Origin of the sequence: Ferruginibacter sp. (assembly GCF_028288465.1) — a bacterium.
Classification (GTDB): domain Bacteria; phylum Bacteroidota; class Bacteroidia; order Chitinophagales; family Chitinophagaceae; genus Ferruginibacter.
In genome coordinates, this window is sequence record NZ_JAQBNR010000056.1 from 115,343 (window position 1) to 169,492 (window position 54,150).

42 protein-coding genes are annotated in these 54,150 nt (G+C 42.3%); 12 read left to right on the forward strand and 30 right to left on the reverse strand.

All coding sequences use genetic code 11. From position 1 onward, the window contains the following. Positions 1–64 precede the first annotated feature (64 nt). The 10 genes from JWR61_RS21950 to JWR61_RS21995 form a co-directional block, all read right to left on the reverse strand. A complete protein-coding gene (locus JWR61_RS21950) occupies positions 65–1,237 on the reverse strand; it encodes a family 43 glycosylhydrolase (protein ID WP_301929846.1) in 1,173 nt (390 codons plus the stop codon). Positions 1,238–1,289: 52 nt separating this feature from the next. After that, positions 1,290–1,598, reverse strand: coding sequence for a Dabb family protein (locus JWR61_RS21955; protein ID WP_301929847.1), 309 nt, complete (start codon positions 1,596–1,598; stop codon positions 1,290–1,292). 145 nt (positions 1,599–1,743) lie between these two features. After that, positions 1,744–3,252 (reverse strand): DUF1593 domain-containing protein, encoded by a 1,509-nt coding sequence (locus JWR61_RS21960; protein WP_301929848.1) that lies wholly within the window; start codon positions 3,250–3,252, stop codon positions 1,744–1,746. A 45-nt stretch (positions 3,253–3,297) separates the two neighbouring features. Beyond that, positions 3,298–5,709 carry an alpha-L-rhamnosidase C-terminal domain-containing protein gene (locus tag JWR61_RS21965; protein WP_301929849.1) on the reverse strand — a complete coding sequence of 804 codons (2,412 nt, stop codon included), beginning with the start codon at positions 5,707–5,709 and terminating at the stop codon, positions 3,298–3,300. 61 nt (positions 5,710–5,770) lie between these two features. Further along, complete coding sequence (locus tag JWR61_RS21970) at positions 5,771–7,540, reverse strand: DUF1593 domain-containing protein (protein WP_301929850.1); 1,770 nt, start codon at positions 7,538–7,540, stop codon at positions 5,771–5,773. 117 nt (positions 7,541–7,657) lie between these two features. Then, positions 7,658–9,850 carry a hypothetical protein gene (locus tag JWR61_RS21975; RefSeq protein WP_301929851.1) on the reverse strand — a complete coding sequence of 731 codons (2,193 nt, stop codon included), beginning with the start codon at positions 9,848–9,850 and terminating at the stop codon, positions 7,658–7,660. Positions 9,851–9,975: 125 nt separating this feature from the next. Then, positions 9,976–11,337, reverse strand: a complete 1,362-nt coding sequence (locus JWR61_RS21980; protein ID WP_301929852.1) for an NAD(P)-binding domain-containing protein — start codon at positions 11,335–11,337, stop codon at positions 9,976–9,978. After that, positions 11,337–13,664, reverse strand: coding sequence for a glycoside hydrolase family 3 C-terminal domain-containing protein (locus JWR61_RS21985; protein WP_301929853.1), 2,328 nt, complete (start codon positions 13,662–13,664; stop codon positions 11,337–11,339). Before JWR61_RS21985 ends, JWR61_RS21980 begins: the two co-directional genes overlap by 1 nt. A 46-nt stretch (positions 13,665–13,710) precedes the next feature. After that, positions 13,711–15,894, reverse strand: coding sequence for a hypothetical protein (locus JWR61_RS21990; protein ID WP_301929854.1), 2,184 nt, complete (start codon positions 15,892–15,894; stop codon positions 13,711–13,713). Between the two features lie 104 nt (positions 15,895–15,998). Further along, positions 15,999–16,382, reverse strand: coding sequence for a hypothetical protein (locus tag JWR61_RS21995; RefSeq protein ID WP_301929855.1), 384 nt, complete (start codon positions 16,380–16,382; stop codon positions 15,999–16,001). A 469-nt stretch (positions 16,383–16,851) separates the two neighbouring features. Here JWR61_RS21995 and JWR61_RS22000 point away from each other — a divergent pair, with 469 nt between their 5' ends. From JWR61_RS22000 to JWR61_RS22010, 3 genes are all read left to right on the forward strand, one after another. Further along, a complete protein-coding gene (locus JWR61_RS22000; RefSeq protein ID WP_301929856.1) occupies positions 16,852–17,046 on the forward strand; it encodes a hypothetical protein in 195 nt (64 codons plus the stop codon). A 228-nt stretch (positions 17,047–17,274) separates the two neighbouring features. Further along, positions 17,275–17,631 carry a response regulator transcription factor gene (locus tag JWR61_RS22005; RefSeq protein ID WP_301929857.1) on the forward strand — a complete coding sequence of 119 codons (357 nt, stop codon included), beginning with the start codon at positions 17,275–17,277 and terminating at the stop codon, positions 17,629–17,631. Positions 17,632–18,249: 618 nt separating this feature from the next. Beyond that, on the forward strand, positions 18,250–19,059 hold the full coding sequence (locus JWR61_RS22010) for a hypothetical protein (protein WP_301929858.1): 810 nt from the start codon (positions 18,250–18,252) through the stop codon (positions 19,057–19,059). A 273-nt stretch (positions 19,060–19,332) separates the two neighbouring features. Here the strand turns inward: JWR61_RS22010 and JWR61_RS22015 are convergent, their stop codons facing one another. The 5 genes from JWR61_RS22015 to JWR61_RS22035 form a co-directional block, all read right to left on the reverse strand. Then, positions 19,333–19,878 carry a hypothetical protein gene (locus JWR61_RS22015; protein WP_301929859.1) on the reverse strand — a complete coding sequence of 182 codons (546 nt, stop codon included), beginning with the start codon at positions 19,876–19,878 and terminating at the stop codon, positions 19,333–19,335. Between the two features lie 35 nt (positions 19,879–19,913). Next, positions 19,914–21,770, reverse strand: a complete 1,857-nt coding sequence (locus JWR61_RS22020) for a DUF5597 domain-containing protein (RefSeq protein ID WP_301929860.1) — start codon at positions 21,768–21,770, stop codon at positions 19,914–19,916. Next, a complete protein-coding gene (locus JWR61_RS22025) occupies positions 21,698–22,720 on the reverse strand; it encodes a family 43 glycosylhydrolase (RefSeq protein ID WP_301929861.1) in 1,023 nt (340 codons plus the stop codon). Before JWR61_RS22025 ends, JWR61_RS22020 begins: the two co-directional genes overlap by 73 nt. 36 nt (positions 22,721–22,756) lie before the next feature. Then, the gene (locus tag JWR61_RS22030; protein WP_301929862.1) at positions 22,757–25,267 is read right to left on the reverse strand and encodes a glycoside hydrolase family 2 TIM barrel-domain containing protein; all 2,511 of its coding nucleotides are present in this window, start codon (positions 25,265–25,267) and stop codon (positions 22,757–22,759) included. Between the two features lie 123 nt (positions 25,268–25,390). Next, positions 25,391–25,723, reverse strand: a complete 333-nt coding sequence (locus JWR61_RS22035) for a hypothetical protein (protein WP_301929863.1) — start codon at positions 25,721–25,723, stop codon at positions 25,391–25,393. Positions 25,724–25,966: 243 nt separating this feature from the next. On the opposite strand from JWR61_RS22035, the gene JWR61_RS22040 reads away from it, so the two are divergent. Continuing rightward, the gene (locus JWR61_RS22040; protein ID WP_301929864.1) at positions 25,967–26,740 is read left to right on the forward strand and encodes an NUDIX domain-containing protein; all 774 of its coding nucleotides are present in this window, start codon (positions 25,967–25,969) and stop codon (positions 26,738–26,740) included. Positions 26,741–27,437: 697 nt separating this feature from the next. Here the strand turns inward: JWR61_RS22040 and JWR61_RS22045 are convergent. Then, positions 27,438–29,414 carry a glycoside hydrolase family 97 protein gene (locus tag JWR61_RS22045; RefSeq protein WP_301929865.1) on the reverse strand — a complete coding sequence of 659 codons (1,977 nt, stop codon included), beginning with the start codon at positions 29,412–29,414 and terminating at the stop codon, positions 27,438–27,440. A 1,207-nt stretch (positions 29,415–30,621) separates the two neighbouring features. Here JWR61_RS22045 and JWR61_RS22050 point away from each other — a divergent pair. Then, a complete protein-coding gene (locus tag JWR61_RS22050) occupies positions 30,622–33,783 on the forward strand; it encodes a TonB-dependent receptor (protein WP_301929866.1) in 3,162 nt (1,053 codons plus the stop codon). A 13-nt stretch (positions 33,784–33,796) separates the two neighbouring features. Then, a complete protein-coding gene (locus tag JWR61_RS22055; protein WP_301929867.1) occupies positions 33,797–35,089 on the forward strand; it encodes a hypothetical protein in 1,293 nt (430 codons plus the stop codon). Positions 35,090–35,303: 214 nt separating this feature from the next. On the opposite strand, the gene JWR61_RS22060 is transcribed toward JWR61_RS22055, so the two are convergent. From JWR61_RS22060 to JWR61_RS22075, 4 genes are all read right to left on the reverse strand, one after another. Then, positions 35,304–35,534: a hypothetical protein gene (locus tag JWR61_RS22060; protein WP_301929868.1), complete on the reverse strand. Its 231-nt coding sequence runs from the start codon at positions 35,532–35,534 to the stop codon at positions 35,304–35,306. A gap of 10 nt (positions 35,535–35,544) precedes the next feature. Continuing rightward, the gene (locus JWR61_RS22065) at positions 35,545–35,871 is read right to left on the reverse strand and encodes a hypothetical protein (protein ID WP_301929869.1); all 327 of its coding nucleotides are present in this window, start codon (positions 35,869–35,871) and stop codon (positions 35,545–35,547) included. A gap of 955 nt (positions 35,872–36,826) precedes the next feature. Beyond that, positions 36,827–37,594, reverse strand: a complete 768-nt coding sequence (locus JWR61_RS22070) for a hypothetical protein (RefSeq protein ID WP_301929870.1) — start codon at positions 37,592–37,594, stop codon at positions 36,827–36,829. A 520-nt stretch (positions 37,595–38,114) separates the two neighbouring features. After that, positions 38,115–38,780, reverse strand: coding sequence for an FAD-binding oxidoreductase (locus JWR61_RS22075; RefSeq protein WP_301929871.1), 666 nt, complete (start codon positions 38,778–38,780; stop codon positions 38,115–38,117). A gap of 234 nt (positions 38,781–39,014) precedes the next feature. Here JWR61_RS22075 and JWR61_RS22080 point away from each other — a divergent pair, with 234 nt between their 5' ends. From JWR61_RS22080 to JWR61_RS22090, 3 genes are all read left to right on the forward strand, one after another. Next, positions 39,015–39,410: a PAS domain-containing protein gene (locus JWR61_RS22080; RefSeq protein ID WP_301929872.1), complete on the forward strand. Its 396-nt coding sequence runs from the start codon at positions 39,015–39,017 to the stop codon at positions 39,408–39,410. Next, complete coding sequence (locus tag JWR61_RS22085) at positions 39,407–40,243, forward strand: MBL fold metallo-hydrolase (RefSeq protein WP_301929873.1); 837 nt, start codon at positions 39,407–39,409, stop codon at positions 40,241–40,243. The genes JWR61_RS22080 and JWR61_RS22085 overlap by 4 nt, the downstream gene beginning before the upstream one ends. A 173-nt stretch (positions 40,244–40,416) precedes the next feature. Further along, entirely contained in the window at positions 40,417–42,309 is a 1,893-nt protein-coding gene (locus JWR61_RS22090) for a CocE/NonD family hydrolase (protein ID WP_301929874.1), read from the forward strand. 659 nt (positions 42,310–42,968) lie between these two features. On the opposite strand, the gene JWR61_RS22095 is transcribed toward JWR61_RS22090, so the two are convergent. From JWR61_RS22095 to JWR61_RS22115, 5 genes are all read right to left on the reverse strand, one after another. Further along, positions 42,969–43,664, reverse strand: a complete 696-nt coding sequence (locus tag JWR61_RS22095; protein ID WP_301929875.1) for a sulfite oxidase-like oxidoreductase — start codon at positions 43,662–43,664, stop codon at positions 42,969–42,971. Between the two features lie 487 nt (positions 43,665–44,151). After that, positions 44,152–44,547: a VOC family protein gene (locus tag JWR61_RS22100; protein ID WP_301929876.1), complete on the reverse strand. Its 396-nt coding sequence runs from the start codon at positions 44,545–44,547 to the stop codon at positions 44,152–44,154. A gap of 4 nt (positions 44,548–44,551) precedes the next feature. Beyond that, complete coding sequence (locus JWR61_RS22105) at positions 44,552–44,983, reverse strand: AraC family transcriptional regulator (RefSeq protein WP_301929877.1); 432 nt, start codon at positions 44,981–44,983, stop codon at positions 44,552–44,554. 94 nt (positions 44,984–45,077) lie between these two features. Further along, on the reverse strand, positions 45,078–45,221 hold the full coding sequence (locus tag JWR61_RS22110; RefSeq protein WP_301929878.1) for a hypothetical protein: 144 nt from the start codon (positions 45,219–45,221) through the stop codon (positions 45,078–45,080). Between the two features lie 13 nt (positions 45,222–45,234). Beyond that, positions 45,235–46,074 (reverse strand): alpha/beta fold hydrolase, encoded by an 840-nt coding sequence (locus JWR61_RS22115; protein WP_301929879.1) that lies wholly within the window; start codon positions 46,072–46,074, stop codon positions 45,235–45,237. A gap of 503 nt (positions 46,075–46,577) precedes the next feature. Between JWR61_RS22115 and JWR61_RS22120 the strand changes: the two genes are divergently transcribed. Then, a complete protein-coding gene (locus JWR61_RS22120) occupies positions 46,578–46,949 on the forward strand; it encodes a hypothetical protein (protein ID WP_301929880.1) in 372 nt (123 codons plus the stop codon). Between the two features lie 8 nt (positions 46,950–46,957). On the opposite strand, the gene JWR61_RS22125 is transcribed toward JWR61_RS22120, so the two are convergent. Beyond that, the gene (locus JWR61_RS22125) at positions 46,958–47,476 is read right to left on the reverse strand and encodes a hypothetical protein (protein WP_301929881.1); all 519 of its coding nucleotides are present in this window, start codon (positions 47,474–47,476) and stop codon (positions 46,958–46,960) included. A 227-nt stretch (positions 47,477–47,703) separates the two neighbouring features. Continuing rightward, positions 47,704–48,672 carry a hypothetical protein gene (locus JWR61_RS22130; RefSeq protein ID WP_301929882.1) on the reverse strand — a complete coding sequence of 323 codons (969 nt, stop codon included), beginning with the start codon at positions 48,670–48,672 and terminating at the stop codon, positions 47,704–47,706. 379 nt (positions 48,673–49,051) lie between these two features. Here JWR61_RS22130 and JWR61_RS22135 point away from each other — a divergent pair, with 379 nt between their 5' ends. Beyond that, positions 49,052–49,768, forward strand: a complete 717-nt coding sequence (locus tag JWR61_RS22135) for a hypothetical protein (RefSeq protein ID WP_301929883.1) — start codon at positions 49,052–49,054, stop codon at positions 49,766–49,768. Positions 49,769–49,793: 25 nt separating this feature from the next. Then, positions 49,794–50,645, forward strand: a complete 852-nt coding sequence (locus JWR61_RS22140; protein WP_301929884.1) for a transglutaminase family protein — start codon at positions 49,794–49,796, stop codon at positions 50,643–50,645. A gap of 798 nt (positions 50,646–51,443) precedes the next feature. Here the strand turns inward: JWR61_RS22140 and JWR61_RS22145 are convergent. The 3 genes from JWR61_RS22145 to JWR61_RS22155 form a co-directional block, all read right to left on the reverse strand. Then, positions 51,444–51,872, reverse strand: coding sequence for an FKBP-type peptidyl-prolyl cis-trans isomerase (locus JWR61_RS22145; RefSeq protein WP_301929885.1), 429 nt, complete (start codon positions 51,870–51,872; stop codon positions 51,444–51,446). A gap of 183 nt (positions 51,873–52,055) precedes the next feature. Then, a complete protein-coding gene (locus JWR61_RS22150) occupies positions 52,056–52,607 on the reverse strand; it encodes a hypothetical protein (protein WP_301929886.1) in 552 nt (183 codons plus the stop codon). A gap of 479 nt (positions 52,608–53,086) precedes the next feature. Continuing rightward, positions 53,087–54,150, reverse strand: a 1,064-nt coding sequence (locus JWR61_RS22155; protein ID WP_301929887.1) for a hypothetical protein, incomplete at its 5' end; no start/stop codon positions are given.

The following is a 54,150-nucleotide window of genomic DNA, read 5'->3' on the forward strand; positions in this document are numbered from 1 at the left end:
GCAAAAGAGTGGCGATGGACGATAAATGGTGAATCCACTATCGCTTACTCCTGAAGATTATTCGCTATTTAAAATCTTCCAGCTTCCATGCCTCTTTCCAATAAATTTTGGGAACGCCATTTTCCCAGGTAATGGGAAGCCATACATAAGTTGCCTTAGTGGTAACATCCCAATCAGTTCTTCTGATATTTCTCATATCAGTTAAGGCAACTTCTTTGGAGTTCCGCTCCCTCGGCTTAAGAGATTTGTAACGTTCACGGATTTTATCTTCCTCCTGCCTGGGAATGTTGGTGCCGCAGGTTTCGGGCATCCATCTATCGGCAAGTGCAACGTATAAATCTTTTTTGCCAGGAATTTTTATCACGTCTGTAATCTGCGAGCAATAGGAGGTGTGTGAAGTATCAGCAGGATGTGGATTGCCAAGGTCTGTATAGGCGCCATGATAGTCACTGAACATAGAAACCAGCGACTGGTTGGGTGAGAATCCTGAAGTGCCTGACGTAAACAAATAGTGCTTGCCGTTTCGCATGAAATGGGTGGGCGCTTCCCGGGTAGCAGGAGGAAGCTTTCCGGAAAAATGCACGGAATAATTTTCCGTCACAGAGGTAAAATCATCGGTTAAGGTTGCGCAAATCATTTCATAGTGAGGACGCTCGAACCAGATATACCCCTGGCCGGTTTTCTCATCCACGTATAAATCAAAATCGCCACTTTCGAACCCGTTTGGCCGAAATCCTTTTCGTATAATCTTATAAGGCCCTACGAAATTATCTGCTTGCAATACGGTCATAAACTGCCCATCATCCCCTCCTAATATCTTTATCCAGGCCACGTACTTGCCAGTTTTGGGACAATAAATAATATGTGGTCTATCAATCCACTGGGAAGGGTTAAGCGGCGAGTATATGTTAGTCATATCAGGCGGAATAATAAATCCTCTGTCTTGCCAGTTATAAAAATCTTTTGAGGTATAGCAGCGGATACCGTATGTCCAAATGTTACTACCTTGTGTTGTAAACTCTTTATTCTCGCCGTACCAATAGTAAGTGCCGTCTTTATAGAACACCGAAAACCCATGGGCTTGTATAGGCTTACCGTCTGTATTCAGCCAAATTGCTCCCGGCGTTATAGAATGATATCTTTTACTTTTCTCTACTTGTCGCACATGTTGTTTTAGCGGGGAGCAAGCTGCCAGTAATACAAGAATAACAGCAGAAGTATAAACAGTTTTTTTCATAATAATTATTGCTGCTATATACGAGTTTAGACAGGTTAACAAAAAGATTATTTCAATATCTCGTATCAATTTCCAGGAAATCTTCCACTTCTTTTAACCAGTGATTTTGAATAAAAGCAACATGAGCCGGGTGGTTGTTATAGGTATTATACAACTGCTGGGTAGCGAATTCCATAGATAGCCCGAATTCGAATTTGTTTTGCTTACTGGTTTGCTTCAGACACTCAAATTTTTCTACACCGGGAATCGCAGCTAATTTTTTTGCTGTTGCTAAAAACGCTTGCTCGGATGGCGACCCTTTAGGATGTTTGAGTGTAAAAAAAACAGAATGGTATGTTCTTGTTAGGTTTGATGGTGTCATTGTTGATTGATAAACGATCAGTGAAAAAGGAGCAGGGAAAGCGTGATTTCACGTTTGTTTCCTTGCTGGCAAGATGAAGATTGATCAATGTGCTACTTTGGCCCGGCTCGTGTATTATAGCCACCTGTTCGGCAATAGTTATTCGTCACCTTGTAACTGTTGCAATTACACGTTGATACCGGGTTAAGGCTGGTATTCCGTTATCAGTTACCTGAAATATTATGTGGATAGTGTTGCCTGCAGTGGCAACTGTCGGAACCGTAAAAGAAGCAGATTGCTTATTTGCATTTTGTATGCCCACTTTACCTATAAACGTGCCCGCCTCTTCATACTGCCACCATTGATAGATAAGGTTGTTCCCATCGGGGTCTTTTGCCATTCCACTTAATTGTACAACCTGTCCGGGCTTGACATTTAAATTGGCTACATGCTTTAGGTTTACTTTCGGCGCATGATTGGCGTCCTTGTAACTTTTTACACACCAGTCTGCACGGGCAGCAAAATCATTTTGTATTGCATCCCCCCATCTTGACTGCGGAAAATTCGCATCTTCTTTTTTATTGAAAGGGTTAAAATCTGTAACATCTTTTCCATCCTGCCAGAGGCGTGAATTAGTTTTTGATGGCACAAATCTTCCGCCCCATCCACCATAGGAGGGATTTTCAACACTCCTTAATCCTGTGTTGATTAAGTATAAATAAGCAGGCGAGTCACCCTCGGAAATAAAAGCGAATTGTTTCTTTCCATTCTTTCTTGCTTCCGCAGTGTCACCATAGTTGTCGTCAGGATCTGCCGCAAGTTTGTGTGCATCTCCCCAAAGAAAATAGTTACCTGCCAGCGACCCATGATTGAACTTAATATTTTTCGCAAACCAGGGGCCATCAAGATAGGATTGCATGTCGGAAGGAACTGCTTTATCCCATGGATAAGCAAGACACCAAAATTGAGTTGTGTTATAAACCACATGTATATCCGGCCAATTAACTGAAATGTATTTTTCATAGGTTCCATCCTGGTCAAGTATGATATAGATTGTTGCCTTATCGCATACTTTTTTATACATGCTTTTCCATTGTGAGGTATGCTTATACGTATCCTCAATAGATTTTAATGCACGTGCCACGGTATTAGTACCACCCCATATTTGCAAATGCAGGGGAACAGGGTTATCATCAAGCAATAATTTTTTTATAAAATCAGAACCTTCTGTATCGTGGCCCATTTCGCCTTCCAAATCAATGTTGCCTACTTTCACCAGGCTTTTTAAATAATGGGGTGCCGGATAGTTTTTATCATGTTTTAGAAGGTTCTCATACACGCTGGCATATTTATCAATGAAGTCCTGCATCCACTCTGTACCAAGCCAACGTAATGTTGTGCGGGGACCATATTCCTTACTCCAGGGCCTGTTAGAAGTAAAGATGGTGCCCTTGCCATCACCGGCATAATGAAACTGGGAACTACTATATACCAGGCCAGCAATATTGAGTTCATTGGCGTATAACAGCAGCCTGATAAAGGAATCAAAGTCGTCTACTTCGCCATCGGATGTAATGACGGTACGAGGTTGTATTGTCTTTGCCTGGCAGCTTGCCTGCTCTGTCAAACCCATCAAAAAAACGATTAGCAACATGGTAATTGTTCTTGCTCTCATGTATGTTTTTAAATTCATGTTTAACTATTTAATTTCAACCCGCTTTCACCTCACTACGATCGTATTCTTTCCCTCTTTTAAAACATAGTTTTTGTTCTTCCACACAAACCTTCCTGTTGTGTTAGATGGAAGTTCAATGGCTGCATTCAGCTGTCCATTTGCTACTGAATATTGAACCTTGATCTTTCCATTCGGGTGCGGCATCTCTCCTCCAATTTTCTTAATGGTCCCAAGATGTGGCTCAATCTTCACCCTGGCAAAACCCGGCGCATCGGTATCAATACCAAGAACGGTTCTGAAAAATTCAATGTTCGGACTGGCACCCCATGCATGGCAATCGGACCTTGTTCCATTCACGTCGGATGTTTCCGCCCAGGTGGTCAAGCCCATGGCTATGTTTTCCCGCCATTTGCCCAACCAGTTCATATAGTCATTTCCCAAACCTGCTTTCGTTAGTGCCTGGTGTAAATAGTATTTGAAATAAATGGAAGCAGGTGCTAATGAAGTGTCGGTCAACAATTGGGTAGCGATTGCTCCCGCTTGTTCCTTAGGTACCAGGCCGGTTAAAATCGCCAACGCATTGGCATGTTGCGAGAAAAGGTCTTTTTCTGTTCTGTCGGCGAAAAGCTTTTTTGTGTTGTCCCAGTACTTTTTCTGGATGGTGGTCTTTAGTTGAGCAGCTGCTGCTTTGTACCTTAAAGCGAACTCTTTGGTTCCAATTTGTTGCTCCAAATCAGCCGCTACCTGGTAAGCCCATAGCAATTGTAAATCAAGTAAAGCAGCATAACCATCTTTTCCAACCGGCGCATTACCTCCCTCCCAGCCATTAACGTAAACCCAATCGGTAAACGTCCAGTACGGAACATCCTTTAGTGAGCCATCCGATTGCTGAAACCCTTTAAAGTAATTCAGCACCTGCCTTGCCCCTGCCAGTTTAGCTTTCACAAAAGCAATGTCTTTCCCATACATCATGTAATCGTGTATCATCGCAATATACCAGAGCGAAAACGTAGTTATGTACTGGGGCAACACGGAAGGATGACGGCTGGCTGTTATCCCTTCAGGCAAACGCGAATGATCCATTAGGTTTAGCGCATTTCGCAGGAGCCTGTCATCGCCGCTATTGTACAACGACACCATTGCCTGGATCCGGGCATCACCAATGTATTGCAGTTGCTCGTAATAAGGACAATCCATGTAAGTTTCTACGGCACATGAACGTGCTGTACGCCAACCAATGTCCAGCATCTTTTTCATTTCGGGATTGTCCGTTTCCAGCTTTGCGTTTAAGTCGAAAGGATAGCCTGTAAACGTGCCATAGAAATCCTCCAGAATCAAGGGAGTTTCTTTGGTTGTAATTCGCAACTGAATATACCGATAGGTGCGCCAGTTCAGTGTCGTAAATTGCTGGTTGGCTGTTCCATCCGCAAGAATGCTGTCAACCCTGCCAATCATCGTTTTTCCATCTATTTCATTCCTGTTTCCTTTCTCGGGGTATTTTGTAAACAATGCTTCCTGGTAGGTTATAGAAATAGCAGCGTTTTTACCCCCGCTGAAGAGAAGTGTAGGGTAAGCGTTCGTCAAAAAAGTTTGGTCGAGCAAAAGCGTTGCCACTGTATGGGGTGGAACGGTAATGGGTGTTTTAGCTGCTGGGAAAGAAGCCGGAACGGTAATGCCTTCTGCATGGCGTACCTGCACCAATCGCTGTGGAGTTAATTCCATCTGCGGCAAAGAAGACGGAACCAGCAGCCAGTTACTTATCATACCATATTGGCCCTTTACGTTTTTAGGGAAGCCAGGAGAGAGCGGCAACGAAGCCTTCCAGTTTTCATCCGGAAAGGAAAGTGTCTCCCATCCCTTTTGCTGCGCCGCCATGTTTATTTTTTCCCCGGGGCCGGCCACATAATAGGTTTCCATGCGAACAGGAATAGGGCTATAACTGCTATCCCGGATGCATTTCCATGTCTCGTTCGTATTAAGTATTTGAGCATCGCTGGTAGCACCTTGCAAAATAAATGCGGTATGTAAGGAAAGATGTCCTTCTGTTCGCAGTTCTGCTTCGTTCCAAACCTGTGCAGAGATGATGTTACGTCCTGCGGTAAGAAATGGCGCCAGATCAACTGTTTCATAGTTCCAATGGGCTATATCACCCCGTGCCGGTCCTAGTGATACCAATTTTTCATTGACAAATAATTTATATCGGTTGTCTGCCGAAACAAATACTGGAAAGCTTGCAGGAATTGAAGTGAGTTCGAGGCGTTTTCGGAAGTAATAAATCCCATAGCCAGTGGGATTGGCTCCCGGAACCGAAATCCACATTGCTTTCCAGGGTTCGTACAAATACGCTGCGTCAACTACCTGAGCCTTTAGCTTTAGCGTAAGCGGTAACAAGAAACCAATTATGAAGATTGGTAATTTAAGGCTATAGGTTAGACGAATGGTTGAAAGTAATTTCACCTTTAATGTTTTTGTTGCTATCGGAATGATATATTTGTTTTCTACTGCAAGTACTGCTTGCTTATTTTGTTTTCACTCGTTCTCCTTCTACATCATACATACCATTCATGAGCCCAGTGACCTGATCATTGTCTTTCTTTTTCAGGTTTAATTTTATCTGATATCCACGCATTTCATAATAAAGGATTATCTCGTTTTCTTTTAGTTCAGCATCTGTTACTTTGGAAATTTCTTTGCCCGAGGGGTCCTGTATTATGCCTGTAATCCTGCCGCTCTTCTTCTCCAGCGCAAAAATCATTTTAGTATCACCTTGTCCAAGTCCTTTGAATTGCACACTCCATTTGCCAACGAAGTAATCAGCTGTAGCTGTGTGTACTTCTTCTCGTTGAGATGGAACGATAGTGACAATTACTCGTTTATACCGGATCAGGCTGGGTGTGCCCTTATCTGTTACTTTCAGAATAAAGTGAGCGGTTTGAGGGCTGTCTACCTGTGGAGCTCTTACCTCTGGTATTACGGACATATTTTGAGCAGGCAGGATAGCTATCTTTTCGTTGAGTGTACCAGCTTCCTGGTATTGAGACCAAAGAAAACTTAAAGCATCTCCATCAGGGTCATTGGAAGAACTGCCATCAAGTGAAAAGATTTCACCGGATTTAACGGTGAGCTTTTCAGGCATTGCCAGTTTAGCAACCGGCGGATGATTGGAACTCTTATAATCTTTCGTACACCACATCATTCTTGCTGCAAAATCATTTTGAAAATCTTCCCGCCATCTCCAAATCGTTACATGGTTGTCTTTGTATGTACCCGTATCTTTTACCATAGCCCTTCCCCATTTGCCTTTCATCCACGGCGTATATTCGTCGTCGGCATTTGTCCAAAACGGTCTCGTTTCTTCTTCCAGCGGCACTATCCATTTTTTCTTAGGATCAAAGGGCGGCTTGTAAAATTCATAACGACCTCCCCAACCACCCCAGTTCGGATGTTCCGGCTCGTTCATTCCATTGGGGATAAGCGATAACCAGGATGGCGTGTCACCCTCCATTCCGAATGACACATCGGGATAAATTGTGCCTAATGGTCCATGTCCCTCCTGAATATTATGCGAAAGCCAATCATTGCTGATTACTTCGTTATTGGCTCCTGGAAATACATGGAGGATGGCAGACCAGGTAGCTGCATCATAACTTCCCGGACTGGCGATGTAAAATAAATCGGGGAAATTCTTGCGTATCCATGGCCCAGAATTGTCCTGGTCAGAAATCGTGTAAACTCTTAGTTTGTTTATCAGTCTTTTTGCTTCCCCTTCACTTTTCGTTTCCCTGATTTTCCAGAGTGTCTGCGCCAGAACGTTCGGTCCTCCCCAAACGGTCACCCATAGAGGACGATTGTCAGCTTTTTCCAGCATCCTGATAATCCATTCCGAACCTTCGGAGTCTTTTCCTTTTCCTACGCCTTCCATGCCATAAAGCGGAAGACCTTTCTTTACGAGGCCTGCCAGTTTTTGTGCTGGCGGAAATCCCGGCTCGTGCTTTAAGAGGTTAGGCTGTACTTTCCCATAGGCGTGAATTACCTTTTCAATAAGTTCTGGACTAACCTTCTTTGATTGATGAATAGAGGTGGAAGCGATGAGCCCTTCGATATCGATTTCGTTTGTATATAGCATTAGCCGAACCATCGACATGAAATCATCTGGCTCGTTGCCGATGTCCGTAATAACAATCAAACGATGCTTCGCAACTGGTTGTGCCATTGCAGGTATCCTCCACAAAAGCATCATGATACATACGGTCAACATCCGTCCCGCCTGCTTGAATTTTGTTTTCAATGTTTTAGATTTTCGTTTTTTATGATTGTCTCCACTGGTTAAGAAATGACCTTCCCTTGCTTTTCTCCTGGGCCGCCCACTACCACCATTTAAGGTCGCCCGGACAGTACCCTGCCGTTATCGAACGATGATAGTTACCCGTTCGAGGTTCTCCAGCGTTAAACCTGGCGCATCGGTTTTGCTGTCCCGCTGGCCAGAAGTGCGAAGCGTGATTATATATTCGCCTGGAGCGGGGAAACTGACTGTGCGTTTGACGTTAACCAAAGTCTGCGGCTTTACCAGGGTCGTTGCAGGTTCAAACTTAAAATCGCTTCCTCCCAAATACCAGTCATACTTTTTGATGTAGCCGGCACCGGGTGGCATTTCGATCCTGCCAACCAAATTAACCGGTTGGTTAATTCCGACCTCAACACGGTCGCCGCCGTTAACGGTCAGCCGCAACACAGGTTGGTGGCCACCTCTTTTCGCCGCTTTGGCTGGAAGTACAATTTGATTCATCGCATCGGTGCGGTATCGTGTGGATGAAAGTGGTGCGACGCCATGTTCAACCCATTCAATAAGATCGAGCAGTACTTGATGCAAGATGCCCCCGACGCTGACGAGGTTCGCTCTATAATTGAAGGGAGGAAGGGTAAACGGATATGCGCCATGGTTGGCATTCTGCTGGTAATAGATTCTAAACATATTGTCGGTCTGGGATACCCCCATCGCTTGCCTGACCTGGGAGGCATAAAATCCGCCAACATAAGGAAATGACGAAGGATCGGAAAGATTCTCAATAACGATCGTTTTAACCGTGAGATGGCCGGTTTCCCTGCGACCGCCGGACGCCCTGATATTCCCCAAATACGCGGTTTGAATAGTGCGCTGAACATATTTCGGTGTGCCGTCGGCATTCCTGTACTGGTTGTAGGCTGGGCTACCATTGTCGAGGATCGAATGACGCGGATAAAAAGCCACAGCCAGTAAGTAGCGATTATTGATCCTGATCTTTACGCCCGGCGCAAGCGCCCCCAGCAAAAGGCTGTCGTTGGCACCAGTGAGCGTAAGCATGTTGCCTTCCAGCTTACCGTTTAGTGCGTAGCCGTTACCGCTAGTGATGCGGGTCTTAGTATCGGAAGAATAGACGTAAAACTGCAACCCGGAAGTGCCGATTGACCCCAGGGCCGGCATCGTGGCGGCCTCGAAGGTAACGCCGGTTGGCGTGTGCTTTGCGTCCCACATAATGGCGGTGATCGTGGCATAACCGTCCACTTTTGCAGCGGTAAGGTAGGCTGGAGGATTGGTGCCTTCATACCCGGGCTTCGACCAGAAATCATCCTCGTAGGTGGAATCGAAGCTACGCGGCCCGCCCTGGTTGGCGCTTCCTACGTCGAACTTCATATCCTCAAGTGCTACACGAGCGAATCCGCCGTTCAGCAATTCGTCGAGAACGTCGCGTTGCTCCGTCGTAAGAGTGGCGTAAATGTCTCGTCCACTGCCGGGCTTAACCGCCTTCGCAATAGCCTGGCGTTTCTCCTCGGGGATAGCCAGCGCATAGAGGCCGTCCCACATAAACGAGTGGCTGTTGAGGCCATCTACTGCAATTACTGCAGGAACAATACCGTCCCAAACTCCCGTGGTGCCTTCGTTAGCACCCATCGCCTGTACCGACCCACCACTCTGTCCAAATATGTATCCATAGATACGGCTTTTGTTGTTGTAAAACTTATTTGCATACACCTTAGCAAGCTTGGCAGCCGCGGCAATGACCCGGTATCCAACGTTCGGATTTCCTGGCACCACACTCACGGTATAACCACCGTTGGTAAACGCGAATTCGTTGTTTAAAGTGTTTAAAACTTCAAAAGCCAACGGATAGGTTTGCTGAAAAAAACGGTTCCGCCAGACCCTCTTCTCGGGAAACCGCCAAAAAAAGCTGTGTTTAGCCGTTGTGGGGCTTTGAAGAATACCCGCAGGTAATTGAGCTTGCGTACGCAGCGCCGGGAAATGACCCCAGACTTCAGTGTAAAAGATGGTGGATCCATCGGTAAGCTTTAGTGACTTCTCGTTTGTACTGTCGATCACCATTGTTTTGTCGTTATAGTCGGGATCAACGCACGAGGCATCGACTACCATAGGCGGCTCTATCCCGCCAAACTGCGGTCGACCTACGAAGTTGCATGGCTGCGCTGATGCGATCGGGCCAATCAGCACCCCTCCAGCTACCGACAGAAAAATAAATAGCAATTTTTTTACTTGTTCCCGACTCATGGAGGAATGAATAACTCCTAAAAAATGTACCCCGTTAAGCATTTTTGAAATTGACATATTTAAATATTTATTCTTGTAAACTCTCTATTAATACCTCTCCTGTTATTTTGTTTTCACCTGGTCACATTAAGCATGTAACACTACCTCCACGCCCCAGTAATAGGGTGACCAGCTTTCAATTTTTAATCTTTAGGATTCATTTTTTGTTTCGCATTAAAAACTTCAATGGCTGTATTAACTGCCTGCTGCATGGCAGTAGCATTGCCCCACCCCGTATAATATGCTAAGTGAAGCACTGCTTCGTGCAGTTGTTCTTCGGTCAATTCTTTGTTTGCCAGGGCTCCACTTATTTGTACCTGGAGCAGATCAGCCCGGCTAAGTGAAGCGGTTGCTCCAATCGTCAGCAATCGTCTGTCACGGATGGAAAGACCGGGACGGCTCCAAATGTTTGCGAACAGGTGATTGACTGTTTCATTAATAAAAGGGAGATTAGTAGATGAAGAAGTACTGAAACCCTGGCCATAGACACGAGCCATCATTTCTTTGCCACGTTCCTGTGTATCTCCAGGAAGTGAATTCGGTTCTTTTTCTATTCCCAATGTTTGGTCGGCATGCGTTAGGGCTACGTCAACAAGGGGAACATCAATCCCTAAAGTTCCGGCCAAATCCTGCGCTGCTTCTAAATCTTTCATCATTAGCGGTTCAATCACCTGGACGACTTTTTTGGGTAAGTTGCCGTTTGCATCACGTTTGCGAAACAGTTGCAGGAGTGTTGTTCCTCCGGGGTCGGCCGTTTCAATTACTTCCAGGAGTTTTTCTGGTTTGACACCCGCTGCTTCAGCCAACATTCCTGCTTCTGCCATTGTATACCAACTGCCAAAAGTGACGACGTTACGTGCAATTTTCGTGGCCATGCCAGCGCCTACCGGTCCGCAATGAACCACCTTTTTAGCCCAGTCCTCTAACACCGGTCGTGCCCGTTCAACCACATCATCGTCTCCACCGACGATAGCGACCATTCCGTTTTCAGCGGCTTTGTTTCCAGGTGTCACACCACAATCCAGGAAACTAACGTTGGCTATACTACAGAATTCTGCCAATTTATGCATCACCGATAATGCCACAGTAGAAAGCAGAACGATAATGAGATTACAATGGGCGCCTTCCAATAGTCCATCCGGACCACAGATTACGTCTAAAGCTTGTGCAGCATTTACCACAGCAACCATTACTACATCACTTGATTTTGCTACTTCAGCGGGTGACCTCAGTGGATGTGGAACACCAGGCATGCTATCTGCAGCATCAGGTCTGATATCATAAACAGCCGGGATGCGGCCACGGCGAACCAGGCTAATGGCAACACCGCCTCCGATCATACCCAAACCAACCACGCCAGCCCTTGGGGTGTTTCTCTCTCTCTTAAGAAGGTGAGCATTCATTTGATCGGTTTGGTCATCCATATTTATTATTCGGAGCTGGTTTGATGAAAAGGCCGGTGGCCCGGTGCTCTCAAATAGCTTGTTTTTATTCCCTACTTCCATTACCTCCTCAGTTTTGCGTCTGCGATCTTTAATTCATTAATGGGTGCCTGGGGCACCAGTGCTCTATTTACTTTTTCGACAATCATCTCTTTTGGAAGCGTGAAAGATTTCGACTGCTTGATATCCTGACTAGATGCGCCAATTTTCACAACGTAATTTCCGGCATCGGCAATCCAGGCCGATTGCGTTGTATTGAAAGAAGCAAGGTCTTTTGAAGATAGTGTAAACGTGATGGTTTGTGATGTACCCGGTTTGAGCAAAGCTGTTTTGGCGAATGCTTTTAATTCTTCTGACGGCTTATCAAGTTTTCCCTGCGGCGCACTTAGATAAAGCTGTACGACTTCTTTTCCCGGTACGTTGCCCGTGTTGGTAATTGTTACCATGGCTTTAATAGCGCGAGAAAAGCCTGGTGAACTTAACTTCAAATTGCTGTATGAAAAAGTGGTATAACTCAAGCCATATCCAAAAGGAAATGCAGGTTTTACGCCAAAGGAATTATAGTACCGGTAGCCGACATAGATACCTTCTTCGTACACCACCTCATCTGATTTGCCCCCGTAACCGGGAAAGTTTTTGGCCGAGGGATCATCTTCATATTTTACCGGGAAAGTAGTAGCCAATTTTCCGGAAGGATTAACAATGCCGCCTAAAAGGTCTGCCACTGCATTTCCTGCTTCTAGTCCAGGTTGCCACGCAAGCAGGATGGCATCTGCATTGTTACGCCAGGAGGCCGTTTCTATTGCACCACCAATATTTAAGACCACAATCAGCCTTTTACCCTTAACATGGAAGGCACTGGCGATATTTTCAATCACCACTTTTTCTGTATCAGATAAATTAAAATCAGCTGCTATTTTTCTGTCTGTTCCTTCACCTGCATTACGGCTGATAGTGAAAATGGCAAAATCTGCTTCGTCAGCGCTTTTTGCTATTAAGTCAGCATCTATTTTGTACTCGGGTGTTACATGTGGTGCGCCCACAGTAAGTCCGGGCTTTTTTGGATGAGCGGCTTTATCCTGTTGAATATAGGCGGTATAAACTTCCTTTAAGTTATCAAGGACTTTAAAGCCTGCTTTTAACAAACCCTGGTTAATGGAAACAGCGTAGGCAGTATTAACTTCACCACTACCCGTGCCACCCATAATTGTTTCGTAAGAACCGTTGCCGAATAATGCGAGACGTGCTGCCTTTTTCAATGGCAGCACGTCATGCTCGTTTTTAAGCAGCACCATACTCTCCGTGGCAGCGTTTCTTGAGATCGCTGCATGCGCCTTTAAATCAGGCTCGTTGGAATATTTGTAATGCTGAAAAGAAGGTGTCTTTAATAAATAGTTTAGGATCCTCTCAACATTCTTATTCAAATCAAGGATATCAAGCGTTCCATTTTTCACTGCATCAACAATAGCCTGTGTTTTGTTTTTGCCTCCAGGTTCAATTAAATCGTTTCCTGCTTTCATTTGCGCAATAGCGTCTCTTCCGCCATACCAATCGGTCATCACGATTCCTTTGAATCCCCACTCACTGCGAAGAATGTCCGTTAACAGGTCTTTGCTTTGGGAGGTGTAAGTGCCATTTATTTTATTATAAGAACTCATAACCGTCCATGGTTGTGCGTTCTTAACCGCTATTTCAAAACCTCTTAAATAAATTTCCCGAAGGGCTCTTTCACTAATAATGGCATTGATGACTCCTCTTTTTGTTTCCTGGTTGTTTGCTGCAAAGTGTTTGATAGAGGTGCCTACCCCATTCGACTGTATTCCTTGTACCATGGCACTCGCCATATAACCAGTCACAACCGGGTCTTCGGAATAATATTCAAAATTTCTTCCGTTAAGCGGATTGCGATGTATGTTCATACCGGGACCTAAAATCACGTCAATACCATATTCCCTGATTTCATTTCCGAAGGCTGCACCCACTTTTTTGATGAGGGTGGTATCCCAACTGGATGCCAACAATGTTCCCACGGGGAAAGCAGTAGCATAATAAGATTTAGAGCTGTCTCCTTTTTGAAAAGGATCTATCCGTACTCCAGCAGGACCATCGGCGAGAACCGAACCAGGTATATTGAACCGTTCGATACTAAAGGTGTTGCCGGCAGCACCTGGCACTCGGCCATCAGCATCCCCAATTACAGGGGCATTATTACCGGCCATGCGCAATCCTGTTCCTACCACTAGCGATGCTTTTTCTTCCGGTGTCATCGCATCTACAATGTCATGCACAGAATTTTTGCCTAATTGCGGCAGCTTATTCTGGGCATTGCTGCTGGCCGAAACAGCAACAAACAGGCAAAGGAACAGGTTGCGAAAATTTACAGGTTGCATGATGGCTTAATGTGACAGGAATGTTGAACTTTTTTTAAGCGGCTTTTTATTTTACAACCACCCGTACCCGGTCAAGGTTTTGAATACGTGTAAATAGTGTTTTGGTATCACCCTGGCGTTGTGACGCTACCCGCAGGGTTGGAAAATAGGTTCCAGGTTTGGAGAATGTGTAAGTTGTTTTCAACGTTACCCGGGATCCAGTTTTATCGGCAGGCGTTAAGGTTGCTTTAACTGGAAAAGAAGCGGATTTGTCAAAAATCCATCCATTACGTTTGCTCACATCATCTACTTCACCTTCTAAATGCCATGCCGCTGCAACCACCTTGCCCCTGTTTTTTGGTACTTCTACTTCAGCAGTGAAAGTGACAGGTTGGCCAACTTTCACATCGGCTCTTTTGCCGCCATTGGCTTTCAACATTACTACCGGTTGAATACCGCTGCGTTCGTTTGCTGTTGCCGGGATCGCCACTTGTCCATCAACGATTTTATAATTAGTAGTGGCTGCAGGTGCAATGCCTTTTTCTACCCATGCACTAATATCCAGCAGTGCTTGCTGCAATATGCCAAGGTAACCAACGGTACGAGTTGGGTCGTCTTCTATTGGAGTATCGCCATGCAGTGCATGATCTGTATACCAAAGGCGGAAATTGTTATCGGTGTTATCGCCCAGGATCTGCTTTACTTTCGTACGGTACCAATCAGCTTGCCAGGCGAATGCTTCGCGGTCCATAACCGATTCAAGTAAAATCATTTTTCCCTTGAATTTTCCGGACGCCGATACACCACCTGATGCTCCCTTCGTAAATGCTGTAGCTAACAAAAATGGACGCTGTGGATAGAGCGGCTTGCCATCTTTATCAAGAAATTGTTTGTATACCGGGTATTCTTCCACTGAAGGTGGCAACTGGTGCCGGTGATAGGTTTGTACGGCCAGAAAATTGGAATTGTCCACTTGCACCTCATCGCCTGGCTTTACCAATGCAAGCACGGCGGCGTCAACTGGGCCAAGAACCACTTTATCACCTGCGATCTTTGTAATCTGCAAGGTTTTACCAGCGGCAGCGCCGGTTTTGATAATTAAATCGCCACCAAGAAACTGGATCCCGGGCAATACATTTTCCAATTGATACGCCACTGGCATTCCTCCCTCTACCCCACCTATAGACTTCCAGGCTGCATCCGCTGTTCCTCTTTCCTGCGGCGACACGGGTTGCGCCAAACCCAATTTGACAGCTTCGTCAATAGCAATGCCTGCTTTTATCTTACTAGGCTGCTGGATACGGGCCTTTACAAGCGATGCAGGGGGATTAGCACCTAAATAACCAGGCACATTCCAAAAAGCACTATCAAAATATTTTCTGTCGGCTCTTACAACTCCTTGATACAACACTAAAAAGCCGTGGATACCCATTGTTTTGTAGCCGAACCAGGATTGTGGTGGAAAACCCATCATGGTTACTTCCCGGAGTGCTTCGTTCTCTTCCTGGTTGAGCCCTCTATACATATCTCCGCTGCCTCCTGGCTCTAATGCATCTATTATTTGGGGAAGCTTGTCATACAATATTCGCATAGCATGCATACGAATAGTGAATACATTGGGTATGGCCATGGATGAGCCCAAGACATAGGGAACTGCACCATCCCAAACTCCTTCCGTGTTTTCCATACCACCCACTGTTCTGAATGCACCACCACTTCCACCAAAACAGTAGCCATACGGACGTTTACCTCCAAAGATTTGGGTTGCTACAACTCTCGAAAATTGCGCAGCGGCAGCATTGACCCGAAAAGCACCAAAGGATGGGTCGCTGGTTGCAGGTTTTGCAAAGTCTATTCTACCTCCCTGGTTGGTTTCAATTAAATAGGCGCCATGCGTAACGGAGAACCCAATTTTATCCTCTTCACCGGTAGCGGCTTGTGATAGATTTTCATTATCAGGGAACGGCGTGATGTATTGAAAAAATCTTCCCTGGTATTTTTCTTTAGATGGGAAGTAAAAAGAGAAACGAGCGCCGTTTCCCTTAAAGCCACCATGCACATAACGGTGCCGAACTGGCTTATCCCGCCATTCATCTATATCGATAAACGGTTCTTTAAATACCGTGTCCATTGTTGCAAAACTTTTTGCAAGCTGATTGCTCAACTGGGGCAAATTGTTTTGCGCTTTTAGAAGGGAAGAACCAAGAATCCCCAGCAGGAGCAAGCCTTTCGTAACTTTTGAAATTGACATGTAGAAATGTTATTATTGATAAACTTATAATTTGATTTTATGCATCTATAGCGTATCTAGCTTTCGCTCTGCCTCAGCTCCATTTAGAATAGCTCAAATCTGAATTATTTTGTTGCTTTCACCCGTACAGCTTCCACATCAAACATCCCCATTGCGTTTCCAGTGGCGTGGTCTTCGTCTTTTTTTGTTAACTCCGTAATTACATCGTGTTCGTTGATGCTATAATACAAAGTGATGGTGTTAGCATTCAATTCTGCCTTTGTAATCGTAGACAGTTTTTTTCCAGTTGTGTCTTGCACAACCCCAATAATCCCTGTATCTTCTTTCTCGAGGACAAAAACCATCTTCCTATCACCACTTGGTGTTCCTATCACAAGTGTACTCCACTTGCCTGCAAAATATTCCACACCTGTTTTCGTTTGTGCGTCCGCATTTAGCGATAAGAATAAAGAAAAGATGCCTAGGAGAGAAAAGGGGAACTTTTTCATAAATGAAGCAATTTTAATTGGTATGTAGAAGGATTAGTTTTGTTGTGAAGGAGGTTGAGTTTTTCAAGAAACAGAATAAGGTGATTTTATAATGTCGCAATGCTTTCGTTTTAATTATTATTGACAATGAACAAAAGTCTTAATAAAGTAGCCCTTAGAGAAATACTTCTTTTGCCATTTCTGATACACTATTTACACCCCTCGAAGAATAAGCAACTACCGGCACCTACAATAAGTGTTTGTTCTGACGAATGAGGCAGGTTTTGAAAAGATGTGTTTTAAGACAATAAGGACAAGCGTTAATTTTTAAAAAATTACTCATTTTATCTCTCATGCTTTTTACTGGGTTTATTCCTGGGCTGTAGAGACAATGATAAAATAATTGAAGTCAAGGCGGAATCCAAAAAGTATAACGAAAGTGTTCCAGAGTCAACCGGAAAGTTAAAGCAATTAAATATAAATATTTTACTTGACCTTTCTGGTAGAATTGAACCAAATAAATCCTAAGCAGCCTGAACAAAAAGAAAGAGATGTTTCCGCAATTATGGTTTTATGCCACGCTTTTAAAAACACCGTCAATGCATTTAACATAGGGGCAAAATCTATAAAGGGGAATTTAGTTGAGTCAATGGTGCAGGGGGCTGTGGCACATGATGATAGGTAATTACTACTATGGGCAAATGTTCTACTCCCAAGGCTGCAATTGCTGGATATTCAAATTTAACAGTGGATTGTTTGATGAGTTATCCGACTACTTTGAAGCATATATGATAGGATGGTTTTGGGTGATTAGCGGTCCTGGCAGAAATAAATAAGATGCAAACCATACGTTAATGTGTTTTTAAGGCGTTTAAGATAGACTGAAAATCTTTATTTCGCTGAAAATTTGTCCATGTCTAACATCCTGATTGTTGAAGACTCAATTGATTTGACACATATGTATGTACAGTTGTTTGCTGCGTATCGTCATAATGTAACCGTAGTACGTACAGGGAAAAATTTAGAAGTAGTTATAGAAGAGTTTAAGCCTGATCTTATCCTGCTTGACATTTATTTAACCCGTGAAGACGGCAGGGACATATGCAAAGAATTAAAACAAACACACAGCGCTATTCCAATAATTATGGTATCTGCAAGTTTAAATCTTAAGGATAAGTTTATTGCTTGTGGTGCTGATGATTATGTTGCTAAGCCATTTGATATAAAAAATCTAATGGATAAAATATCTAACTGGACACAAGTAAAATAGTAGGCAATTTTCGCTTCTTCCACCTGGCAGAATGAAAACTGAAACATCCCTTCTCATCAATGGTTGAAATGAGTTAGTTAAATATAACGATAGCAGAACCATTTTTATAACCAGTAAAGTATGAATGGAATACTTTATTAGAACTATTGCATATAAAAAATAGAGGCCTTATCTTACCCATCCTGTTTTAATAGGAAAACAGATGACTTATTTTCAGGGCGGTGTTTCAACAGCAGCCCTTCTTTATCTTTAAAATAATAGATAGTCAATAAATACAAAGCATTCGTTTTCTTAGGGGTTCGGTTAAGTCAAGGGCACTGTCTACACAGGTAGCCCTTTTTTTATTATTGTTATCAATTCGCTAAGAAGGTATAACAACTTGTTTTTATTTTAAAAGGGTAATAATTTCATCCTGGTTTTAAAGGATATTGGACAAAAAACGGGGCAGCTGTTTTTACAGTAAGCCCCATTTTTATTACTGTGTAGGTTCAATAAACTCACTATAAATTAATATGTGGTATGGAAACTGTTTTAGTACTTTACTTTTAATTTTTTTACATTTACAGCAAGTAGTTACTCCAAAATTCTACATCAACTATGGTAAAGAATTATATCCTCATGGTTTTCATTATTATGGGCACTGTCAGTACCGGATGCAATTCCGGTAATGATAACAACAAATACCAAAACCTGAAATTTGAATCTGTAAGTGACAGCGTGTATCAACCGGATGAAAATTATAAACAGGGCCTGGCTACCTGGAAGCAGTATTATGAACATTGCATGAATCAACCCATATTTGCCGATGCATTTTATTTACAGCTGCAGGACAAAATCAATATTGGTAGTATTAACAACGAACATGCAACAGACATTACCAAAGGACTGAAAATTTTGGATACCGCCAACAATCAAAATCTTTTCCACTTGCTGGCGATTATGAATTCTGCCAATTGCAGTGATACCCTGCCGCTAAGCAATCATTTAAGAAAAGATTTTTATGCCGAGATAACAGAGTTATTAAGTATGTCGCCGGAATATAAAGGCCTGCCGGCAATTTTCGACAGTACAAAAATGAATATAAGAGTAGGTACGTTGTACTATGATGCACTGAGGCCTGATACCCTGATCAGCACACTTAACAGAACGACTGATTCATCATTGATCCGTTATAAAGAATTGTTGCTGCGGCCGGAAAATGTATTGCTCGCACAAACAGTAGATATGATCGGCTTCAGTGCAGCATTTCCTTTAAAAAGTAAACTTACCAATGAGCAGGAAACTGCACTAAAAAAGGGTGTTTCTTTCAGTCTGAATTCATCAAACGATAAAGTCAGTTTAGCCCTGCTTTCGAATAATACAATCCGCATGCAGGTAAATAAACGCTACACCGTACTCGGTAAATTTTTAAAGTTGAAAGTCAGTTAATGTTCAGGCAGGCTGGCATGCCTAGCCAATATTTTCATGGACTTTGGTATCGGGCCGGGTAAACACTTCTCTACTGTGCCGAACGCTTTTATATTCGTTGTCTCCATTGTTCAAAATTTGTTTAGGTGATCACTTTTCTTTTTTCGCAGAAAGCACAGGGGTCACTTCTGAAAGTTCTAATGACTTCACCATATCTTTTGTTGCCGCCTTATATTTTATAAAGTGAATGGTTTCCCTATGGTACCGCACCATCCCACACACCGTCGGTATTTTCTATGCCGCCAATGTTACGGTAGGCACCACCACTGCCGCCGAATGCATAGCCATACGGCCGCTGTTGCGTACCATATTGCTGCGCAGCAATAACCCGGGAGTATTGTGCACAGGCAGCATTGGCACGATAAGCCCCGATCGTTGCATCAATCCCGAACCAGGCATGCCTGCACCAAATTTTCCACCTCCATTCGTTTCAATAAAATAGGCGCCGTTGGTAACGCAAAAACCAATCTTATCACCTTCGCAGGTAGCGCCCTGCGATAAATTTTTATTGTCCGGCACCGGGGTAATGTACTGGAAGAAATGGCCCTGGTACTTTTCTTTAGGAGAAAAATAGAATGAGAAACGGGTATCTGTTCCCGTGAAACCTCCATGCACATAATGATGACGCACCGGCTTATCCCGCCACTCGTCTATATCCACATAAGGTGCTTTGAACATGGTATCCTGCGTTGCAGTGTTCTGGCCAAATATCCGGCCTATGCCTGTTATCAGTAACAACAAGCAAATCATCACATGCAGGTAGCTTTTCTTTCTTTTCATTGTCAGGTATTTTTAATTTATTGAATGCTATGCTATCAATATTTATACAACTTAAACTTCACGATATTGTAATTGCCGGTAGCCGATGGTTGAAATCTAAACATACCGGAGAACCCTTTATTAAATCCGAAGCCGTAATCTCCACCACCTGTGCCTTCATCACCATTCAACCGTCTTATCGTAATCCATTTGCCATTTACGAATGATCCTTCATCCATATATTCGATGTCTATTTTTGTTTTTTGTGTATCCGCTTTTATCGGAGTAAATGTTGCTGAGAAATCTTTTCCAACAACAATAAATTCATCCGCTCCGGTGGCAAAAACAATTCCACCTGCTGACATCACTCTTTTGTCTGATGATGAAAGACCTGCTACCGCACCTCCTGCCGGAGCAAACAGCGGTTGAGATAGATTTACTTTTACACTGTACCCATTTAGTTCAAAGCTTTGAGACTTATCCGTTGTATCTACATAGATGCCAGCCATTGTGCCTTTTCCCTGGTGTTGTAATATCAGCTGCTGTACCTGTGATAAAGCTGCATAGCTTTTGGTGATAGGATCTTCTTCCGGTGAAGATTCATCTATACCAAAGGGAGAAAAGCTGATCGCATCCTGCTGGCCATATGCCCAAAAAGCCAGGCTGGCTGATGCAGCACCAGGCTTGAATTCAGGAATAAATACGGGGTTGCCGGGGCGATGATATTGCTCAATAGTATAACGGGCTTCGGGTATGGATACATAAATATCCGGTGCAATAAAATCAATTGCCGGTGCAGCTTGTCGCCATACATCCAGCGTATGAGGTACAGGTCCACCACTAGGATATCTTGAGGGCCAGCTAAAACCATGTTGCTTTATCCAGGCATTTACATACATCGGTATGGGGTAGGCTTCTTTACCAGCGGCGGCTACCTGCCCGATGTATCTGGCATAATGATACACGGTAAACAATTCTTCGGGCAAATAAGAAAGTGCTGTTGCATCTTCTTTATTCAACACCGATTTCCCAAACACTTCCTCCCAGCTGCCAGAAGTTTTATTGCCATTTGCTTTCCATACGCTGTCCAGCTCCGGTTGCAGTTTTCCTTTATTGGCGACCAAATAATTCACCAGGTCAGCAGGAACGCCCTGGTCATATGCCATGATGGCTGCTTCATTGTAATCCCTTGGTTCATAAAATAAACCAACTTCATTTTCTATCTGTGCGGTGATCACCGTTTGATATTTTTCATCTACCTGGCGGATATGTTGCATCACTGCTTTGAAAGCCTTTGCGTCGGCTTTCATGGAAGCCTCACCCAGGGCAGACAGTACAACAAATGGCTCTCCTTTTTTATTCTTCACCCTGGGGAATCTTTCCGTATTATTTTTCACCCATCCCGGAACATACATGGAATATCCGTTCTTCCACGAACCAAACCATAAGATGACCAGGTGCAGGTCATGCTTTCTTGCTCCATTGATCATGCTATCAACCAACGCAAAATCAAACCTGCCTTCCTGCGGCTCCACAAGTTCCCAATACACAGCAGCTATAACGGTATTGAGGTTTTTCTTTTTCATCTGCTCCCATATTGGCCGCATATAAGCAGCGCCGGAAGTGCTGGAATTGTGTAACTCTCCGCCTAATATTAAAAAGGGTTTGCCTTGCACGATTAATTGCGTGGTGCTTCCCTTTTTTTCAAGATGAGGTATGGCAGTTTTTTGTGCAGATAGCGTGGTTGCCGCTATTGAGAAAATAATAATCAATGAAAGTTTTTTCATGCTGGCAATTTTATTTTTTGCATCGTTGTTGTGAAGGTAGTGGATATCCAATGCTACTTTACATCCATTTGTTTCCACTCTCCCGTCTTCACATTGATTGTCCATGGCTTCGGTTCCGGTAGCCATAGTTTGCCCGCTCCAATTTGTACCGGCATCCAGATGTAACGTGAATCCCACAAGGCAGTAGGTTTCCACCGGTCGCCCATAAAAATCACCGTGGTATCTTTTGTACCTGCAACTTTTATAAACATGGTAGATTGTGAGCTATAAGTTTTTGTATCTGTTGGAGCGATATCAACAAACTCACTCCATGGACCAGCCAATGAAACAGCCGTGGCAACCTTGTTTGCGTTGGGCGACCAGCCGGTTAATGTTGACCCTACCGCATAATACAATCCTTTATAATGAACAACTGCACCGCCTTCCAATGGCGATTGTATAAAGGCGGTTTCCTTTTCAACACTTAAATAATCATCCGATAATTGAGCGATGTAAAATCCTTTTACAGGACGGCATTCAAAGATTAAATAGGCACTGCCATCATCATCAATAAACTGCCCGATATCACGACTCTCTTTTCCCAATGGCCGGAAGGTTTTTATCAATTTAAACGGACCTGTAGCCTTGTCACTTACTGCAACACCTACGCTTGCATAATCATAGGCCCATGCAGATTTGGATACCCCTTTCACTGCACCATCAAGGTGCATGTACATTACATATTGCTTTGTTTTGGTATTGTAAAAAACTTTGGGTCTTTCCAACACCCATTTGTTATTTTCCAACACGGTGTCTGGTTTGGTCAATGCTATTACATCTCCCCTGAATTTCCAGTTCATCAAATCTTCAGATGAATAACAACTCACATAACGATGGTTGGTGTCTAATCCCGGCCTGCGTTCTTCCCCGTACCAATAGTATGTTTTATCCAACCTGATGATACCGCCACCATGTGCCTGGATATGATTGCCCTCTTCATCAGGCCACACTTCGCGGGGAAGGATAGCAGTTTGTTTTTGCGCAAATGCCAATGACACCAATAAGGTGAAGGATGCAGTAAGAAAGTGTTTTTTCATACAATTGTTTATTGAAAAATACAATTTCCAAATCTATTATTTCATTATAATTTTTATCGAAGCTTCTGCTAAACCCATTGCAGTTGCTTTAAGGATTATATTACCAGCAACACCTTTCGGTCTGATAATAACCAATCCTCTTCCCTGGTAAACTTTTTTATGGTTTTGCTGAAAGCTGGATGCATCATCAAAACTTCCGTTGCCAACGCCTGCAATGGTGGCATTTCCTGCAAGATGGTAAGTAATTACTATGTCATCAATATTGGGTACAACGTTTCCTTTTTCGTCAACAATGGCTGCATTGATGTAAGCAAGGTCATTGATATCAGCTTTGATTGTATTTCTATCTGTAGTCAACCGCACAGCAAACGGTTTACCTGCAGTTGATAAAGCACTTGATCCTGTTTCTTTATCACCATCAAAACTTTTTGCTACCAGTTTCCCGGGTTGATATTCAATTTCAAAAGTTGCAGTAATGCTGGTATCCGGCACTGATTGTTCTGCAATGATCTTTCCGTTTAATTCCAGTTTTACGAGCTTGCTTCTTGTGTATACATGCACCAATATTTTCCTGCCCTCCTGTCCCGGCCATGTCCATGATTTTAATTCATCAGGAAATCCCCAGGGCGCTATTACTTCCTGCATATCGTCAGTGATGGGACGACGCACCAACATTTCAACCGTGCTTTTTTTCCACACAACATCCTGGTAGTATGCGGCCTGCTTTTTATTGCCAATCAAATCCAGGTCGCCACAGTAAGCATTGAATACTGACCACTTTGGCATGTAGAAAAGCCCCATGCGGATTAGCCCGGTTGGCAACTTCCTGGATGCAGGAACCTGAACCGGTCTGCCGATACCCGCTTCACCAATATAATCCATCGCTGTCCATTTAAAGCTTCCTAACATGTAAGGATTTTTTATCGGGTACTCATAATTTTCCAGCGCACTTTGTGGAGTGTATTCTGTAACAATAAAAGGTTTTTTGGGATGCTTTGCATGCTCTGTTTCAAAGCGGTGAGCCGTAGCGCTGTCACGAACAAAAAATTTAGAGGTGCTTTCTAAAAAGTAATTGTATCCATCCACATCAAGATTCAACAGGTAAGGCGCATAGTCTTCGAATGGCTTCTTTGTATAACCCGGCAAATAAGCAATGCCCGCTGTCACCGCCCTTGTATCATCGAGTTTGCGCACTTCGTCTGCCAGCATTTTGGCGATGCGATAACCCGCAGTATCCGGCGCTTCAAAAATTTCATTGCCGATGCTCCACATGATAACGGACGGATGATTTCGATCTCTCATTATCATTGCATCTAAATCTTTTTGCCACCATTCTTTAAAATACAAATGATAATCCTGCGGATTTTTAGCAAGCTCCCACATATCAAATGCTTCATCCAGCGCCAGCATACCCAAGCGGTCACACGCATCGAGTAATTGATGCGATGGCGGGTTGTGACTAAGGCGAATAGCATTATAACCAACTTTCTTTAAGAGTTCAATCTTACGTTCTTCTGCACGGTCTATGGCAGCAGCACCCAATGGGCCATTGTCGTGATGAATACAGCCGCCTTTCAATATCACCCTTTTGCCATTTAGCAGAAATCCTTTGTCAGCATCAAAGCGAATACTTCTGATACCAATACTTGTTTCTACACGGTCTATGATTCTATTTCCAGATTTTATTTCTGTAACAACTTTATATAATCCAGGTGCTTCAAGTGACCATAGAACGGGATTGGAAATTGTGATGTTTTGTGAATCTGTTGTTGATGCATTTGCTTCAGGCAGCAAAGTCTTTTGTGTTTGTGCTACTGCTTTACCAGCCGGAGAAAGAATGGTTGTTACAAGTATAAAATTGCCTGCAGAGTTTTGTTCGTTATTGATAGTTGATTTTATTTGTATGGCAGCACTAGTTTTTGATACAACAGGTGTAGTAATGTACACGCCCCAAACAGCCACATGCACTGCTGCTGTAACGGTTAACCATACATGACTGTAAATGCCGGAGCCACTGTACCAGCGTGAATTTTTTCCCTCATTTTGCACCTTCACTGCTACAACATTTTCCTGGCCAGCAGGATTCAGGTAAGGCGTCAGATCGTAAGAAAAAGGCGTATAACCATAAGGATGATTGCCCAGCAAATGACCATTCAACCAAACTTCCGAATTCATGTACACGCCATCGAAATGTATAGTAACAAGTTTTTTCTCATCTGCTTTGGCAGTTATAAATTTCTTCCTGTACCATCCAGTGCCACCTACTGTAAATCCTGTAGCGGATGATCCAATACTGCTTTTGCTGAATGGACCAACAACGTTATCAGGTGTTTGATTGGGCAGGTCTTCTATGCTCCAGTCGTGCGGAAGATTTACGGTTCTCCATTTTGAATCATCATAATTCATCTCCTGCACCCCATTGATGCTGTCTTTTATAAAATGCCAACCGGCATCAAATGGCCTGTTACGGGTTCCTGTATTAATTTGTGCATGTGCAATGACAACACAGATCAGGAAATAAACACTAAAAATTATTTTTTTCATCATTAAGTTAATGATCACACTATTGAATGTTGGTTGTCGCAGAGATGGTATTGCTGTTACTGTTTTTAATAATGCTAATCAGGGAATAGTTTAAGAGTGACGGTGGCAAGATTGCCACCCATTCAGTTATTTAGCATTTTTTATCCGGTCACCTTCTGCATCAAACATACCCATCAAACTTCCGGTTACATGGTCTTCATCTTTTTTGTCCATCACCAGATTCACGTCATACCCCTGGGTAGTAAAATAAACAGTTAGTTGATTCTCTTTCAATTCCGCACTGGAAATTTTAGCTGTTTCCGCTCCCGTAGAATCTTTAACAACACCGGTCATTGTTGCATCTTTCTTTTCAAGCACAAATGTCATTTTAGCATCACCGCCCGGTGTGCCTTTAATCAGCACACTCCACGTACCGGTAAAATAATCCGCTCCTGTTTTTGCCTGGGCGTTTGCACCCATTGATAATAAAGAGAAAAAAGCTGCTGCGATAAATCACTGATTTTTTTCATTGTAATTTTTTTGTTGTTTGATTAAAAATTTGATTGAATTCAAATGTGATTTACGGACTGATTTGCAATAGAAATAATCAATCCGTAATTTTTACGGAATAAAAGTATACTGAAAGTTTTACACAACCAAATTTTATTCCGTATTTTTTACAGAATGATATTTTTTGTAGCTTTGGGTGCTTAAAAATCAGGTATGAAAAATTTAAAAAGACAGGAAGCCATTTTTAATTCGGATGAATGGCTGCACAATGTGGCGGTGGACAATGTAATTTTTGGCTACAGTGGCAGGGAGTTGAAGGTGCTGTTGCAACAGCCATTTGTTTTAGATAAATGGACGATTACCGGTGGCTACATAAAAAAAACAGAAACCATACAGGAAGCGGCAAAAAGAGTGGCGTTTGAAAGGACAGGATTGAAAAAATTATTTTTTGAGCAATTCCGGTCTTTTGGTACGCCGGCAAGAAATACGGATGCAGGGTTTAATGCTAAGCATTTAAGCGAACTGACTGGAATTAAGGTGCCGGCAGATTTATGGATATTTGACTATTTTGTATCGGTCGGGTTTTACACCCTGACAGAGTTCTCAAAGGTAGAAGTAAAAAAAGGTGAAATAGAAACTGACTGCAGGTGGTGGCCGGTGAACGATTTGCCCAAGATGATGTTTGATCACAAAATGATTGTTGCTGAAGCACTGAAAGCGTTGCGCCTGCACATCGCTCATTACCCGATTGGATATGAATTGCTTCCTGAAAAATTCACCTTGCCGGAAATACATAATCTTTACGAAACCATTCTTGGCAGATCGCTGGATGACAGAAATTTTTCTAAAAGGTTGATTGCAGCTGGCATTCTTGTTAAATTGGATGAGAAAAGACAGATCGGAGCTCACCGTGCCCCATTTCTCTATCAATTCAATAAAGAAAAATATGATGAAGGTTTGAAAAGTGGTGTTGTATTGGCATTTTGAATTTCTTTTTATTTGAATAAAGTATTCCAGATATGGCTGACAATGCCGATTTATCGATGATAGGCTGTACTAATATTGAATAAAAAAAGGACCAAACCAATTTCAAATTCTATGAGCAATCGCTTCTTTAAAAGATATTAGATAGGTATGAGGCGGATAGCAGCTGTTAGATATCATCTAACAGCCGAAAGCACACCATCACCCAGGTTTTAAAAAATCATTTAAAGCATGCCTGCTGGCTTGATTTAAACTTACCGATAAGTATGGACAATCGAGAATAAAAACATAAAGCAACTCAATAATCTGTATAATCTGTTCGAAATATGTCCTAAAAATATAAGTATATGATAATCAAAACCTTATTTTGGGGACGACAAGACGAACCCAAATACTTTAAGCTATTTTACATCAATAAATTATACACTCACAATATCGGTGGTCAAAGTTTAGTCCACGATCATTTTTTAAAGAACTTTTAAGTGCTACAAATTACAAAGGATATTAAATATAGACGGGAAGGATAGATTCTTTTATCTAAAAAAATTACACCAACGGCTAAAGCGATTAACATCCGACTGGAAGATTATTGAAGAAAGTAGCATCATCACCTGTCTACCAGCAGTCAACGAATATCGTTGTAATTTTTTTATAGAATAGAATTTCATTTTTGTAACCAGATCGAATCCCTTTGTAATTTTTACTTATTGTTGATATTCAATTTAATAACTGCGCCACCACCTGAGGGCAGATTAAACTCCAGTTTATCTGATGCAGTAACAAACTTATTTTCTATAATTAAAAAATTAGGGTTATTAACTGCATTGGGTCCATCTTTATATATGGTGGCGTTATATTTCCCAGCAGCAAGAAAGTTCAATGGGATAGTAATTGTTCTTGAAGTGCTGTTTGTAATTGTGCCAATATACCAGTCAGTCCCCTTTCTTCTTGCAATGGCAACCCACTGTCCTGTTGCAGCGCCTGGTACAACGGTACTGTCCCACACGGTGGGCACATCACGGATAAAGTCAAACCCATCCGCACCTTCATAGGCTTCCGGATAGTCGCAAACCATCGATAGGTGATTTTCTAAAATTACGTACATGGCCAGCATGTGGCAGCGGGTACCTAGTACATGCGGTCTGGTTACTTGTGTTTTAAAATTTGTTGACGGCATGGCCCTGAAACCACCAAGATGATAATCTGTTGGCCCGGCAAGCAAACGGGTAAATGGTATCTCAATATCATCATCAGGAGTTATCAGATTGCCCCATTTATCATTCTCATAATTCAGTGTTCCTTCCCGGGTAGATTCGTTTGGATAAGTGCGGCTGAGGCCGGTGGGTTTAAACGCACCATGAAACTGTATCTCCAAATGATGAGCAGCGGCTTTCTGAAGTATTTCCTCCTGTATGTTCACCATTTCCTGATCATCCCTGTCCAGAAAATCTACCATCATTCCTGTAATACCCCACTTTTGAAACAGGGCAAAGGCAGTATCCAGCTTAGGATACAAAGCCTGCCAGTGCACCCAGAAGCGGATGCCTACTCCTTTTGTTTTGGCATAATCACAGAGAGCCTGTATGTCCAGGCCCGGCCTGGGTTTTGTGACATCTGTATTGGGGCCTGGCTGATATTCTATCCCATCATTCTGATACCAGGCAACCCCTCTGTTACCAATAATGGTATGAAATTCAATATGGTTCCTTGCACAAAAATCAATGTAATATTTATTAAAATTAAAATTTACGCCGGCTTCAAAACTGGTGTCGGGCAGTACATCACCATTCCACCAATGAAAACTTGCTTTGCCGGGATGCAGCCAGCCAAGGTCTTGTATTTTACATGGCTCACTAAGATTAGTAAGAATATTAGATTCAATCAACGCTCCCACCCGGTCACTAATCATCATTACACGCCAGGGCGTATGGTGTGGAAGTATCGCTTTTACTTTAATAACTTTTTGCCCGGGCAAAGGACTCAACTGAGAAAACAATATACCGTTGCGCTTTATCAGTGACATGCCTGCATAATCCACCAGGTTGGCTTCTGTAATACCCATAAATATATTGCCCGGAAATTCAAAGAGTGCCGGCATATCCATAAGTGTATCGTTTGCAATGGCATTCAGCGGCATCAAATTGTAACGATGCTCATGACTGGTAGTAAAATTTTCCAGGAAAGCTACCCTCGATGTTGGATTTCCTGACAGCCTGAAACTTGTATGCTCGTCTGTAAGCATATAATTGTTCCAGTTTTTTTGTTGCGGAAACTCATACCTGAAGCCCACACCATCATTGAATACCCTCACCCTCAAATTCACAGTCCGCATTTTACCGGCACGTTCCAGCATGGGAATCAAAGCTTCTGAATAATGATCGTAAACTTTACTTGTTTTACCTTCCGGTAAAACATAATCGTCCGTGCCGCCTGTAATGAGCACATGCCCTGTTTTAATATTGTAACCAAAAAAATCGTTATCAATAAAAGTAAGGCCGATGCTACTATGGTTTATTAAAATTGTTTTTTGATATTGGATAGCGTATTCCGGTCGCCCCGATACAGCGGAAAAGGTAAACTGTATTTTGTTATCAGGCGATTCAATGCTCACCTTCTTTTGAGCAAACAGCGTATTAACACAACCAAGTAAAACAGGAAGGAGCAAGTATTTTTTCATTTGATTACTGATGCAGATGTACAGCAATATTAAATCAAATTCTGAAGCCGCTATATGTTTCTATGAAATCAACAGTTAGATAGTTAATACCATCTACTGACAGCTTAGCTGTTATCCTGCAACCTTGATTCAATCCGTACAGTTTCAGTTTACTTGCATTTCAGGTGTGATTGATTTTTACGGAATTGACTCCAAATTAAAAATCTTGTTTGATTCTGTTTACACTCAAAATTGGGGAATTTTGTTACTGGCCTATATTCAACAATCCTGGTTTAACCGTGCACTTACATCATCACCGATCACGGTTTTTTGATATAGTTGTCTACCAATTTCCATATCCGACATGTTGGTTTGAGATCCTGAGGTTGCATGACGTTGCTTAAAGCTTTGGGTGCGAGGCAGCAAATACAATATGAATGCTGTGAGAAAAGGCACAATCAGTGGTATGCAATTAATCAAGCCTAACCGCCACTTAGCAAAACAGACAGCGAGCTGGCGCGGCGGAATTTGAAGTTCATCAACTATCACCATACACTTAGGCTATCCCGATTTGCCAATTGACCAAAAAGCATACGCACCAGTTGGTGCTAACAAGTAAAATGAAGCACTTTGTAATTCGCATTAAACTTCTTTACGCATCGAATGAAATCATTTACAGACATAAAGGCAAATGACCTGGACAAACAAATATCTTCCATTATTCATGTCGCAAAGTATGACTGATTGGAAGGCTTGAAAAATAAAGCTTTTCGCTCAAATCGTTTGAGCACCCAAATCAATTAAAACACTTATCTATCAAGGCTTTCAAAAAAAGTTCTATATAACGTCAGGGCGGTAGTGAACCTACTTTAAATTTAAAATTATTTCAGGTAAGCTGCATCTGCAAAGTGGCTAACGACGATAGCCTGCCGGAAAGCAAGTAGCCTCTTTTACCGGTTTAAAGTATAAGCAGGATGATATTTGTAATTCGGGTTGGGCAGCATTCGTTCAAAAAGAATAGCCAAAACGCCGGCCCCTTTTCCTTCACCGTATCCTCCTAACTGTCCGGTATGTTTCGAAATAGGTCATAACTTATAAGGCATGCCAGCCACGTTTTTTTTGTATGAAATTTGTGTTAAGAAAACTTCATCTAAACGTTACTAATGTACAGACGGCGGAACATTCCCTTTCTTTTAAAATAGTTTTGCCCCACTAAAATTGAAATGCTATGTTGCAAGTTTTTCTGAACAAAAAATTAATTCTCGGGCTATGTTTTTTACTGCTGGTATGTAGTGCATTTGCCCAGTCCAGCGGCTCCGGAATCAGCGGCTTTGTATATACCGACGACAACCAGCCATTTGAAAGCGCCACGGTTACTGTAAGTAATGCAGCTACCGGTTTTACCACCGCTACTTCTACCAATAAAAAGGGATATTTTACCCTGCGTGATTTGCCGGTAGGTAATTACAATATAGAGGTATCTGCGGCAGGCGCACAACCCACCATTTTAAAAGACAACGCCCTGAACCTGGGTGACCGCCTCATGCTGAATAAAATAGTATTGAGCAAAAACGCTGCTACCCTTTCGCAGGTAACGGTACGCTCCAACAGTTTCACCAACAGTGTGGACAGGTTGGGAACTGGTACAGCTATCACCGGAAGGGCCATTCAAAAAATACCTCTGGCTTCCCGTAACTACACCGACCTGATGGTGCTATCACCACTGGCAAGCGGCGCTTCCCTTGCAGGTGCCAAAGCAGGCGGCACCGGGTATATGCTGGATGGTGTAAGCAATCGCCGGGCAACATTTGGCGGTACTACGGATGCGGCATTTTCAATCTCTTCCGAAACCATCCGGGAGTTTGAAGTATCCACCAACTCGTACGATGTTACCAATGGGCGTGGCTCGGGTGGTGTGGTAAAAGCCATTACCAAATCGGGTACCAACACCTTATCCGGTGCGGCCTGGGGCTATTATGGCGCCAACTCGCTGGCGGCTACCAAAGATGTAAACGGCAATCATCTTACCAGCAAATACCAGATAAAGCAAGGAGGTGCTTTACTGAGCGGACCAATCATTAAAGACAAAATACACTTCCTTATTTCGTATGACCAGTACCAAAACACCATTCCATTCAGGGCATACGATTTTACTTTCGCCGGCGCCACACAGGCACAGGCAGAAAAGAACCTTAACATCACCAAAGCCAACCTGGACCAGATTGTCGGCATCATGCAAAACCAGTTCGGTTTCCCTGCAAGCCAGCAATACGGTACCATTAACATTGTACAGGAAACAAAAAATGCCTTCGCCAAATTTGACTGGAACATCAATAAGAAAAACCTGTTCACTTTAAAATACAATTACCTGCATTTTGTAGATCCCAATAAATTAAAAGGATCTGGATTGTTGACCACACAATACACCGGCGTGGAAATAGACAATGCCGTGATGCTGGGTTTGCGTACAGAGTTAAGCAGCAATTTGGTGAACGACCTGAAAGTAAATTTCAGCACTTACCGCAAGTTTTTAAAGTTCGTCAATAACCACGTGCCGGAAGGATTTGTGAATGTGAATTCTACTTTCGCCGATGGCAGCACAGGCAATACTACTGTGGCTTTCGGCGTACAGAACTGGGTACCGGAAAGGGATGCTTCGGATGTGATACAGCTGGTGGATAACCTGCGCTATAAAACCGGCAACCTCAATTTTGTTTTTGGTACAGATAACAATATCAACCATGTAACAGACCGCTTATCACATGACCAGCAGGGGCAGTTTTATTATGCCAGCATCCAGGATATGGCTAACAACAATCCCTATCGTTTTAACAGGAAGATTCCGCTGGATGGCATCAACCCAAAAATAAGCGTACCCATTATTGAACTGGGTTTGTTTGCACAAATGGAAACTAACTTAAAGCCCAACCTGAATTTAACGGTAGGCTTAAGATGGGATGCTAATATCATCGGCAGCAAACCAACCTACAATGAGCAACTGTATAAAGACCTGGGCGTAAGAAGCGATGTGGTACCTTTTGATGCAAAGAATGTACAACCCCGGGTGAACCTGATCTGGGATGTACATGGCAACGGAAAAGACTTGGTGAAATTTGGTAGCGGTTTGTTTGCTTCTGAATTAACCACGCAACCCATCACTTTTTCTCACATTGACAACGGCGTGGATTTTCGCCAGGTGGATATCCGCCAAAACGTACCGGTGCCCGACTGGACAGCTTACCAGCAGGATTTCAGTAAAGTACCCGGTGTAGATTATTATAATTCTTTACCCACCAAGCAGCCCGCTACGGTATTGGTGCTGGATAAAAATTTAAAGAACCCGCTCACGTTCAAAACCAGTCTTAGTTATTATCACTTTTTCAATAACTGGTTAAGGGCTGGTGCCAACGTGTATTACGACCGTACCTGGGATAACTTCTATTTGTACGATTTGAACCTGCGCAAAACGCCACAGTTTGTAACCAATGAAGGCAGGGAAGTGTATGTACCTGCTGCTTCTCTTACCGGATCAAGTTCCACCAGTTACCTGCCGGTACTGGCTAAGTCCAGGATATCATCCAACTTTAACCAGGTTCGCTATTTCACCAACACCAAATGGGCTTCACAATATTTAGGGGCTGTGGTGGAAGTGGCTGCGCAGTTACGTAAAGACGGATACGTTAGTGTATCGTATGCCAGGGGTAAAGCTACCGGCACGCCGCCTTATGATAACGGCGACCCACGCAATTCCAATTTCAGTGTAGCCTCTTCTTATTCCGGTTATGCGGACTATGGTAAAAACTGGTATAGCGATGGTGACCAGGCGAATAAAATTGTTGCGCTGTTCCTGAGCCCTACCATTCATGGTTTCAGCATCAGCTCTTCTTTCCAGGCTTACCAGAATGCAAGGTATTCTGCCTATGTAAATAAAGATGTGATCGGCGAAGGTAATGATGGTACCAACCTTGCTTTTATTTATGATCCCAACAGTGCTTCCACGCCTGCGAATATTGCTACCGGCATGAATAACCTGCTGGCTAAAACCAGCTCCGAGTATAAAAAATTCCTGCTGAAAAATATGGGTAAGTTTGCACCATATAACGGTGGTTTAATGCCCTGGCGCACACAATGGAATTTGAGTGTAGCCTATGATATCAAACTGGTAAAGACACATAAAATTACATTGAGAGCAGACTTTTTCAATGTGCTCAACCTGATCAATTACAAATGGGGCGGTTATAGCCAAATCATCAATACGAACCTGTATAATGTTACCGGCTTTGATGCAGAAACCAATTCGTATAAATACAGTGTGAATACCAATGCAGGCACCAAGGTAAAAACGGCTACCTATTATTCAGTTCAATTGGGCGCCCGTTATTCTTTCTGATAAAAAGTTATAAATGAAAAATGGATTATTGATTATTTTCATTTTATTGATGGCATGGAACTGCCCGGCACAAACAATTGTGCCGGGCATGCCATTACCGCCCTGGAAGGAAGGATACCTCGACCTGCACCATATCAATACCGGCAGAGGCAATGCGGCCTTTTATATTTTTCCGGATGGCACTACAATGCTATTTGATGCCGGAGAGTTAGACCCAACTAACCCGAGAACACTGTCTCGCCGAAATACACCGATAAAACCGGACAGTTCAAAACATCCTTATGAATGGATTGCACAGTACATACAGCAAGTCTCGCCGTTAAAAGAAAAGGCGGTGATTGATTATGCCGTTATCTCCCATTTTCATGATGATCATTTCGGCAGCTGGTATACAGGCGCTCCTGCATCGCCCGATGGAAAGTATGCACTCACAGGCATCACAGGCGTTGGTACGTTGGTACCCATCAGCTTTTTAGTAACAAGAGATTACAATTATCCGGTACCGGTAGCTTCTGTACTCCAGAAAATGGCGGGTTCATCCTATGCAAAAACATGGGAGAATTACCAGGCATTTATACAAAGCCGCAAAGCCAAAGGATTGCGTGCAGAATTTCTAAAAGCGGGCAGCCGTACACAGTTTACACTTCGCCACCAGGCAAAAAACTATCCTTCTTTCTATTTGCAGAACGTTAAATCAAACGGCGATATATGGACGGGAAAAGACAGCGGGACCGTTCCTCATTTTCCACCGATTGATACGGCCGACAATAAAACCTGGCCGGATGAAAATGCGTTGAGCAATGTGCTGGTGATTCATTACGGCCCTTTTAGTTATTATACCGGCGGTGATTGCCCCGGCAATATATTTTTGGGTGATGCTCAATGGCGGGATGTAGAAACACCGGTTGCAAAAGCCGTTGGGGAAGTGGATGGAGCCACCATGGATCACCATGGCAACCGCGATGCGGTAAATGCCTTTCAGGTACAGACCTTTAAACCCAACGTGTGGATTGAACAGGTTTGGACGGCCGATCATCCGGGACACGAAACATTGATCCGCGTCACTTCCCCCCTCCTCTACCCTGCTAAAAGAGATTTGTTTGCGACCAATATGATGCAAGCGAATAAAGACGTGATTGGGCCGCAGGTAGATCAGTCGTACCAAAGTATGCAGGGGCATATTGTTGTACGTGTGATACCAGGCGGAAAAGAGTATTACATCATTATCCTCGATGATAACCAGCAAGAGCTGCATGTGAAAAAAGTATTTGGACCATATGCAAGTAAGGGGGCAAAAAATTTATAAAACAGTAAACTTTGCTGCTAATTATATTCAGTAAGTCTAAATCGTGCGCATGGCTAATTTCCAAGATTGTCTTTTCTAATATTTTCCGCCATTCGCAAGATCGTTTAGTAAAAACAGCTACTGTAGCCGGTGGAGCGGTTTACCGGCTGGAATACGCTGATTAAAGTTATGAAACAATATCTCTTGGCGGCCGAAAGCCGGAGCATTGCGCTTCTCACAGGTGAAATGGCTCACCTGTCGTCCTTTCATATTCGGTTGAAGTAATAACTTCGATTTCATCCAGGGTGATGTCGGCAGTTGCCGGTTTGTTGATTAAATGGGTAACCATTTGTTCGATTTCGCTGATATCGCAGGGATGCTTGGCGAAATAAAAACCGGTTCCCTGATCAGTGATAGAAATTCTGTCCCATTCTGTCCACTGAAATTTGTAAAGTAAGAATTGCATATGGTAAGATTTAGATTGTAAAAGTATTGTCGGCCTCCTGGCGTATTTTCCTGAGGACGGCGGGTTTTGTGATCTCCAGTATATTCAGTAATTCAACTGCATTCAGAACAAAGGCTTCAAGGGTGTCCCGGCTCATTCTTAACAGGCTTATGCGCAAAACATTTCTTTGTACCGTATGCAGAATCACTGGTTCTCCTGCGTATTTGGCATCATAATGAATGATTTCCAGGTGATAACTCCCATCGTCACCAGCGCAGAGGGTAATGTGGTTGTTTCTAAGTTTTCTTTTTACTGCGTTGTTATACCGGTGCACTTTTGCTTTATCATTGATTTTCATAAACGGAACTGAGTGGTTATGGATGTCAGGCTGAGCAGCTGTATGCTGTTCGGTGTGGTTAAATTACCTGTTGCAAAAAATACAAAGGGAAAGACAGTATGGCCGGGTTGAAATACAATTTTCATTGAGTAAGGTTTGATACTAATTCTTCGCCGCCAGAACTGTACCAGTCTGTACAATTCAGTTGAGTCAACGGTTCCGCAATTTTCGTTTGGCCGCTTTTCCAAAATACGGATGAATTTTCCGCATACCGGAACCGGCCTGTAGTGTTATTGAGTAGTCCTTGTAGCGGTTTTTCTATACCAGAAAAATTAAGGAGTGAATTAAAAAGCATGACATTTAGTAATAGTTAAATCACCCCGTTAGCTTGCGAAACTCGAAGATTATCAACAACAACGAATCGCTTAGCCAAGAAAATATTTCATATTTTACCTAAGAGGTAAAACAACTCTTTAAACCAGGTAAATACGGAGATGTCAGTATTGACTTCATATATAGAATGGAGTATTGGCGCTTTTAAACAAATACCTTGTGATGCATATCTGTAAATAATTGTCTAATATTACTGCTAAAAATGAGCTTAAAATATGCCGTGGGCATTTTTTTTATCCCACATAATAGCGGATACTTGTGGTATTGATAAAAACTTAACGTTCCAATTGCCCGTCACACTTTTGCAACAAACCATATCCGTGAATAACGACGTTCCTATTGAAACAGTATCAAAAATGCCAGGCAGCACCAATTTAAGAACAACGCAACATTATGCGACGATTTTGGTTTTAAAATTGAGCAAGGATAGGATGAAATTGAAAAGAAATTATCTCGATCCGAGGGATAATTGGAAGTGCAACTAAAAGTAATCCCAAATTTTCAAATTGTTTTGAGCGTAGCAAAATCACAATTGCGCAGTAGCAGGAAGTAGGAATGATTTCCAGACGCTTAAAATAAAAAGTTACTTTTTGACTCCTTTGAATACATGATCCACCGGCGCTTCGAGCTTACCATTATCGAAGGAGCGGTAATTGATACAAATGCTGTCTCCGTAGATTGCAATAATACCTGAAGGGGAATTACATAAAAATTCGCCTGTTGCAGAAAACAAAATTTGTTTGTACCCGATATTATAACTGTCGGGAAGCTCATCAAAAAAACGGCCGCAACCCAGCTGAAAATTTTCGAGATACAAACCAGTAGCCGGATGCAGCAAGTCATTTGCACAGGTCCCGATTTGAAAACTGTCCGGATTGCTGTTGTCGTCAGTTGATCCCTTAAAAACACCATTGCACTTGCTGGCGCAAGGGTTGGCAAAGGTTAACAATTTTGAAAAGATTTTTACGGTATCGGCTTTGGAAACGGTCGTGTACCGGACAGCTAATTTTACCGGTATTTGTTTGTTGGTAAGCAAATACTTCCGGGGAAAATTCAGCCTGATTTCCTGTGCATTATATGTGGTTGCTTCAATGGTCCACGTGTAGGAAAGTGCTGATGAATCAAGCGCAATAAATTTTACGATCGCAGAAGAAACCGTATCTGTATTATAATACAACCAATCTGCTGCGATTGGTTCAAAATCTTCCTGGAATGCAATTCCTTTATTAAAACTGTTGTCGAAGTTGATGGCCGGATGTATTTCTTTTTTACAGGCATAATTCACCATCATGCAGGCAAAAAAAATCAATCCGCTAACAGAGCACCGCCGGAAACAAAATGCCATATTCATAAGTAAGTTTGTAGATGCCACCACCGGCCGGATCTAACCAATAGTCTGCCGCAAAGTGCATACGACAGCAAAGAAACCAACCGCGTGTTAATTTTGTGTTACCCAAACATTACGAATATGTTATGTTCCATAATTTCCTTACCATTTTAACCGCACATTTCAAATGGTCGAAAACAGAGTTAAAACTAAAAGTTAAACTCTACGGCATTCAATCTACAAGCTTAACTGATGTCCCTAACTCTTCGCTGAAATCATTTTTTTTAGATTAAGATTGATACGAATCCCCGCCCGTTTTGCGGGGATTTTTATTTTGCACATTTGCGCTGATTTACAATACAACATTGCTGCCGGGCAGTGTTTATGAAAATACGCGTTGAAACTTTATTAGACCTGATTGTATCAATTGCCTGCATTTTATACAATTGACAGACTTTAGTTACAACACCGGTTGGTGAAGAAGAACAAAAAAATGTTGACGGGTATCACTTTGAAGGACTCGAAAAATGACATCTCACTGTACCTACTTTTCAAATAATACGGTATCTGCATTCGCTCCCAGGGTTTGGAGGATTTCTACAATTTCCTTCACCATTGAATCTGGTCCGCATACATAAAAGTGTTTACTAAAATCGCTCACATGCTGTTTAATAAATTCCCGGTCAATTTTTCCGGATAGATATCCGGTATTGTTTTCCCGCGACAAGATATAAACTGCTTCTTTATTCAGTATAGCTGACAGCTCCTTTTCATAAATAATATCAGCTGAAGTTTTGTTAGAAAAAAATAACTTATTGTTTGCTATTTCATTGTCTTTATGCAGCATCCGTAGTATTGCAATAAAGGGTGTAATGCCTGCGCCGCCGGCAATAAAATAGCCAGGCCCCTTGTATTCGATAGCACCCCATGGATCTTCAATAATAAGTTCATCACCTGGCACAAGTTGATGGAGTTGGTCTGTAACACCATGATGATCCGGGTAGCGCTTAATTGTAAATTCCAAACAGGCATCATCGGTTAGGCCAGTAAAAGTAAATGGTCTCTTCTCTTCCTCCATCCCTGCTTTATTGATAGCAACATCCGTTGCCTGCCCTGGCGTAAAATGATAGTCCACAGGTTTTTCTATTCTAAAATATTTTACATCATGTGTTACTTGTTTAACATCCAGTATTTTTACAATATTTTTCATGATTGAATCAGATTTGATCATTCAAATTTAATCGTTTCGTTTATCCCCGTCAAGATTTGTAGAAGCAATTGCGCTCTTGTTTTGATTATTTATGGCAGGTAAGGTTTTTCTTTTGGGATATTCTTGCCACTTTACTTGGATATTTAATAAAGAATTCGCATTTTGTCCATTCATATGGTTTTGCTTCTTTTACCGGCCAGGTAACAACTCTACAGACTACTTAAAATTTTTTGAATGCCTGCATACGAAATAGAAATTATTTTAAACCGCCAACTGGCAGATTGCCTTTCTATACCAGCCTTTATTACAGATACAAAAGGAAATCTGATTTTTTACAACGAGCCTGCAGAAACAATTTTAGGCAAACGCTTTGAAGACACGGGAGAAATGCCGGTAGAACAATGGGCAACAGATTTTAAACCTTTTGATGAAAATGGCAAGCAGCTACCTCCGGAGGAACTGCCACTTGTAAATACGCTGCAGGATGCGCTGCCCCATCACAAAACTTTTTGGATCGAAAGCCTGCAGGGAAAAAATCAAAAAATTTCAGTCACAGCTTACCCCATAATAGGCAGAACAGGAAAAATGTCAGGAGCTGTAGCTATTTTCTGGAAATCAACTGATGTATGAAAATTAAATTATGGGGCGTTAGGGGTTCGATTACCACAACAGGTCCTGAAACAGCTTATTATGGCGGAAACACATCTTGTGCAGATGTATGGGAAGATGGCTGCTTATTGGTATTGGACGGCGGATCGGGCATACAAAAGTTAGTGGTAGATAATCCCCTGGCAAATAAAAGAATTGACGTTTTACTCACGCACCTGCATCTTGATCATATCCAGGGGTTAGGCTTTTTTAAACCGCTCTTTGACGCTTCAATGGAGATACATATCTGGGGACCGGCAAGCAGCACAAGAACGCTGCATTCAAGATTAAGCCGTTACCTGTCGCCACCACTGTTTCCGGTGCTGATACGTGATTTGCCCTGCAGCCTTACCTTACATGAAATTGGTAACAGTACTTTTCAAATAGGTCCCTTTAGCATTCAGTCCAATTACATCATCCATCCCGGCCCAACGGTAGGTTTTCGTGTTACAGGTAACCATTCAGTATTTGCTTATATCCCTGATCATGAACCAGCGCTGGGCCGCAACGGGATGATTAAAGACCAGCAATGGATATCAGGAATAGATCTGGCAAGAGGTGCCGATTTACTATTGCACGATGCCCAGTACACCGCTGCTGAATATCTGTACAAGAAAGGTTGGGGACACTCTTCCATTGATGATGCCGCACTGTTTGCGTCTGTCGCAGGGGTGAAACATCTTTTGCTTGCACATCACGATCCGGCCCGCACTGATGAAGCGCTCAATGAGTTGTACACTGCCTTTCAAAATAATAACAATTACACTTTTAAAAACGAACTGGCCAGGGAAGGGATGGAAATTACATTGCCTTAATATCTGTGGGATCGTTTAGTAAACTGCCGTCCGCATCATGCACCTTTTGCAGCCACCTTAATGCATCAGCCCAATACATTATCTTTTACTTACGCCATAATTGGTGACTGTCCCGGGCACCTTGTGTTAAAAAGTTAGTATCTTAAATTGTAGCTTAATAAAAATAACTGTTTATGAAAAAAATACTGATTTGTTTATTTACATTAATTGCTGTTGCTTCCAACGCACAGGATACCGATTCAGCCCGGATTGTAAACAACTACACCAAAAAGGAAGTGTATATCACCATGCGGGATGGAGTACGGTTATTTACATCTATATACCTGCCGAAAAGCAATACTGAGAAGCATCCTATTTTATTATCAAGAACACCTTATTCCTGTCAGCCGTATGGCGAAACACTTTTTTTACCTTACTGGAAAAGTTATCAAAGAGAATATTTAAAAGAAGGGTACATTATGGTAATGCAGGATGTACGGGGCAGGTGGATGAGTGAGGGCGAAATGGTAAATATCAGGCCATTTAACGCCGGCAAAAAGGGTAAAGAAATTGATGAGTCGAGTGATACATACGATACGATTGACTGGCTTATAAAAAACCTTTCAGGCAATAATGGCAAGGTGGGCGTATTCGGCATTTCTTATCCCGGTTTCTACAGCACTATGGCTGCGGCAAGCAATCATCCTGCGTTGAAGGCGGTGAGTCCGCAGGCACCTGTTACCAACTGGTTTATTGGTGATGACTTTCATCACAATGGCGCTTTCTTTCAGATGGATGCATTTGGTTTTTACTCCCCACAGGGATTTGCTTTTGGCGTTCCGCATCCCAAACCTGTATCAGTGGCCGCTACTTCAGTAGGGTATCCGGATCATGATAATTATCAGTTTTTCCTGGATGCTGGCAGTTTAAAAAATCTTACAAAATATATGGGAGACAGCATCGCTTTTTGGAAAGACCTGATGAATCATCCCAATTACGACGCCTGGTGGAAAGCAAGAGACGCACGGGTGGCAACAAAAAATCTGCAACCTGCCATGTTATGGGTCGGCGGCCTGTTTGATGCAGAAGATTGCTGGGGTGCATGGAACGCTTATAAAGCGGCGGAAGAAAACAATCCAGGCAAAGCATTTAACAAAATTGTGGAAGGTCCCTGGTACCATGGACAATGGGCAAACAACGACGGAACACACCATGGCAATATTCAGTTTGGTTCCAACACAAGTGAATACTATCAGCAGCATTTTGAAGTACCCTTCTTTAATTATTTTTTAAAAGGTAAAGGGGATGCAGCACAAATTGCCGAAGCCAATATTTATATTACCGGTGCCAACCAATGGAAAGCATTTGAACAATGGCCACCTGCAGGTAAAGCAGACGAAGTGATGTACCTGCAGCCAAACGGAAAATTAGGTACCACCCAACCCGCCGCCACCAATAGCTTCAGCGAATACATAAGTGATCCTGCAAAACCGGTTCCGTATGAAGAAGCCGTGCACTTTAACAGAACGAGAACTTATATGTCAGCCGACCAGCGCTTTGCTGCCAGGCGACCGGATGTACTGGTATTTAAGACGGATACCTTAATAAATGATGTTACCGTAACAGGCAACGTAATAGCGGATATTATGACAAGCATTTCAACAACAGATGCAGACTTTGTGGTAAAAGTAATTGACGTGTTTCCTGAATACCTTGGTTACAACGATGTAGATATTTATGCAGAAACAGATCCTGTTAATCCCTACCCAATGGGCGGTTACCAAATGCTGGTAAGAGCAGAAACCTTCAGGGGCAGGTACAGAACGGGGTATGAAAATCCGGCTGCATTTACACCCGGAAAAATTGAAGAAGTGAAATTTGAATTGCCTTCCATCGCACACAGTTTTAAAAAAGGGCATCGGATAATGGTGCAGGTACAAAGCAGCTGGTTTCCTTTGGCCGACCGAAATCCGCAACAGTTTGTTGATATTTATCACTGTGATGAAAAAGATTTTATTAAAAGCAACATTAAAATTTATCATGAAGCACACCATGCATCCAGGATTATTTTACCTGTGTTAAAATAACAATAAATAATCATACTACTATTTAAACCAATCGTTTATACGGAATAATTTCTGCAGTAGAATAGCGTTTAAACGTTCCTGTTATTGCTAACCTACTGCTACCAATCAGCCATTGCTTTTGTAAACAACGGGTACATTGTTTTAATCGATTCGTTGCAGCCTGTTATAACATAAAATATTCTACAGTAAATGATTTAAGTTAAAGTCCGTGCGGACAGATCATCTGGCACAGTATTTTTAGGATCTGCAATAAATATCTGCGCAATGAACTCATCTTGTATATTAACCATGGTTGCAGCCAGGCTGTCTTTGTTGATGCATCAGCGTAAGATGCTGTTAGTTTCAGGATTCATTTTATTAATAACAGCACTCATTTATGCTGCTTTTAAACAGAATAAAAAGTACAGAAGTACTCAATACAACAGTTTACAAAAAATTAAACAATATAGAACAGGGTTAGAGAAGGCCGCTAAAATTAAGGCGCAAAAAAAGGGCTCCATGTATTAAAACAAAGCCCATCAGAATAATTTTAAAAGGTAATGTACTTATGTACCGGCACCTGTCGGGATGCATAATTCATCTGTGGCAATCGATTATTGTAATCTTCCATCTGCGGAATCATTTTTGACACCAAAGGCGCAAGCAGGCTACAGTTTGCTTCACCGGCTATACCGGTCGTTTCTCCATGGGTAAGCTGTATCGGAATATCCGCGTTCTTCCCAGAAGCCAGGTTTATTTTCAGCTAAAAATTCAATCCTGCTGATCCATTTCGATCCCTTCCAGGCGTACAGTTGGGGCGTGATCATGCGTAACGGGCCGCCATGCTCTTTTGGTAAGGGTTTGCCTTCCACCGTATGTACCAACAGTACGTCAGGCTTTAACGCTTCTTCCAGTGATATATTGGTGGTATAATCATCAAAGCCATAACATAAAATATGAGCTGCCGTTTCTTTTGGTTGTACCAGTGCAGCCAGATCAATTAAACGTACACCCTTCCAGTTAATGCCCAGCTTCGACCAGGTGGTAACACAATGAAAATCGGAAGTATCTTCCGTTTGCGGCAAAGCCATAAACTGTTCCCATGTCAATTCCACCGGGTGTTCCACTTCGCCATCTATGACCAGTTTCCATTTACTCAGGGGAATTTCTGGCTGAATACCCAGGTCGAGCACCGGCCATTTTTTGGTGATAGTCTGCCCTACAGGTAATTCGGGCATGCCGTGCCGGTTCGGCTTTCCTTTTCCCATGGGTTTATCGTCAGCAATGGATGGCGTTAGCTTTATCTTTTCCTCAAACCTTGCTTTCAATTTCATCCGGGCATCCACAATGCGGCCCAATTTTTCTTTCTCCTCCATAGCGTAAATTTTTGTTGAAGAAAGTTAATGAATTGCAGGCAAATAAAATTGGGTATGACGGGTTCTTATGAAGTAGCAAAAAATGTTTGGATGCATCTGTAGCTGTTTGCCCCTAATTATTCAGCTTATATATTCTTGTCACTTCTTGCAGATCCAATTGGTTCAGCAATTCAATTAACCGTTCTTTAGAAAAGTTTGCGTCGAGATAATTGCAATAAATCGCCGGCGTCTTTTTGTCGTGCCGAGAAACTGAGGTCGATTGATATTCAAATTCATCCCACAAAAAATCCTCTACATAATCATTCAGGTCAGTGTCTTCCACCTCAAGACAGTACAGTCCTGAGTCAGATTGAGTCAGCCTGATATGGGGGATTTCGAATAAGGTATTTGTTTCCATGGTAGTTGTAGGTTGTTAATTACGAGCCGCAACAATGCTCATGGATTAGCTGCATTATTTTAACTGATGGGTGCATTGGGCATTTTCAATTTAAAGCATTTGCACCAGCTGAATATTATTTCCACAAGTATCGTTGAAAACAGCCAGTTTTACTGTACCCATAACTGTTGGCTTCAGGCTAAATGCTACGCCCAAATTCAACAGCCGGTCATATTCTTGCTGAAGGTCGTCCACACTGAATTGGGTGTAGGGAATGCCGGCATCAAAAAGCGCCTGCTGGTAAATTTTAGCAGGCTCAAAATTATTGGGTGATGGTTCTAATAAAACTTCAGGTCCGTCCTGTTCTTCTTTAGCAACCACAGTTAGCCAGTGGTTGCCTCCGCCTAACGGCACATCTATTTTTTTTATAAAACCCAGTTTACCCGTGTAAAATTCCAATGCTTTGTCCTGGTCTTTAACCGGAATGCCTGTAACAGTTACTTTCATGTTGTCAATTTTTAGGATGAGTGCCCAAAGTTCCTGCACCTACTTTACATTCACTTTGCAAAAGTTGCTTTTTTTTAAACTCAGCAGGAGTAATCCCGGTTTTACTTTTGAATAAGGTACTGAAGGAGCAGGGACTTTCAAATCCAACTGCATAACATGTTTCGGCTACCGGCATTCCTTTTTTAAGATGGTATTTTGACGCTGCTATACGTTTGTTTATTAAATATTGTTTTGGTGTAAGCCCGTAATACTTTTTAAAAAGACGCATCAAATGGAATTTTGAAGTATAATTAACACGGGATAACAAACTAAGGTTCAGCTGTTTTTCAAAGTTGTCTTCAATAAAATTTCTAACTCCTACAACTGTCCCGATTTGTTCCTTGTTTGAATAACAGGTACGTTTTATCCTGTTCATTTCTGTTTGATAAAAATTCATCTGATTGTTTATTTTATTCCTTCCGCATGCCCCGCCTCCTTCACCACCAGCCTGCCCAAGAACTGATTGATCAATGGAATTCTGACATATAATTTTAACGGGATAACAAACTCAGGATCAGCTCTTTTACAAACTTGTCTTTAATAAAACTTCTAATAATTACCACCATCCCGATCTGTTCCTGGTTCGAGTAACAGGTACGTGTTATCCTGTTCATTTCTGTTTGATAAAAATTCATCTTATTACCCGTTTTATACTTCAGCATGCCCCTCCTCCTTCACCACCGGCCCGTCCAAAAATTGATTGATCATCGACATGGTTGCTGCAATTAAAGTGTTGTTTTGTGGTGTTGTTAGTTCTCCGATATAATCGCCGTGGCCGCCTGGAAAAATGGCAAGCCGTGAATTGGAAATAAAGCGGTGCATTTGTACGGCATGTTCCGGCGTTACAACATCCCTGTCCCCGGCAATGATCAGTGCCGGGGCCTTAATGGATTTGATGTCATCGTCTGCTATGTCGGGAAAGGACAGCATTCTTGCAACATCTCTTTCATACATCCGGTGAAGCGCATCGGTATCAGGATTGATTTTTAAATAAGCATCCTTGTAAGGCTGGGGCATGCCTTCAATTGTCGGCTCCGACATCATAGGCCAGAACCAGTCCGGAGCACCTGCTTTCTTGAAGAAAGTGGAAGCTACAATTATTTTGTTGGTCATTTCAGGATGCCGGATAGCGAACTCAAGTGTTGTGCTTGCGCCGTTGCTGAAACCGAAGATGTCGGCTTTCCCTATGTGGAGTTCTTTTAACAGGTCTGCTATGTCGTCCGCATCCTGCTGAAAACTTAAAGGCCTGTCAATGTCTGCAGTGTGGCCGTGTGCCTGCATCTCCACCGCAATTACCTGGTGGCTTTGTGCCAACGCCTGTACTACCCGCCCGAAAGTTGTATGAATGGTTGAGCCGCCGCCATGAATTAATACCAGCGGTGTGCCTGCACCATACATTTCATAATACATTTTCAGACCGTTCACAGCAGCATAACCGCTTGTTGCCGCCGGCTTGATTTCAGTATGGTCTTTCGTTTGAACAGTCATAGTTGTTTGTTGAATTATTACGGCTTGAAATTACCAGCCACCAAAGTTATTAAAGTGGAGGTTCCGATCATCGGTCTGGATTAGTATCCTGCACTTTCGTTTTAGTTTTGTAGTGTCACAAAGCTGGCAGCTAATTTAACTATAAACGTCGTAATCAGCAAGTCATCGGTGGTCAAATAATGCCTGATGCGAAGGGAGGGCTTTGCTTAAGGTGAAAAACCTAGCGCCCTGGAAAAGCGTACAAAGTGAGCGGAATGTTTGTTGAGTAAAACAGCGGGTTGAAGATTGTTGCGCATTAATGATTGACTTCCGTTGTGTATTGATAAAACGAGTTGTCTCTGTCCACTCCTGTAACAGTGGGTCCACTCATATAATAAAAGCAGGCACGGGTTTTTCTGTTCTTAGATTTGTACTACTTCAACAGGTATTACTACCCACTCAACTTTATCAGAAACCATTATCCGTATAGCGGTTATTGATTTATTTACCTTTTAAAAAATTGTATGAAAAAGTTGATCATCGTATTTTTTGCCTTTCAGTGCATGGTGCTGACTTCCTGCTGGCACAACCACAAAAACATAAGCTTTAGTTACACCAGCAACGACGATTCTTATTCCATGGATGCCTGGTTCAGCAAAAACAAAACAAGCATTGCGGAACGGTATATGAATGAGAAGATAGGCAAGGAAAATAACATTTCCTTTGTCAACACACTAACGGATGCAGAGTTCACGCTTAATGATGGTTCTAAATTTTACATGCAAAAATCACCCGGCCACATCCTGATAAAAATGAATAAACTTGATAATTCGTATGAGCATTATCACAAAATACAGGAAATGTGCAAGGGGATGAAGAATGTTGTTTTGAAGTAGATACATGTTTACTTAATGCCGACCCTTGCTTCATTTATATTCTCTTCTATAATTTTCTTAATCTTTTTAGTCATAAATTGATAATATCCAAAATCCATGGGGAAGCATCTACCTGCATCCATTACATTTAGATAAAATCCATTTTCATCTATTATTATAACAACATCTAATGTTATTGTTATGAATTTGCCATAACAATAAAATCTATATTCATCTTCGGTCTTACTATCGAATTTAAACCAGGCATAAGTTGGGTTAAGGTTACTGATAATTTCAATTTTTTTATTCTTTGGGAGGGTAGATAAAACAGATACAAACTTTCTGATTTTACTTATGTTGAATAAATTATAAAATAGTAGTATTCCCGTAAACATAGCACACACGCATATTTGGAGAAATGTTTCCTTATCTGTTAAATATGCTTTAGAAGCCTTTTTATAAAGAATATCAAGAAGAAATAACCAAAAGGCTGGTAACAAAGACATTTGGAACCATTCCGACTTTGATAGAACTACTTTGTCTGGCATTTCAAAAATTAAAGTGTGTTGTTAAAAATTGCCGCTAACACAAATATATAGGCTATAATCAGCCACGCATAATGTCAATTTTGCAAGCGGCATTTTTCAATTCGCCCACCACATTTAAGCAACCTCTATTTATAAACCGCAGACATTTTTAATTCCCAATCTTAAATTATACAAATCAGCAGCAGCAAAACACGCCGGTAAAACCCTTTACTAAAACTGCCTGCCCACTACTCCTTGTACCTCACAAAATAAGCCACCATTTCACCAGTTGTCAGTTGTTCCATTTGCCCTGAAGGCTGTGAATATAATTTACAGCTGAACCTCATTTTTACCTTTACGTAATATCTGCCGTCAGAATTATACCCGTCCGTAAGACCGGTTATTTTAAAATAGCTTCCCTCCTGCCCTTTTCCATGAAAGGTGTCCCAAAGCTGGCCATTCGCATCGCTCCAGAAGACGAGGAATCCGTCAGTCATTCTATCACAGGTATTGATTGCAAACCGGTAAGCGCCGGGCTGAAAAAAAGCCTTGAAATCATTGTCTGTGAGCGCTGGATTGGTTGTACCGATATAATTTTTTTGGATGGAGAGGGTACCTGTGCCCGGTGGATTGGGATAGATACCCGGGCCGATCCCACACATCACCGACCCCGAGTCTGCCGAAGGAGACCACCCGCCCACCTGGTGGGAAGGATCGTTGTTGTCATTGGTTATAATATAAATGGTGTTGTCAATCGTTAGATTAAAATAAGGCGTATCGGCTGGCACAGCTTCTGTTGTAACATTCTTGTCTGTTACTGAAACAAACACATTCGTCTGTGACGTATCTGATGTAAAATGATGCACAAAGTTACCGGGTAAAGCGGGTGTACCCTTTGGCGCAACAGTGATATATTGCAGTCCGGTATCAATGATGGTACCACCACCCGAAATCGAAATACCATTGATCGTGTCAGTTTGATAATTCCATGCACCGGTTGCTGTAACATTCACTTTTACCCGGATACTATCAGCGCCGGTTATTGCTTCGCCTGTAAAAAAGCGATGTGTGATGATGTCAGTACAACCGGCTAACGGCACGATTGTAAATATCGCTTTTGGGTCGGCCGGAGTTGTTGAATTTTCTTTACGGCAACCAGCAAGGAGTAAGCAAATGCAGCATACAATTACAGCATAGCACAGGGTATATTTTATCATCAGGTTTAATTAAGATTGGCTGGCGTAATGATAGGTCTATTTTTTTACATCAACAAAGCAATTTACACTGGCTGGTGCTGCCCCAGATTTAACCGTGTGCCTTTCATGTCGCTTCACGGGCGCCCTTAACGTATTTGAAAGTAAAAATATTTGCCGGTGGAACTGTTTCCCCAATTGTGGGAACAGCAGCCAACCGCTATACAATATACAGAAGCATCAACAAAAGACCCAGGACACAGTAAAATCAGCCATAGTCTTGCATTTCAAGCCGGCAACAACGCTTTAAAGGAGTTAAGGCAGCTCAGCTTTTAATAGCTCACAACTTCGGAATAGTTGGCACAATCTTCGACCATTCAGCCGGGGAATAACAATTTATAGCATGACATATTGTTTAGGCATCAAATTAAAAGACGGACTGGTGGGCATTGCCGATACGCGGATATCCGCAGGCACCAGTACCACTGTAAAGAAAAAAGTGTTGGTACTGCAGGATGGCAAAGCAAGCCTTTTCATTATGACCAGTGGACTACGTTCTGTAAGAGACAAAGCGGTGCATTATTTCCAGGAACTGATCAGCAACGGCATTGTGTACGACAAAATGTACAAGGCTGTGAATGCCTTTGGCGAGCAGATAAAAAGAGTGGGGCATGAAGATAAGGAGGCGCTGCTGGCTTCCGGCTACAAGTTTAATTTAAATGCCATTGTTGGCGGACAGCTGCAAAATGATACCGAACACAAATTGTTCCTGCTGTATACTGAAGGCAACTGGGTTGAGCTGGATGAAGGAAGTCCCTTTGCCATCATTGGCAATTCAGGCCAGGGCAAGGGCATACTCAACAGGATCATTCATCCCGGCACCACCATGCGGCAGGCTTTGAAAGCCGGCTACCTGTCCTTCGATTCGGTAAGGGTAAGTTCCAACGATGTGGAGTTTCCCATAGATATTGTTACTTATTTAAAAAACAGCTTTCACATTACCGAAACAAGGTTCCAGCAACAGGAGCTGCAACAGGTATCCAGCGAATGGAACGAAAAATTAAAACACTATCTGGATGAAATGCCGGAAGACTGGATAGAAAAAATATACCATCAATAACAATCATTATAAAACAACAACCAGCATGAAATTCCAGGTATTTAGTAAACTGCATTACCAGGTGTACTCACCCACCACATTTATTTTTAGCATACAGGCATCCCGTTCCAGCAGCCAGGTTATTGTTGAAGAAAGCCTGGTGACTGAACCGTTTATCGAACATGAAGAAATTACAGTTGCCGAAGGCGAGTCAAGGTTTATCCGGCTGAAGGCTGCAGCCAATACGGATTTCACCATCCGCTACCAGGCAACGGCAGATATTGACTACAATATGATTCACCAGCGTAAGCTGCAAAACACCGTACCGGTAAACAAGCTGGATGCAGAAGTTATGCCCTACCTTTTTCCAAGCAGGTATTGCCAGAGCGATAAGCTGCAGAAGCTGGCCGGTAAAGAGTTTGGCAATATTGATACGGCCTATGGCAAGGTGGCCGCCATTACAGAGTGGATCTTTAATAACGTAGAATACACCAGTGGCGCAACCAATTCCAGTACTTCCGCCTACGATACGCTTACACAACGTGTGGGGGTTTGCCGCGACTTTGCGCACCTGGGCATTGCCCTGTGCAGGGCACTTTCTATCCCCGCCCGTTATTTTACCGGCTATGCTTACAATTTAAACCCGCCCGATTTCCATGCCTGCTTCGAAGCTTATATCGGTGGTGAATGGATCTTCTTTGATCCAACCAAACTGGTGCCCGTTAACGGGCTGGTTAAAATCGCCAACGGCAGGGACGCCGCAGATGCAGCAGTAGCCAGCATCTTCGGCAATGTATTCTGCAAATCCATTACAGTCAAATGCGAGTGCAACGACCCTGCATTTAAACCGCTTTATATCAGCAATGCAGAAGATCAAAAGGGATTATCGTATAAGTAAAGCCATCGGTAATTTATATAAATGATTGAGTGTACAGGGTAAGCTTTGGTGATCACCGTTGTGTCACTCTCTTGTACCGCTTACCATTGTGGAACTTTTACCGAACCGTAGATTAGGGTGGAGAAAACATAAGCTTCAGTTACACCAACAACGACGATTCTTATTCCATGGATGCTTGTTTTGCTTTTGCAAAACAAGCATTGCGGAACAGTATATGAATGAAACAATCGGCAAGGAAAATAACATTTCCTTTGTCAATACACTAACGGATGCAGAGTTCACACTTAATGATGATTCTAAATTTTACATGCAAAAATCACCCGGCCACATCCTGATAAAATGAATAAACTTGATAATTCGTATGAGCATTATCACGAAATACAGGAAATGTGCAAGGAAATAAAAGATATTGTTTTGAAGTAGTTACATGTCTACTTTAAAAGGCGTATTCAAACGGCATCCCTTCAACCCGGTAATTACAAAAGTTGAATCTGCGAAAATACAGTCATGCTGCACCTGTTTGTCCCGGTAAAATACAAGCAAAATATTGGCAGGTTCCGGATCATGCATCCGGAACACCTGATTCCCCTAATTTCTTAAGTTTTTTCAAAGATTCATGACAGCTCAAATAACATGCTTCTGTTGGTATAGCAGCAGGAATTCCTTCCTGCAATTACAAATAGATCCCGCCAAAAGATTGACTGGTTCCTTCCATTTCAATAACTCTGTGCTGCAGAATATTTGAACCAGATTCAAACCAGGAGAGCCTCATGGTAAAACTAATACCTTAGATGATACCTATAAAATTTTGTGCAAAATCATTTTAATCATTAAAGTGGAGTCTGGTGATACATTAGGTGGATAAGACTTTCGCTTAACTAAATAGGGCGGGGCTATCAGTTTACGAACTTCCCCAGCCCGCATGCCTCTTAGCCCTTCGTCTACACCCTCAGTTGCCTGGTGTCCGCCAATTAATATTTTCACTGGCGAGGTTAAATTTTCATTTGAATATAATACTGTTCCATCCAGGTAGGTAGTTGTTTCAAAAATTAAAACTTCCTGTCCTTCCTTTGCAGGTGCCCCAGTTCCCTCTTTCAAAATAATGTATTTTAGCCCTGAAGGAGTTATCACATACTCCTTTTCTGCAGTTGCTCTTAATGTCTTGTTTTGAGTGCTGCAACTGCTTAATCCGATAAAAATAAAATAGAAGAAGTAAACCAATCTCATTGTTCATTTTTTAGGTTTTAAAATCAGCGGCATGGAGAAATATGTTGATGAAATTAAGCATTGGAGTTGAATACTGCATGGTTCAATTTAATTTATAAATCCATTCAACTACACCACGCCGTTTGGCAGTGAAGTTTTTTATTTGTAAATCTTTAAGCACCCCCACGGCACACCTAACACCAACTATTTATAAAGCCAGGCTTTTATAAGTTTTGTGTAATAAGGCATTATCACATACACCATTAATAAAACTACAACGCCTGAAATAAAGAAGGCATCCACGTAACGGTGCTGAGGCAAATTCAAACTCCTTAAAATGGGCAAAATAATCAATGGAATAAGCAGGGATAACGGGTAAATGGCAGACCAGGTTACGAGATATTGTTTCCAGCGAACAGGTACTTTGGGCTGTTCATTGCCAGCATTAAAAAGAAAGTCTAAACCGCTCCTGATAGTATAATTGTCATCTTTTGCAAAAAGAAGGCTGGCCTTTTGAATCAGTTCTCTTCGTGCCGGAGATTCCATCCAGCTTTTGAGGTTGGCAATTGTATTGAAGCGAATAATAACCGTATATACATACGTTAAATCATGAATCGGCCGGATGATTTGCCAGTCAACAAACCCTGTTGAACTTTTACAAATTTCACTGATTTCAATGAGCCATTGCTCGTACTCGTTCTCTTTACCTTTTTTTATATGATGTGTAATAACTACTGAAGCTCCCTTATCAATCATAGATTTACTGTTAATATCTAAAATTAGTTAAAATGCCCCTTTATGATTGCGCTCTGCTTAAATATTTCCGTTATAATCAGCGACCTTCCAGTTTCATAAATACTGCCAGTTTTTAAACGCTCCTCTTTTAATTCACAAAATCCATCATCAGCACATCCAACGTTGCGGATGTACTTTATGCAGCTTACCGGTGTTCGCTTCGGCTTTGTTAATAAGATCAGCAACCGCCTCTGTGGCAGTTGGCTATTTTAAAGGCATACCAACTGTATCTGAATGAATAAAAAATTAACGGCTAATTTGTCAACAACTTCGAAACCTTCAATTTGCAATGTTGGCTATTTTATTGGCCTCATGCATAAACGGTCGGCACCGAAGGTCAGACCGTTTATGCATGCCTTTCCCCCCAGGTCGGCCAGTAACATCAGACCGCAAGTATCCGTGGTTTTTATTTGAACAAGTAAAATCTCTGTTAACGAATGTTATTTCCAGGGTGCTTTATTATCTGCCGATATAAACAGGATTGTTGTATTTAAAGTAAAAGCCGGCTTACCTGTTGCAGCATCATTCTTTTTTTCGAGTTCCTCACGCTGTGTAAAGCCCCCGCCCGCCCAGGTCAGGTCAATGATGGCAATGCCGTTTTTATCATAGCCGCCTGCTTCTATTTTCCAGTGGTTGGTGCCCTTGCTTTTAGTTGCTTCTGTAACGGTACCTGCATAATATTCAAAAGTTCCGTCTGCAAGAAATTGATAGTACGCATCGGTATTGGCTTTGGCATCATGGTATTTCCAAAGCCCAACCAGCGTTTCATCCATCCCATCTTTTACAACTGAGCCACCCCTGTAAACGGTTTTAGTGTCATTTACCTTATTGATAGCAGCAACGGGATCGCTGTCAAAATTTAAGGTATCCGTTCTTACAAGCCCCACTCCTTTTGCGTAATAGAAATTGGTAGAGTAAAAATTAGATCCAAAAAAAGGGTCTTTGGAGTATCCCTTGTAATTGACTACAATCACATCTTTATAACTTTTACCCCCGGCGTCTGTACTGATATTTTTTGCTACCAGAGTATAGCCGCCAACAGTCTTCATAGAAAGGTCAGCACCTGCCATCAAGCCCAGTAACTCATTTTTATTATCAGCGTTCACTACACCCCATTTGGTGCCTACAGGGCCGCTGCTTATCAAAACAGTGTCTGTAGAAATACGGGTTGTAACGCCATAACCGTTTACCATTATTACTTTCTGGGTAACTATTCCATTATCACAATTGTAATAGAAAGTGCCGTTGTCAAGATTAATGCCTTTATAAACGGCTCCGCCAAAACTTTTTAACACATCATACTTACACATGTTCCAGTAACAATTTGCGCAATCATCCTTATTGGAAATTGGGTTGGCAGCAGCAGTGGCAGCCGTGCCTGCCGCCGCATTTGCACCCGTTGCATTTTTTAACTGCAACTCAATGCGGTTGCTTTCGATGGTGGTTACTTTAAATGGCTTTTTCAAATCTGCAGGCAGTTCATCCCATAGCGCAGTAGCATCCC

What these genes read in the sequence shown, in the direction of transcription:
- JWR61_RS22065 (WP_301929869.1), bottom strand. Translation starts at nt 35,871, where the DNA reads ATGAAAATCAATGATAAAGCAAAAGTGCACCGGTATAACAACGCAGTA.
- JWR61_RS22045 (WP_301929865.1), bottom strand. Translation starts at nt 29,414, where the DNA reads ATGAAAAAATACTTGCTCCTTCCTGTTTTACTTGGTTGTGTTAATACG.
- JWR61_RS22025 (WP_301929861.1), bottom strand. Translation starts at nt 22,720, where the DNA reads ATGAAAAAACACTTTCTTACTGCATCCTTCACCTTATTGGTGTCATTG.
- JWR61_RS21980 (WP_301929852.1), bottom strand. Translation starts at nt 11,337, where the DNA reads ATGGAAGTAGGGAATAAAAACAAGCTATTTGAGAGCACCGGGCCACCG.
- JWR61_RS22150 (WP_301929886.1), bottom strand. Translation starts at nt 52,607, where the DNA reads ATGATTGATAAGGGAGCTTCAGTAGTTATTACACATCATATAAAAAAA.
- JWR61_RS22060 (WP_301929868.1), bottom strand. Translation starts at nt 35,534, where the DNA reads ATGCAATTCTTACTTTACAAATTTCAGTGGACAGAATGGGACAGAATT.
- JWR61_RS22140 (WP_301929884.1), top strand. Translation starts at nt 49,794, where the DNA reads ATGAAATTCCAGGTATTTAGTAAACTGCATTACCAGGTGTACTCACCC.
- JWR61_RS22145 (WP_301929885.1), bottom strand. Translation starts at nt 51,872, where the DNA reads ATGAGATTGGTTTACTTCTTCTATTTTATTTTTATCGGATTAAGCAGT.
- JWR61_RS22080 (WP_301929872.1), top strand. Translation starts at nt 39,015, where the DNA reads ATGCCTGCATACGAAATAGAAATTATTTTAAACCGCCAACTGGCAGAT.
- JWR61_RS22130 (WP_301929882.1), bottom strand. Translation starts at nt 48,672, where the DNA reads ATGATAAAATATACCCTGTGCTATGCTGTAATTGTATGCTGCATTTGC.
- JWR61_RS22015 (WP_301929859.1), bottom strand. Translation starts at nt 19,878, where the DNA reads ATGAAAAGAAAGAAAAGCTACCTGCATGTGATGATTTGCTTGTTGTTA.
- JWR61_RS22055 (WP_301929867.1), top strand. Translation starts at nt 33,797, where the DNA reads ATGAAAAATGGATTATTGATTATTTTCATTTTATTGATGGCATGGAAC.
- JWR61_RS22005 (WP_301929857.1), top strand. Translation starts at nt 17,275, where the DNA reads ATGTCTAACATCCTGATTGTTGAAGACTCAATTGATTTGACACATATG.
- JWR61_RS22120 (WP_301929880.1), top strand. Translation starts at nt 46,578, where the DNA reads ATGAAAAAGTTGATCATCGTATTTTTTGCCTTTCAGTGCATGGTGCTG.
- JWR61_RS21985 (WP_301929853.1), bottom strand. Translation starts at nt 13,664, where the DNA reads ATGCAACCTGTAAATTTTCGCAACCTGTTCCTTTGCCTGTTTGTTGCT.
- JWR61_RS22135 (WP_301929883.1), top strand. Translation starts at nt 49,052, where the DNA reads ATGACATATTGTTTAGGCATCAAATTAAAAGACGGACTGGTGGGCATT.
- JWR61_RS22095 (WP_301929875.1), bottom strand. Translation starts at nt 43,664, where the DNA reads ATGGAGGAGAAAGAAAAATTGGGCCGCATTGTGGATGCCCGGATGAAA.
- JWR61_RS22115 (WP_301929879.1), bottom strand. Translation starts at nt 46,074, where the DNA reads ATGACTGTTCAAACGAAAGACCATACTGAAATCAAGCCGGCGGCAACA.
- JWR61_RS21995 (WP_301929855.1), bottom strand. Translation starts at nt 16,382, where the DNA reads ATGAAAAAGTTCCCCTTTTCTCTCCTAGGCATCTTTTCTTTATTCTTA.
- JWR61_RS22125 (WP_301929881.1), bottom strand. Translation starts at nt 47,476, where the DNA reads ATGCCAGACAAAGTAGTTCTATCAAAGTCGGAATGGTTCCAAATGTCT.
- JWR61_RS21975 (WP_301929851.1), bottom strand. Translation starts at nt 9,850, where the DNA reads ATGTCAATTTCAAAAATGCTTAACGGGGTACATTTTTTAGGAGTTATT.
- JWR61_RS22030 (WP_301929862.1), bottom strand. Translation starts at nt 25,267, where the DNA reads ATGATGAAAAAAATAATTTTTAGTGTTTATTTCCTGATCTGTGTTGTC.
- JWR61_RS22010 (WP_301929858.1), top strand. Translation starts at nt 18,250, where the DNA reads ATGGTTTTCATTATTATGGGCACTGTCAGTACCGGATGCAATTCCGGT.
- JWR61_RS22100 (WP_301929876.1), bottom strand. Translation starts at nt 44,547, where the DNA reads ATGAAAGTAACTGTTACAGGCATTCCGGTTAAAGACCAGGACAAAGCA.
- JWR61_RS22035 (WP_301929863.1), bottom strand. Translation starts at nt 25,723, where the DNA reads ATGGGTGCAAACGCCCAGGCAAAAACAGGAGCGGATTATTTTACCGGT.
- JWR61_RS21960 (WP_301929848.1), bottom strand. Translation starts at nt 3,252, where the DNA reads ATGAGAGCAAGAACAATTACCATGTTGCTAATCGTTTTTTTGATGGGT.
- JWR61_RS22020 (WP_301929860.1), bottom strand. Translation starts at nt 21,770, where the DNA reads ATGGCTACCGGAACCGAAGCCATGGACAATCAATGTGAAGACGGGAGA.
- JWR61_RS22075 (WP_301929871.1), bottom strand. Translation starts at nt 38,780, where the DNA reads ATGAAAAATATTGTAAAAATACTGGATGTTAAACAAGTAACACATGAT.
- JWR61_RS21950 (WP_301929846.1), bottom strand. Translation starts at nt 1,237, where the DNA reads ATGAAAAAAACTGTTTATACTTCTGCTGTTATTCTTGTATTACTGGCA.
- JWR61_RS22070 (WP_301929870.1), bottom strand. Translation starts at nt 37,594, where the DNA reads ATGAATATGGCATTTTGTTTCCGGCGGTGCTCTGTTAGCGGATTGATT.
- JWR61_RS22090 (WP_301929874.1), top strand. Translation starts at nt 40,417, where the DNA reads ATGAAAAAAATACTGATTTGTTTATTTACATTAATTGCTGTTGCTTCC.
- JWR61_RS22110 (WP_301929878.1), bottom strand. Translation starts at nt 45,221, where the DNA reads ATGAATTTTTATCAAACAGAAATGAACAGGATAACACGTACCTGTTAC.
- JWR61_RS22085 (WP_301929873.1), top strand. Translation starts at nt 39,407, where the DNA reads ATGAAAATTAAATTATGGGGCGTTAGGGGTTCGATTACCACAACAGGT.
- JWR61_RS22050 (WP_301929866.1), top strand. Translation starts at nt 30,622, where the DNA reads ATGTTGCAAGTTTTTCTGAACAAAAAATTAATTCTCGGGCTATGTTTT.
- JWR61_RS22040 (WP_301929864.1), top strand. Translation starts at nt 25,967, where the DNA reads ATGAAAAATTTAAAAAGACAGGAAGCCATTTTTAATTCGGATGAATGG.
- JWR61_RS22105 (WP_301929877.1), bottom strand. Translation starts at nt 44,983, where the DNA reads ATGAATTTTTATCAAACAGAAATGAACAGGATAAAACGTACCTGTTAT.
- JWR61_RS21990 (WP_301929854.1), bottom strand. Translation starts at nt 15,894, where the DNA reads ATGTCAATTTCAAAAGTTACGAAAGGCTTGCTCCTGCTGGGGATTCTT.
- JWR61_RS21955 (WP_301929847.1), bottom strand. Translation starts at nt 1,598, where the DNA reads ATGACACCATCAAACCTAACAAGAACATACCATTCTGTTTTTTTTACA.